A 57671-nucleotide genomic window follows, 5' to 3' on the forward strand; every position below is an offset into this window, starting at 1 on the left:
CGATTCATTCGCTTCACTAAATCATAATAGGTACTTCGTGGAATACCAGCGAGCTCAACGAGCTCCTTCACCAGATATTTATGCCTTAATTCAAAGACTATTTGTGTTTTGTCTTGTTTGGTGATTTTTCCTTGCTTTGAACTAAGGCATTCAACTTTTTTAAATACTCGTTTTCCATTTCAAGTTGCTTAATACGTGCTTCAAGAGCTTCGAATGATCCTTCAACTTGAATTCGTTTTGACTGTTTATTTGACTCTTTTTCATGGATGGACGCCCCTTTTTCATTGATTTCAGAGCGTCAATACCAGCTGAGTTATACAATTTAACCCATTTATGTACCGATGATGGAGACGGGATGTTAAAAATCGCAGCTGCTTCATTAGGAGTTACTCCAAAATCATTTATATAGTTTAGTACGTCCATTTTAAAGTTCAAATCATAATTTGTATAGGTAGAATGAAAAGCATCTACTCCATTTACTTTATACTGGACTACCCAAACCTTTAATGGGCTTATGCTAATATGAAACTGATCAGCTATTGTTTTAAAGGAAGCTGTTCCTTTTAGATAAGTTAAAACTGCCCGTAATTTTAATTCAGAACTATATTTTGTCATAGAAAAACTGCACCTCCAATTGTTAGATTGTGTCTAACAATTGGGGTGCAGTTCACTCCCAGAAGGTCTTTTTATACGGAATAAAATAAATCCAACAAAAAGAAAAGTCAACTGCATTAAAATCCAATAAATCCCGTTCCACCGGTAACCACCCTATGTTCGCCAGTATTCCATAATAGAGCGTGGGTATTCCATCCAGTTCCGTGAGTAATCGCACCTCGACCGTCAGTAAACTCAACAACTCCATGGGTAAACCTCAAAAGGGAAGCTTTTCGCTTGAACGAAAAGCCAATTGCATTAAATCCCAATAAATCCTGTTCCACCGGTAACCACCCTCGGTCCGCCAGTATTCTATAATAGAGAGGGGGTATTCCATCCAGTTCCGCGAGTAATCGCACCTCGACCGCGAGTAAACCCAACAACTCCGCAAGTAACCCATCCCAAACCAAAACCGCACAAACACATCAAAAAAAGCCCTCCGCCATCGCGAAAGACCTTCCCTTTAAAAACTATGCGTCATCGTCCATACAGCCACTGCATTCGTATCCCCATCATTTGTAAATCGATGCGGCAGCGAACTATCAAAGTAAATACTATCACCTTCATCGATAAAGTATACTTCTCCTTCAATTTCAAGACGTAAGCTACCGACGAGCATAAATCCGCACTCCTCGCCGCCATGGAACATAAGTGGATCTTCAGTACCATCACCTGGCGATACAATCATCTTAAAAAAGCTCATCTGTTTACCCGAACTTGGCGACAATAGTTCATATTCCACATTAGGTCGAACTCGTTTGATCAGATTGCCCTCGCCTTTACGCGTTAACGTGACCGCGTTACTTTCCTCTGACTCGAAGAATGAAAATACAGGAACTTTCAAACTATGGCTTAACTTCCATAACGTCTCTAAAGAAGGAGACACTTGTCCGCGCTCAATTTGCGAGATCATACTCTGGCTCACATTTGTTTTTTTGGCCAGTTCATCGGATGTCAACCCTTGAAATCTACGTAAATACCTTATTCGCTTACCAACCTCACTTTTAGGAAATACCAATAAAAACACCCCTTATGAATAAAAATACATTAGACAGAATAATAAAACATGTAGACTTAATAATATAATACTACTAAATAGATAAAAAACACCATATAATACAAGTATATATAATATATTTTGCACTTATTCTCAAATAGAATCAATAATAATAATATTGCAACTAATTATTTATTATGTAGACAGGTGAATAATAATAATTTATACTACTAATAATTCACTAGTTTCATAAGGGGAACTGAATAATAGAGAAAACGGGGGATAAAAACATGAAAAAATGGTTAGCAGCAATACTTATGATTACTGTATTAATCATTGCTGGATGTAGCAATGATTCAGGTGGTGTATCAACAGATAACTCCACAATTCAAAAAGTATTGAAAGAAAAGAAACTAGTTATAGGGATGTCTCCAGGATATTTCCCATTTGATATGAAAGATCCAAATGGCAATTTCGTTGGATATGACGTAGACACTGCAAACGCACTAGGAGAAGCACTAGGTGTGAAAGTGGAATATAAACAATTCACATTTGACGGCTTAATTCCTGCGCTACAAACAGGCGAGGTTGATATGATTTTCGCTGGTATGACTATTCGCGGTGACCGTGCATTAGCGGTTAGTTTTGCAAATCCATACTTCCAAACTGGGCAAGCAGTAATGGTCCCAGGATCAGATACAAAGTCAAAAACTTGGCAAGATCTTGATGTAAAAGGAAACAAAATTGCTGTAGGTATCGGAACAACTGGTGCTTTACTTGCAAAAGATGTATTTAAAAATGCTCAAATTCTTGATTTTGAAGAATTCCCATCAGCAGCAGCAGCAATGGCGCAAGGCGAAGCAGATGCAGTAGTTTACGATGAGCCAGCAATCGCTGTATGGAAACTTCGTAACGAGGACGCTGTAACTCAATTAGAAGGTTTAATCTCAACAGAAAACTTAGGAATTGCTATCAAGAAAAATGATTTTGAAACAATTCAATGGGTTAACTCATTCTTAAGCAGTTACCTAGGAAGTCCAACAGAATTAGCATCTCACGCAAAATGGTTTGAGTCTTCTGATTGGTTGGATGAAGTAGTAGACGAATAGAAAATAGCACTGGGTAGAGGAAAAACTCTACTCAGTACTTTTATACACTCAGCCAACTTAGAGGAGGAACAACTATGTATCAGTACGACTGGAGTGTTATCAGTCGAAATATGGACGTGTTCATCGACGGTGCGCTGAAAACGCTAGAAATTTCTGCGATTTCTATCCTTTTAGCCATTCCGATTGGTATTCTATTTGGACTCGGACGTATTTCGAAAAACAAAATTATCTTCATTATTTCATCTACATACATAGAAATAATTCGTGGAGTACCACTATTAGTACTACTTATGTGGATTTTCTATGTACTTGGACAATTTTTCTCTTTAGGCTCCTACTGGGGCTCAATTGTCGGTCTAGCATTATTTGCCGGCGCATTTATTGCCGAAATCGTTCGTTCAGGTATTCAAGGGGTACCAAAAGGACAAATGGAAGCAGCACGTTCATTAGGAATGTCTCATACAAAAGCAATGACACATATTATTTTACCGCAAGCATTTAGACGCGTATTACCGCCGCTTGCATCACAATTCATTATGCTGATTAAAGACTCATCACTTGTATCAGTTATTGCGGCAACCGACTTAACGCTAAACGCTAAAAACCTAGTAGCAACATCATTCCGCTCGATTGAAGTGTGGACCTTCGTTGCACTAGTCTACTTCATCATGACATTCAGCCTTTCATTAATCCTTCGATACTTCGAAAAAAGATTACTGAAGAGTGAAACATAACGTTAAGGAGGGTGTACCCAAATGATTTCTATCAAAAATGTCAATAAAAGCTTCGGCGACCACCAAGTCCTAACCGACGTTTCGCTCGAAGTACCAAAATCGAATGTAATCGCATTGATCGGCCCAAGCGGAGCGGGGAAATCCACCCTAATCCGTACAATCAACGCATTAGAACCAGTAGATAACGGGGAAATAACAGTGGACGGCACTTCCATCCACGACAAAAAAACGGATATCAACGTAGCCCGTACGAACATAGGCTTCGTATTCCAAAGCTTCAACCTATTTCCATTCTTAACTGCACTAGAAAACGTAACAATGGCTCCAATGAAAGTAAAGGGACTAAGTAAAGAAGCTGCCGAAAAAAGAGGCAAAGAACTACTTTCATCTCTTGGACTAGAAGACAAATTCGATGCTTATCCAAACCGACTTTCCGGTGGGCAGCAACAACGGGTAGCTATCGCTAGGGCGCTAGCAATGGACCCAACTGTCATGCTATTTGACGAACCAACATCAGCACTCGACCCAGAAATGGTAACCGAAGTGCTAGATGCCATCCGTAAATTAGCAAAAGATGGCATGACCATGGTAGTCGTAACACACGAAATGGGCTTCGCCAAAGAAATCTGCGACGAAATCGTCTTCATGGCAGAAGGTAAAATAGTCGAACGCGCCGCACCATCCAAATTCTTCACCAATCCAGACACACAGCGTGCGCAAGACTTCCTATCTAAAGTATTAAACCACTAGAGAATTCTAGTGGTTTTTATTTTGATAATTCGGTTATTTGAAATTAGCACGAATGAAGAATTGAAAATATGTATTTATAAAGATTGATCCGTTATATAGAAGAAACTCAAAAAAATATGCAAGAAACATCATGTGAACAAAAAAACTAAAAAGAAAGATTCTTTACGTCTATATTGCAAAACGATACTTCTGTAACCAAATTTTAATGCATTAAAAAGGTTTAAAGAATTCCTCTGTAGTTCTATATCACCGGAGACTAATACTTAAATACTAGCGAAATATGAAGAGAGAAGAATAGGTAAAAGAAGGCATGAATGTAAATATCCTAATCTTGTTTAAGCATTTAAGCTACTGGAACACATAACAAAATTATGTATAAGAATGATTAATCTAATAGTAGTAGACAAGAAAAGGGGCTTTGATCTATTGATCAAAGCCCCTATAAAATAAGAAAAGAAGCATCCGAAGTTCAGATGCTTCTTTTCTTGAGCGATAAAACGAAGGAAGTAGAAGGCTGCACACTAATGAATGTACAAACAAGTTTACGGCGTTACACATCTATAAGTAACCTTCTATACAGTACATAATAACACAAATATAAAAAAATGCACACATTTAATTAAATATTTTAAAAAAGATTATAAATAATTAATTGAGTAATAAGAAGTAAAATTAAGAAGAATCTATTAATATAAAAAGATAGTACAAATTATTCAGAAATAAAACTAGCGTTATTGGTTACATTGCTGTAATATGGAATATGTAATGGAGTCATTGGTGCCTTCAAAATGTCATTCTCTAAAAAAACTGGTAATCTTTATGATTTTTACTTGATTTTAGCATATGAGTTTTGTATACTCATATATTAGTTAGGGTGACGATATTGGACGCGATCAGCGACCGGCATTACACACTACAAAAATTGCACCACACAAGCGAAGGGAGATCACAAGTTTATGAAAAAAGTCATCAAAATTGCAGCTTCAACTGCAGTAGCAGCTTCAGCATTCGTTGCAGTAGCACCAACGCAACAAGCAGATGCAGCAACAAACGTAAATCAATTAGCAACAAACGCACAAAATGCAGGTACAGTATTAAAATGGGCTATCTCGTATGAAGGTTCTGCGGACTTCAAAACTCGTCCGTTTAATGAATTCAATGCAGCTAAAAAAGCAGTTGCAGCAGCAGAGGCAGCAGCAGCAAAAATTTCAACAACTGAAAAATTAGCTGTTCAAGCTAAACTTGTTGACACTAAAATTCAAATCGTTCGTGCAACAGCTTATATCGATGCACTTACTTCAAGTGAAAAAATTAAAGCTGATACAGCTGTATTAGATGCAGCAATCAAAACTGGTGATATTCAAAAAGTTGAAGATGCTTACCACAAAGCAACTCGCGAGTACCGTAAACAAGCAGCACTATTAGACCGTGTTTATGGCCAAACAACTCGTGACGGTATCCGTAACGCAGTTAAACCAGAAATCGAAAAATTGGTAGCGTCAGTTAAAAATGAAGTTACTGTTCATATGCTAGCTAAAGCAGCAGATGCTGATATCAAAGCTTCTAAATTCGACGACGCTTCTAAAAAAATTGCTGAAGCTCAAGCAATCTTAGATGCTAACACACTTACTTGGGAAACTTCATTACAAAAATCAATTAATGATGTTGCAACAAGCTTACCATTATCAGTAAGAGGAGTAACTCGTTTAAATGATACTACTGTAGTAGTAACTTTAAGCAAGCCAGTTTCAGCTGTCTATTCATCTGAATTTACATTTGATAACTCATTAGTTGCAACAAGTGCAGTACTAGCTGCTGACAATAAAACTGTAACTTTAACTACAACTAAACAAGCTGCTGGAAAAACTTATACTTTATCTTATAAAGGAACTTCAGCAACATTTGCAACTCCATCAGATGCACCAGGTAATATCACACTTGATGGGGCAGAAATTTATTCTGACATTGCGCGTAGTGAGGCAATTACAGCTACTTTCAAAGACGACAATGGTAAAATCAACCAAGCACCTGTTACAATTTCAGTTCCTACTGGTTTAACTTTAGTTTCTGTTAATGGTGTTGCTGCTGGAACAGCTACTACTAAATATGTTCCTAATTCTTCAGGTCAACTTAATTTAGTTGTTAAAGCTACTGGAACAGCTACTGTTCTTAATGCTCAATTGAAATATACACAAGGAGATTCAGAAGAAGTTTCACAAAAGTTAAACTTCTATGCAGATTTATCTCCATTAACACTTACAGATAGCTATGCTGTTTCTTATGTAGATCCAGCTGGGAACTTCTTTATTGCTAAAAATAGCACTACTGAAGTAAAAATAGCTTTAAAATCTACTGATATCTTACAAGTAGCTTCTGTTTCTTCTTCAACTGATTTTAAATCTAAATTATCAGTAGGTGATGTTGTTGTAGGTACTTATAATGGAACTTCTGGTTCTTCTGTATTAAACCTATTCTTTGATAAGCCAGCTGGTTTTGATTTCTCAGTTAATGAAGATACAACAGTTCGTGTTGATTCAACACATGTTACATTCACAGGTAAAGGTGAAGCAAATAAAATTATTGCTGTTTACGGTTTAGCTGGTAATTTAATTAAACAAGGAAACATTGGTTCTAACGGTGTTTGGTCTATCGAAGTTCCTGTAGCTTCAGTAGATACTACTACTAACCAATTCTATTTAGCACAACATACAAACCTTGGAGTTTCTGTACCTCAAACTACACCAGCTGGAGCAGTTGCTCGTACAGTGGTACCAGGTGAATTTACAATTACAAACGCAGCGTTACAAAACTCTGTTTCAGATCCAGACAACTCGCTAAATGGCGATTCAGTATTATTCTCAGTAAGTACTGTTACTGGTGATACATTTAAATTACAATCTAGCCCTACTATAACAGTACGTGATGGTGATGGTTCAGTAGCTACATTTAAACATAATGTTGAAAATACTAAATTTGGTCTAAATGCAGCTGCAACACAATTAACAGTTAAATTTGGTTACACTGCTGCTACTGGTGGATCAACTGGTGGATTGCAAGGTGGTCTATCAATTATCGCAATTGATGGAGTAACTAATCAAGCTGGATTAAAAGTTAAAACTTCTGCTTTAACTAATCTTTCTGGCTACTAAGATTTAAGAGTTTTTAAATCAATTGGTATTACTAAAAACACGAATAACTTCGGTTATTCGTGTTTTTTATATGCTTAAAAACAGGTTCTATAATATTTGTTGGGGTTTCCCTACAATTGCGCATAAAAAAATGCACGTAACTTCCGATTCTTTTATACTTGAATTGTCGAGAAACAAGTATGAAAAGGAGCTACGTGCAAATGAATTTTATCATGAATATCCCAGGATTAAAAGGTGTAACTATCCAAAAGGTGGAGGAAACAGGGGAGAGAATTGCTCTTCATGTTTCACTGCCAAAGAAAGAGCATAGCTGTCCAAACTGTCATCAATTAACGTCCAAAGTCCATGATTATCGGGTTCAAAAGATTAAGCATCTAAAATAGTTTGAGCGATTAACAATACTTTTTTATAAGCGTCGTCGTTATGCATGTATATTTGGGAAGCGTTTCTCGGAGAAATCCCCTTTAATATCAGCATTTCTCAAAAGAGTGGAATCAAGTAGTACGTATCCGTTCCATTAAAGCTAAAACATTCAAAGAAGCTGGCGAAGTACTTGGTTCTTCGAGTTCAACGGTGATTCGTCGTTTTAAAGAGGCTGCGAAAACGGAGCTTATCAGTGGAGTTAGCTTACCTAAAGCTATCGCAATTGATGAGTATAAAGGAGATACAGATGCAGGTACATATCAGCTGATTATTGCCAATGCAGAAACACATGAACCGATTGATATATTGCCTAACCGCCGCAAAGAAACGGTGAAAGACTATCTTTCAAAGCATGGTGCTGATGTAGAAATCGTTGTGATGGATATGAATCTGAGCTTTAAAGCAGCGGTGAGAAAGGCCCTAGGCCAGCCAGTGATTGTAGCCGATCGTTTCCACTACTGCCGGTATATTTATTGGGCGTCAGATGAAGTTCGTCGTCAAGTTCAAAAAGAGTGGCATGAATACGATCGCAAGAAATGTAAGCGAATGCGCCATGTCTTGTACAAGAGACAAGAGAAATTAACGAAAACCAACGCTTGGTATTTAGCTCGTTATACGAACATGTCTGAAACATTGAAACAGGCACATGAACTCAAAGAGGCATACTTTAAATGGTTTGACTGGGCAAAAGAAACGAAGGATTTAGTAGAAGTAAAAAAACAATTAGAAGCTTTTTACCGTAAGGTAGAGGACAGCAATATTCCAGCCTTTAAAAAAGCTATTCGAACCTTTAAAAACTGGCAAACCGAGATTTTAAATAGCTTTAGTTTTGGTTTTTCGAATGGCTTTCTTGAGGGCATTAATAATAAAACGAAAGTGATGAAGCGTAACGCATATGGATTTCGTCGCTTCGATCACTTTCGTGCAAAGATTTTATTAAATATAAAGTATAAAGAAATCGGAGTTCATCTCGGTTAAAGGAAGGTGTGGAAATGACACCACCCCAACATTTGACGTTGAACCAAAAAACACAATTCCTCACGAGTTTTTTATACTTGAATTGTCTAGAACAAGTAAAGGTTGGAGCTGTATGCAATAAAATATCAATTTCATGATTATGAGTTTCGATACCTGCAGTTATTTATGTCTGAAAGAAAAAACGACAGTTAACCAGATCGTTAATTGTTCTTTCAAATGTTATCATGCAATAGTCATATAGTATGGTTATGGTAAATATAGGGTCTCAGTTACAGGGAACAAGTTTAAACTTTAATGAAATAAACAACTATTGAAATGAAAAAAAGCCGTAAAAGCGAATCTTTTATGGCTTTAATAATTCTTATAAAGTTTTATAAAGTCTGTGCAAGCATATCTATCTTCCATGAACTGAAATCTGGATTCTCTTTCATAAATATTTCTTTAGAGAATGAAAGACTAATTGGACGTGCTTGTTTTGAAGAAATTTCAAATTCACCGATTGGGAATCCGAGCTTACATACAATGTCCCCTGTCGCATCAAATAATTGAATTGGTAGGTTTTCAATTGTAAGTGAGTCTGAGAAAGCATTGCGAATAATAATAAATATATTGACCGCTTCTGCATATTCTTCGAAATGGAAACCGACAATAGAAATCTCATTTACCTTAATAGGTTCTAATGAAGAAACTAAACTTTGAACAAATTCCTTCTGATCCTCAGTTAGTCCATTCGACCAGTTTTCATCCAAGTACAACTCAAAATCTTTTACTACTTTTTCATAATACTCAAATGCCATTTCAAAATCCATTTCATTTATTAGTTCATCATAAGGTACTAATAAATCGTCCATTTCAAACAGGAAATTCCACGGTCTTGCTTTAAAAGCTTCTAATTCTCCAAATAACTCCATATCAAATTGTTTCTTCGCTAGTTCCTTCCCTTCTTTATCTTTCACTACTAATACTACTTGTTCTAGACGTAATTTTTTTGGTAAAGAATGTCTTATTATAGCTGTTACGACAATTCCTGATTCCACGGTATATAGTTTAACTCCATGGACATGTAGTTGGCTTGCTTCTAAATTTTCTAATTGCTGATGGAAATATTGGAAGATATATTTATCTGGTGCAGATATATCCCAGTCTTTTGAAAAGTCTATTTCAGTCTTATAAGTTTTAGTAGAATTTGTCATCGTGTAATTCCTTTCTTCTTTAGGTGATTAACTATTATTATACCATAATCTGGCTTGATGATTTAAGGACTACTCTTCTACAGTATATTCCATTATTTATCAATAAGTTTGACTGGTTTTGCATGGTATAATAATGTGGGTTATTCCGATTTAAGCTTGATATGGAGGCAATTTAGTATGAGCAAAAAATGTATATATCTTACACTAGTAATTTCCACTCTTGTTTCTTTCATTACCGCACCACAAGTAAATGCAGCTACTAATATTCCACAATTAGTCACAGATGCACAAAATGCAGGAACTATATTAAAATGGTCCATTTCCAAAGAAGGCTCCGCTGATTTTCAAACGCGCCCATACGAGCAATATAACACGACAAAAGAAACCATTGCAGCTGCTGAAAAAGCCGCAATCAAGTTATCTAAATCGGAACAACTTAGTGCTCAAGCTAAATTAGTGGAGCCGAAGATTCAGGTGAAACGTGCACAAGCATACATAGATGCTATAACTTCAAGTGAAAAAATTAGTAAGCTAACAACCAATTTACAAAATGCTATAAATTCAGCTGAGCTAAGTAGTGTAGAAGCTGCTTACCATATAGCAACAGCAGAATATAGAAAACAAGTAAAATTATTGGACAGGGTATATGGTCAATCCACTAGAGATGGTATTCGCAATCAAGTGAAACCGTCTATGGAGAAATTAATCGCTGAAGTGAAATTTGACATAACAGTTAAAATATATCTTGACCAAGCGAAGAGTTTTATTGAAGAGAATAGATTACTAGAAGCTTCCTTAGAATTAGACAAAGCCAAATCATACATAGATAACCAAAATTCAAATCTTACATTTAGAACTATCCTTACTAAAGAGTACGATGAAACATTAAACTCTTTACCTTTACAGCCATTGTTCATAACATCAGATGGTAAAAACAGTGTAACAGTTAATTTTTCAAGAGCTTACAATATACCTTTAGAAGGCCTAGTAGCTGGCCAATTTAAAATTTCTGGTGAGACTGTCCAATCAGCTAAGTTATCCAATGACAAAACATCAGTAATATTAACGACATCTGATTTAAATGCTAATACAAGTTATACAGTAAGTTGGAAGGGTAACCAACTGAACTTTAAGACAGAAGCTGTTCCTGATACAACAGGTATTGCATTGACCGACAAGGAAACTACATATCTTGAAACGACTGATTCCCAAGTATATACAGCTAAACTAACTAATTTAGATGGTAGTAATTATAACGGAAGAGTGCAAATTAGCCTGGGAGAATCCTCAGCGGTAATTACTTCTGTCAATGGGCAAAGGATTGAAAGTGGTCAAGAGACAATTAGCTATGCAGACCCAAATGGAAATCTAGTAATTATAATAGCAGCTGCTTATGGATTTAATGCTGAAACTCCATCTGTCACCCATGTCCAACCAACAATACAAAAAATAGATGGTAATAAAAGAGCTAAAAAAGCAGGAATTACCCATTTTTATCAGCTTCAAAATGCGAAAGGCCCTTATATGTTAACCATTGATAGCGACGAGATTGCTACTGAAGAAGATTTTATATATACGGGTGGTTATAAATATAAATGGGATAGAAATGATTTATTCTTTATCTATAGTGAACAAGTTTCACAAGAAGTATTTGAAAAAGCACTCTCTAAAGGAGATAAAGTAGAAGTTAGTTATGAAACAAGAGCAGATAACCATTCCACTTGGAACCTCCATGTTGATGTGACAGAAGATGCAGATTTAGTATTCCAAAATCCAGTCACTTCTCTGCTTACATTTGATGGGTACTCATACGATATAAGCGGCACTGCACAACCGGGTAATAAGGTGAAAGTCTATAGAAATGATGTATTGGTAGGTAATACTATCGTGGATGCGAAAGGAAATTGGACACTTGGATCTGTAAGCTTAATACAAGAAGTGACCAATACATTTGTTGCTTATCAATACGCTCCAGGCAAAGATGGAATAGATGGGGAAGGAGCAGTAAATGCAAATAATCCTGCTACAACTACCATTAATGAAGGAGCGTTTGCTTCTACTCAAATAGTTTTAAATGACAAGGGTTCTAATGGTTTATCTATTTCAGACACATTAGAATTTACATTCCATAATCCTTCTTATGGACATGAATTTAAAAAAGGTTTATCCGGTACTATTACACTGAATGATGGTTTTGGAAAAATTGCTGTGGTGAAAGGTGAGTATATAGACTTTAATACACTTAAAATCATGAACTTCATTTCTGTGGATGCTGGATTCAATCATAAAGCCTCGTTATTTGTCATTACAGAGACTAGTGGAATCGTAAACCAAGATCAGCTTACATTCAGTATTACAGGGAATGGATCTAGCTCTTTGGTAGAAAACAATTCTGTGAAATGATTTCGTTTGGTTTAGTGATATGCAAATTTAAATTGTATATTACTCATCTTTCACGTTGGTACATTATGAACTTTTCTTATTTAAAAAAAAGATGATATTATATAATACAAAAAAGGCGTTCTGGAAATCTCCAGAACGTCTTTCCTCAATCCTTCAATATTTATTTTCAAAATAAGCAGTCTTCACAAAATAACTCACAGTCCCACTAGTTATATCAATTTTTACCTTTTTCGCATCGGTTGGAACTTTGAGATCTTTAACCACGTTACCGTTCTTGTCTACAATAGAAGCTCCAATAAGAGCGTGTGATTCCCCGTCATAATCTAATACGGCAAATTCTTGAAGATTTTTAGAGTGGTTTTCGATAAAATTGAAATAGCTGTTTTTTACTTCAATCATTTTTCCAGTAGCGAAGTCATAAACGGATGTTTGATAGTCAGCATTTTCAAAGTATATACCTGAATTAGTGAACTTATAATTTGCAGGTCCACAAGGGCTCTCCCCTTGTATATGATCTTTTATTGATTTTAAATGGATTGTTTTTTTGCCATTTAAGTCCATTTTATAAAATTTGTTATCCTTTAAGTAGATGATTTCTTTCGTATCTGAAAGAATATAATCATCGATTGATTTTGCTAGTTCTATTTTATTATTCCCATTCGCATCCATTTTGTGTAACGTATAATTTTCTAAGAAGTCTTTATTTACTTTAGTGTAATAGATAGTGTTGTCCTTAACTTGTACTGCATCACCAGTAGCATTCGCTATCGTATCATTAGTGAGTAGTATCTCTTTTCCTTTTGTGTCTTTTTTATACAACAACGTAAAAGCAGATATAGCCCCTCCACAACTACCTGCATGTGTTGATTCCCCTAAGTATTTCTGAAACAGAAGTTCTTCTCCAATCGCCATAGGATCAGTGAACTGTGTATAATCCTCATAGGGATTTTCCAAAGCTTCTTTCGATGTAGTTACTCTCCCAAGTTTATAGTGTCTATTATCCTCATTTACATTTAATTTAACCACCGGTTGTTTTACTTCGGCTAACTTATAGGTATTATCCTTAATGATTAAAGTTGTTCTTTTTGTATTTGGGTCCACTTGATAAATTCCTGGTGACGTTCCATTTTCATATGACAGTGGCACATAGAATGTTTTTCCTGCAGCTAGCGATTGGCTAGGTAACAATAGTAAAGAAGTTAGTGCAATCCAACCGAGAATTCGTTTTTTGTTAAATGACATGAGTACTCTCCATTTCGCATAAGTATTTTGAATCAGACAAACAAGTATATGGTTAGTCCTAGGTAAGTATTCTATTTTGGTCCCTGTGTAAGATACAATTCTGAATTGTATCTTACACAGGGACCTTTTTAAATCTGTTGTAAATAGATAAAATGTAATATATAGTAAATAACGAAAGTATATTGAATTAGTTAAATTAATCTAAATGGTATGATAAATATACAAAATGTGGGTGAAGCATGAAAGTTATAAGTGGATTAAATGCATATAATCATTTTCAGCGAGCAAGTGAGCAAACAACGAAGTCTATGCAAAAGTTATCTTCTGGAAAATAAATTAACCGAGCTTCTGATAACGCAGCAGGAAGTGCGATATCCGAGAAGATGAGGGCACAAATAAGAGGGCTTCAACAAGCAGATAGGAATATAAAAGACGGAGTGTCACTTATTCAAACTACTGAAGCAGCTCTTGGCCAAATACAGAATCCAAATTTAATTCGTATGAGAGAGTTAGTAATTCAAGCAGCAAATGATACTTTGAGTTTTCAAGATAAGCAAGTTATACAAAATGAACTGGACCAAATCAAGCAGTCAATTGGTGACATAGTAGAGAATACCGAGTTTAATACGATTAAGGTGTTGCGTCCTCCGGTTGTTAATGTTCCGGTTGGGTCGATTTCAGGAATGACTGATATCGTATTTCTCATTGATTCCACTGGGAGTATGGGTGGTCCAATCGCAAATGTGAAGGCTAACATAACTAATTTTGTTAACTCTATTTCTTCAGCAGGTATAAATATACAGCTAGGGCTAGTGGATTATAATGATGGGGTAAGTTCCAAAGTCTACCCATTTACAACGGACTTAGAGGACTTCAAAAATTCATTAAACACTATCTCTGTTAGTGGCGGGGGAGATACTCCAGAAGCTGGTTTAGAAGCTATTCAAGATGCGCTAGGAATCTCAATGCGCAGTGATGCTTCCAAGCAATTTGTTTTAGTAACAGATGCTCCCGTGCATGATAATAATGATGGGGATGGGGGGGATGGCCTATCTATTTATGATATTGAAGAGATGGCAGACAAATTGAAGGCAGCTAGCATCAAGCTAAATATTGTTGGTCCCACTGATTCCGAGACACAGGAGCAGTTAATGCGTTTGTCTCCTCCAACAAATGGACAGTATTTAAATATTTATAGTGAATTTTCCAATGAACTAAATAAATTGGCAAAAGCTATTATTGAAGATGCTCAAGAACCAAATGAAGAGGATAAAATGTTCCCTTTGAAAATACAGGTTGGTCCAAATGCCGGTCAGCAAATCTCCATTCCTCTGTATGATCATCAAATAGAGAAACTAGAACTTCAGAAGATTGATGTCTTATCGCATGAATCAGCGACGGCTTCATTAGTACTAATAGATAATATTTCTAAGCTTATTAGTTCCAGGAGAGGGGAATATGGTGCTTATCAAAATCGATTAGAACATGCCCTTGCAAATGTACAAAACTATGAAGTGAATCTAACAAATGCGTTATCTGGCATTGAAGATGTAGACATGGCGTTAGAAACACAGCAACTTGCTAAAAATAGTATCCTTTTGCAGTCTTCCCAAACAATGATTGCCCAAATTAATAAAATAAGCCAAGGAATCTTAGAAATTTTAAAATAAATTGTCCCTGTGTAGCAAACAATTCTGATATTTAAACTAGCTCACTTATCTGATTAAGGCGGTGGGTTAGTTTTTTCTTTATGTTCTCCACAAAAATGGGGCTAGGAAATTGTAAGCAAAATAAACTGAGTCGGAAGTGAATCATGAGAAAAATAAAATGGAAAGAACTTTTTTTCACCTTAAGCTTAATGATTTTCTATGGTCTAAATGATGAAGATAGTTTGATTACTAAGCAATCAACAGACAGTTTTAGCTATATAGATATAATGGAATTTGGAGCTATTGGGGATGGAAAAACAGATGACACAGTTGCCTTTCAAAAAGCTTCTCAAGAAAATGGAGTTCTTAGATTAGATTCGGAGAAAACTTATCTGATCAACAAAACGATAGTATTAGACCTGAATAAGATTAATGGAATACAAGCTAATAATGCGAAGATCCTTATTAGCGAAGACGTTCCAGCATTTCATCTAAAAGGAAATAAGGTAGATGGTGGCGCTGAACCACCTTCCAATTTAGGATTGGAACATGAATTTTCTGCAGTAATTGACGGACTTCATGTTTATTCAAAAAATCATATAGGAACAGCTCTAGTGTTAGATGGTACATTTGGAGTCAACATATCAAATTCCCATTTTTATAACCTCAAAACAGGAATAGAACTTATAAATAAAAATAGAAATGTTATCATCACAGAAAACCAAATTTGGGATGTCGCAGAGTACGGAATACATTATAATAACTCGAATACCCATCAGAGCATCATTTCCAATAATCATGTGTCTTACGCTAAGATAGCAATTTTATTTGAAAATGGAGATGTTCATAACACTCAAATGAATAGTAATGATATTGAAGTGGGACACTCTGTAAATAACAATACACTTAGTGCAATAAAAGTCATTTGCGACAAACTTAACTCTCAATTCTCTCAAGCTCAGATTGTAGGTAATTCTATTGAAGACCATTTTCTTGCTAAAGAGGGAATAGTGAACCTTTATGCGGAATCTATGGACACTTCACAGATAAGAGCTGATCAAGTTCCTTATATAGGGATGATTGAATTAGTGGCAAATGAATTTTCAGGATCATCTAATGCGCTAATTTTAGAAAATATTAATGATTTAATTGTAAATGGAAATACCTTTAAGCTTATAACCGACGTCTTTATCTCTATTTTTACAGGTGGTGAGGGGATTAATATTTCAGGAAATACTTTTTCGGGGAAATTAGATAAAAATTCCGGTGGCAAAGTATTAAAAGTTGAAGGGGGAGTGGTTGGATATAGTTCTTCATTAAGATTTTTTATGTTTAATAATAATTCGGCCTACAATTTGTCAGATAATCTTATAAGTATGAAGAGAAAAGACGGATTGAAAGAAGAGTTCCAAGTGTCCGTTGTAAGTATTTGTAATAATATTCTTAATACCTCGTCATTAAATGATACAGTCAAATCAACCGATTATGTCATAGATATTAACGTACCCTCTTTAAAAGCAACAAATTTTAGTTCAAATATCATTACAGGGGAAAATATTAATCTAAAAGCTTTAAGAATATCTGGTGAAAATGAAAGTAATTTAGTAATAAAAGATAATATTATTAGTGGTTTGAAATAAATTTGTCCCTGTGTAAGATACAATTCGCAATTGTATCTTACACAGGGACCTTTATCTAAGAGTCTTTTTTATTGAGGTGAATAAATTTAGTTCTATAAAAGCTTGAGAAAGTTATTATTATAAATTAGTTAAGTATTGGGTACATAACTTTCGAGAATAACGAATATATTGTTTGTAATCCAAAATTCTATCTTCTACAAACTAGGTTTGTAAGGTTTCTTTGAAATTAGGTAATTCTAGACATTTAAATAAAATAACGGGGGGCATGAATTCATGAAAAGAAGGTCATTTGTATTTTTTACAATGTTGCTTATTCTCGCGTTAGTCTTATCGGGGTGTAATTGGTGGAATAAATCTGATAGCAATTCTAAAGAGGGAAGTAATCGAGAAGTCATTGTTGGTTTAGTTTCTGAGCCGGACTCTGTGGATATTCATAGAACTTCATCTACTGGGGAAGCAAATATTCCTTTGTACGATACTTTATTAAAACTAGATAATGACGGGAATATTATTCCGAATCTAATTACAGATTACGAAGTGGTAGGTGATGGGAAGGAAGTAATTTTCAATCTAAAGGAAAATGCAGTATTCCATTCGGGAAAACCAGTAAATGCAGAAGCTGTTAAACTTTCTTTTGAAAGATTAGTAGCATCATCTCCTTTTAGTACAAATGCTGGGGAAATAGACAACATAGAGGTTTTAAGTGAATTCTCTTTTAAAATAAAGTGGAAAAATCAGTTTGCACCATTTTTTATCAATGCAACGACTCCATTTTTAGCGCCACTTGATGTTTCTGTCTTGGACGATAAAGGAGAGGGATTTGAGAAAAATCCTAGTGGGTCTGGCCCGCTAAAACTAAAAGAAATTAATAGAGGAGATTCACTGGTTTATGAGCCTTATAAGGATTTTGATTGGAAAGGTCAAAAACCTGGATTTGATAGCGTGAAATTTAGGTTTATTCCGGATGAAGAGACAAGAATTTTGGAGTTCAAAAAAGGGAATGTGGATGTTTTGTTAAATGTTCCTTATCAATATATTGAAGATCTTGAGAAAGATTCAGAAGTAACGATTAAGAGAGTCCCTGGAGATGTTTTAAGTTACTTGGGCTGGAATAATAAGCTTCCTATTTTCCAAGATGTGAATGTAAGACAAGCAATTGCACTTGCCATTGATCGAGATTCCATTATTGACAATACATTAAATGGTGAGGCACAAGCAGTATTTGGCCCATTACCAAAAGCTGCATTTGGTTACAGTGAGAAAATAGAAACAATGGCTACCGACAAATATACGAGGGATACGGGTGCTGCGAAAAAGCTTTTGTCTGAAGCAGGATGGAAAGATATAAATAAAGATGGAGTTGTGATGAAAGATGGTGAGGAATTTTCAGTAGACTTATGGGTCGATGATGATCCAGCCAATCAGAGAGCTGCTCAAGTAATACAAAGTCAGTTGATGGAAATAGGTATTAAAATAACCATCTCTGTCAAAGAGGCTGCAACAATCATCGAACAAACGCCTAATGGAGCACATGAAATGCTACTTTGGAGCTTCGGTTGGCCTGATGCAGATGTATTGAATTTCTTACTTTTCGGAAAAGATAAATCCAAAAGATTACACTATGAAAATGAAAAAATATATAGCATTTTGGAAAAAGGTGCGATCGAGATGGATCAAGAAGCTCGTTTGAAGCTATATGAAAAAGCACAGGAAATGTTAGTGGAAGAGTCTCCGTTTGTGCCGCTCTATGTGAAAGAAAATATTACTGCCATCCGCAATTTCGAGAGCTTTGAAATACATCCAATTGAAGGTTCAATAGAGTGGACTAGTGTGAAAGTAAAGGAATAAGGATTTAGATTAGAAATATCTAAATCACATGGAATGGGGGCGTTTGCTTGTCATCCTATTTAGTCAAAAGAATATTCACAATGATGATAACTATACTTGGAGTATCCGTGCTAGTCTTCATGATTATTCATTTAATACCTGGAAATCCTATCAATCATATTCTAGGAGATTTTGCTACAGAAGAATCCATTAGGGAATTAGAAATTAGATTAGGGTTAGACCGTTCTATTCCCGTCCAATATTTTTCCTATATGTTGAATGCCATTCAAGGAGACCTTGGTACTTCTTATATTACAGGTTATACAGTAGTAGAAGAGATATTAAATAGGATTCCAATTACTGCACAATTAGCATTGTTTAGCATGGTTTTTGGATCGATAACAGGAATTGTTATTGGTGTTATAGCTGCGGTTAAAAAAAATACGATATACGACCAGCTAGCAATGCTTCTTGCTTTAGTTGGAATTTCTGCTCCTGGATTTTGGATCGCTTTGTTCTTAATTCTCTTATTTTCTTATCAATTAAATATCTTCCCGATTTCCGGGTATAACGGATTTTACTCGCTCGTTCTTCCTTCCATTACTTTAGGGTTAGGTACGGCAGGTAGTATAGCAAGGATGACTAGATCCAGTATGCTAGATGTTATTAAACAAGATTATATCCGAACTGCAAAAGCAAAAGGAGCAGGGGTATATCGTTTAATTTTCAGACATAGTTTACAAAACGCTTTAATACCTGTTGTAACCCTAATCGGAATGCAATTTGGATACTTAATGGCGGGTGCAGTCGTTACGGAGACAGTTTTTGCACTTCCTGGTCTTGGCAGTTTAATAGTTTCGGCGATTTCTACTAGAGACATTCCAACGGTTCAAGGCTTGCTGCTATTTATGGCTGCAATGATAATTATTGTAAATTTTGTGGTAGATCTCTTATATACAAAATTAGATCCTCGTATTCAATACGAATAACCAACCAAGATTTATTGTATTGCGGTCGTTTGAGAGGAGAGAATATGCTGAAGTCAATTGAAAAAAATAATCTTTCATTTGTTGATCCTGATCCTATAGATACTCAATCTAAAACAAACTTATTTTCGAACAATTTTTTTAATAAAATAAAGAAAAATAAAGGAGCAATCATTGGTTCAGTTATATTACTTTTTTTCATCATAACTTCGGCTTTAGCACCAATTATTGCACCATATCCGGTAAACGAAATGAATTTTGATGATAGTTTACAAGGTCCAAGCCTAGAACATTGGTTAGGTACGGATGAATTCGGTAGGGATATTTGGACTAGAATGCTTCATGGTGGCAGAGTTTCTTTACTTATGGGGCTATTCGCAGTTACTATTTCGGGTACGATTGGAGTAGTTTTAGGGGTAATTGCTGGATATTACCGCAAACTTGATATATATATCATGCAGTTTATAGACATCTTAATGACGTTCCCTTCATTACTTATGGCGATAGCAATTGTTGCTGTTTTAGGAGTAGGCTTAACAAATGCAATGATAGCAGTAGCTATTTCTGCAGTGCCATCATTTGTTCGTGTAGTAAGAGGTGCTGTGTTGTCAATACGAGAAACAGAGTATATAGAAGCTGCCAGAGCACTCGGAGTGAAAAATTGGAAGATAATAGGAAGACATATTTTACCTAACGTCATTTCCCCAATCATTATATTAGCAACGTTAGAATTTGGTGGTTCTATATTATCTGCTGCCTCCCTAAGTTTTCTAGGATTAGGTGCACAACCTCCGAATCCAGAATGGGGTGCACTTGTCTATGTAGGGAAGTCATTCTTAAGCCAAGCGTGGTGGATGACACTGTTTCCTGGACTTGCCATTATGTTGGTAGTCTTAGGGTTTAATTTATTGGGAGATGGATTAAGGGACGCTTTAGATCCTAAATCAAAATAAGCATAGGGGTGTTTTCGGATGAATTTACAACAGAAAATAGAGTCATATATTGATACCGTAGACGCTACATTTGGCATATATATTAAACACTTAGGGACGAACGAGGAAGTAAATATCAAAGAGCATCAACTTTTCCAAATGGCTAGTGTAGTAAAGGTCCCTATTTTAGTTACTTTATATGAAAAAGTTTATAAAGGTGAAATAGATTTGCAACAACGTATAAAGTTAGTAGAAGAAGATTATGTACCGGGCTCAGGAGTATTCCAAGAAATGGAGTATGGAATAGAGCCTACAATAAAAGATTTAGCTACTATGATGATTATTGTGAGTGATAATTTAGCTGCCGATAAAGTACTGAGTATCCTTGGTGGAACGCATCAAGTAGAGGAAAAGATGCATCAACTTGGCTTAAGTAATATATACACGAAGCATACTATTTGGGATCTTCTCAGTTTAAGTGCGGGTATCCCCTCACAGCCGTATAGTTTAAAACTCTTTGATGAAATTATAAGACGTCTGATAGATGGCGAGTATGATTGGAATAGTATAGTTTTTCAGGAAAGTACAGAAAACAATGTAAGTTCTGCCAAAGATATGAGTCTATTATTAGAAAAAATTGCTTTAGGAGATATCGTATCGGAAGAATGTTCAAGAGAAATTCGTGAAATTCTATTTAAACAGCATTTTCAACAGCGTATCGGGGGTTTACTTCCAAGAAATAAAAAAGTGGCAAACAAAACAGGTAGCCTAGGAACAATGTTCAATGATACGGGCATCGTTTATCTACCTGATAATAAAGGAGAATTCGTCATTACTGTATACTCTGTTGGCAACTCATTGGAGTACAAGGGAGATGAACCAATTGCTCGAATCGCTGAAATAGCCTATCAACATTTTATGAAAGCGGAGTAAACGGACTGGTTGCATCTACTATGTGAGGAGGTAGATCATTGACATCTGAATTATTAAAAATAGAGAATTTTCAAATTTCCTTCAAAGATGATGAAGCAGGTACAATCTCAGCAGTTAAGGATCTGTCCTTTCATATTAATGAGGGAGAGACAGTAGGGTTGGTTGGTGAGTCAGGGTGTGGAAAGAGTGTAACGGCCCTTTCTATCATGCGACTAATCGAGAAGAATGCAAGCTTTACAGAAGGAAAAACCGTATTTGAAGGGGAGGATATAAACTTATTTTCCGAAAAAGAGATGCAATCTATCCGGGGAAATAAAATATCAATGATCTTCCAAGAGCCTATGACTTCCTTAAATCCGGTGCATAAAATTGGGAAGCAAATTGGAGAGGTTCTTCATTTGCACGGATTTGCAAATAAAACAAATAGTATAGAAAAAACTATCGAAATACTGAAAAAAGTTGGAATTCCTCGTGCAGAAAGTATAGTGAATGACTATCCTCATCAGTTATCCGGAGGAATGAGGCAGAGAGTAATGATTGCGATGGCTATGGCTTGTAATCCCAAACTGCTTATTGCAGACGAACCAACCACGGCACTCGATGTAACTATACAAGCGCAAATATTGGATTTAATGAATATATTGCAGGAAGAATATAATACTGCAATCTTATTAATTACCCATGATTTAGGTGTAATTTCAGAGATGGCTGATAGAGTGATTGTCATGTACTATGGGCAAATTGTGGAGCAGGCAGATGTACGAACTCTTTTTAAACAACCAAAGCATCCTTATACGATTGGTTTGTTAAATTCTGTTCCTAATATCGATAGTGAAAATGAGTCGAGATTAACTCCCATTGATGGTAACGTACCAAATCTAGGAGTGATTAAATCGGGATGTCCGTTTCGAGCCCGCTGCCAACATGCTCATGCAAAATGTCATGAGGAAAACCCACCTCTATTTAAACATGAATCTCAATACGTTAGATGCTGGTTGTATGACGAGCAAGGAGGAATTGTATGAATCAGCCATTGCTTAGTGTGAAGGATTTAAAAACACACTTTCCTGTAAAGAAGAAACTATTTAATAAAGGAAGTCACTCTATAAGGGCCGTTGACGGTATAAGCTTTCATGTAAATAAAGGAGAAACGCTTGGAATAGTAGGGGAAAGCGGATGCGGGAAATCAACAATGGGAAGAAGTATTCTTCGTTTAATTGAACCAACAGAGGGTTCGATTGTGTTCGAAGGTCGTGAAGTCACAACCTTAGATCAGACAAATTTAAGGAAACTACGAAGCAAAATGCAAATCGTTTTTCAAGATCCCTACGCTTCACTTAATCCTAAAATGACTGTAGGAGCTATTCTAGGCGAAGCACTTTCAACACATCAGCTAGGACAAAGTGCTAAAGAAAGAAAAAAGAAGGTCGAGAATTTGCTATTAAAAGTTGGCTTGAGTCATACCCATATTGGGCGCTACCCACATGAGTTTAGTGGTGGACAAAGGCAGCGAATTGGAATAGCAAGGGCTATAGCAGTAAACCCCTCATTAATTATTGCGGATGAACCAGTTTCCGCGTTAGATGTATCAGTACAAGCACAGGTATTAAATTTATTTCAAGATTTAAAAGAAACATTGGGATTAACCTATATTTTCATTGCACATGACTTGAGTGTTGTTAAACATGTAAGCGATAGAATAGGGGTTATGTATTTAGGGAAAATTGTAGAGTTATCCGATAAAAGACAATTATTTCAAAAACCCCTGCATCCTTATACACAGGCACTTATGTCTGCAGTTCCTTCACTCGATCCCGATATAAAAAAGAACCGAATTATTTTAACAGGCGATGTTCCGAGTGCCTCCAATCCACCAACTGGATGTTCATTTCACACACGGTGCAGATTTAAAAAAAATGTATGTGAAAGTGTAGCGCCACGTGAAATTGAAGTAAGTTCAGGTAGGTTTGTGAATTGCCATATGTATGATAATGAATATAAGAGAGATTTTAATTGATTTCGTCCCTGTGTAAGATACAATTCTGAATTGTATCTTACACAGGGACCTTTTAGGGAATACCGAAAATACAACAGCATATGATATGGGAGGGGTAAAAGAATTATAGGAGGAATATAACTGTTTTGTGCTTCATGTGGTTCAAGAATAGATAATGGAGCAAAGTTTTGCTCAATATGTGGTAAAGGGATTGAAGCAAAAAGCGAAGCGGTAGAATCTACTTCTAACAAGAAGAGGAGTAGAACTAAACCTAAACCTAAACCTAAACCTAAACCTAAACCTAAACCTAAACCTAAACCTAAACCTAAACCTAAACCTAAACCTGACATTGATAATGAATTACTTAGATTATTTATAGGTGAAAAAAAGCAACACTATTACATACGAAGATGGTCAAAAGGTTTAAATACGTGGAACTGGGTAGCTTTTTTCTTTCCACTTTTTTGGTTTGGTTATAGAAAAATGTATAAGCCAATATTCTCGATTGTAGGAGTTATTATAGTAATAAACCTCTTAGTTACTGTATTAGGAATAGACGAGGTTATTTTTAATGCAGTGATGAAGTTTGCTGTTTCATTTACTGTTGGAATTACCGGTAATAATTTTTATCGTCGCCATGCATTAAAAAGAATTCGTGAAATGTCAGAAAGTAATATTAGTGATGTAGAGTTATTAAAAAACGAAATTCAGTTGCAAGGTGGAACTAGTTGGAAAGGTGCTTTGGGATCTTTCGTATTGGTAGGAATTTCTTTACTAATAGTAATGACCATGCTCAAATTTGTCCCATCTATAAACCAAGTAACAGAATTAGAGCTAGATTCAAATATTGAATCCGAGATTATTCAAGTGCTTGAAGGTAATATACTAGCACTTGAAAACGAGAATATGGATGAGTATATGTCTAAGGTGTATACACATGCTGAGCAAACAACTTTTGCGGAAATAAAAAAAATGCTAAGTGACATATTTGAGGATTTTGACTTAGCATATGAACTTAGGGATTTTGAGTTTTTATCAATTTCAGAACAAGAAGTCAAAGTACGTGTAACTCAAATAACAACTCTTGTAGAAGGAGAAAACTTCCGAGATAACGAGTCCATATTCATCCATACACTGAAACCTCAAAAAGAAGAGTGGAAGTTTTTTGACAGTGAAGTAGAGTCCATAAAGTATTTGGCCGAAGATCAATCCCTAGTATCAAATGCTGAGACTATCCCTAATTATTCTTCCTATATTCCTACATTAAAAGCACCTAGCATGTTTGATTTTTTTATTGAGGATAAAATCGACGTAAATAATGATGGAATCTTAGAAACAATTTCTTTTAGGGGTGGGGCAATAGGAGGTAGCAGTTACTTAAATGAAAATGTAGAAATAGTAGTAGAATTTGATGGACTTGAAATAACGCCACTAACACTTTCTGCAGAGAATGCGCCAATTCTTTACTTTTATGATATTAACCAAGATGGTTGGATGGAGATTTTCTTTGAGACCGGTGCCCGTATAATAGGAACGGAAATGTACGAATTCACACCAGACGGATTAGCAAAGGTTACCACCTTAAATGGTTCTGTAGAGAAGTTTACTCCATATGAGATAATCACAAGCGAATATAATTACGTATTTGATAAGTCTTTAATAGTGAATCCTTGGATTGTCCCTGTGTAAGATACAATTCCGAATTGTATCTTACACAGGGACCTTTTTTGCGTGGACATGTCATAGCCACCAAGACTAGCACATATAGTAGAAATGATATTACATCATGATAGCGACTTTATAACTAACTATTTTCATAGGAAGGAAGCGGTTTTTATAAAAAAGCATTAGCGGTATGTAGCAAAATTTATAGTTAGGCTCGTCAACTAAATCACGCTTTGGAAAAGGGGAAATTTGTATTGAAGAAAAACTTATCAAGTAAGTTATTTAGCATCTTAATGGTACTAGCTATGGTCTTAACGATGCTTAGCCCGGCTATGACTGCTTCTGCAAACTCAGCTGTAAAGCCATTCAAGCAAAATACACCAAGCGAAAGTACGATACAGTTAAAATCAGCTATAGCAGAACAGTTAAATGTATTAGATGGTGGGCCAAAATTACACAAAGACTTACAAGACCAAACGGGTAACCAAGATGTTGCAGTTATCATTCATTTATCTGAAAAACCAGTAGCTCTTGAAAAAGGAATAAGCGAATTAAAAGGAAAAGCATTCTCAGCTACTCAAGAAAAACAAGTGAGAACTAAAGTAAAGGCACAACAAACATCTGTGAAAAAGGAATTATCTATAAAAAATATTACGATTAAACAAGGTTATGCCTTTGATACAGTGTTGAACGGTTTCGCAGCAACAGTTAAAGCAAGTGATATTCCAAAACTACTAACCGTTCAAGGAGTAACATTAGTGGAACCGGACACAATTGTTTATGCGTCGGAGGAACCACAAAAAACGAAACCAACAAAACCTTCTACAATTATTAAAACTCCTAAAGTAGATGCAAAGATGAATACAAGTATCTCTTTCTTAGGAATTGAAAAGCTTTGGAATGAAGGAATTGAGGGACAAGGGGTTAAAGTAGCGGTACTTGATACAGGTATTGATGCAGATCATCCAGAATTCGCAGGCATTTATAAAGGTGGAAAGAACTTCATTCCAAATTCATCCACTTATACAAAAACACGTACAGAAGATGATGCTTCGGAGACATTACCTTCTGAACGTCCAGCAGGAACACCTGAATTTAATACAACGGGAAGTTCATTTTATACATCACATGGTACACATGTTGCTGGCACAATTGCAGCAATCGGCGCAAACGAATATGGCATTAAAGGGATTGCACCTAAAGTAGATCTTTATGCATATCGTGTACTGGGAGCATATGGTAGTGGCTCAACTTCAGGTATAGTAAAAGCAATAGATACAGCGGTAATTGAAAAAATGGACGTTATCAACCTTTCACTTGGCGGAGGAGCAAACTCTGAAACGGATGCAGGATCATTTGCTATAAATAATGCCATGATGGCTGGGACTATCGGAGTTGTCGCAACAGGTAATGATGGTCCAAACCGTGGCACGATGGGAACTCCGGCTACTGCACGTTTAGGGATTGGAGTGGGTAACACAACAAATCCCGAAACGATGCATAACGGAGAAGTAAAAGTTTCAGTTGGAGACTATAACTTAACGAAACAACTTCAGTTAATGGGTACAACTTTTGGAAAAGATTTAGCAACACAACTTCAAGGTGAGTTTGACTTAGTAGCAGTACCTGGCCTTGGAGAAGTAAAAGATTTTGAAGGAATTGATGTGAAAGGGAAAGTAGCATTGATTGCACGTGGTTCTATCGCATTTGTCGATAAAATTGCAAATGCAAAAGCAAATGGAGCAGTTGCTACGATTATTCATAATTCTACTGCGGGATCGAATACACCAAATGCTTCAGGCACATTCCTTGGCGATTCATTTGCCTTCATTCCAACTTATGATATGTCTTTGACTGATGGAGTGGCAATTCGTGCTGCATTGGCAGGTGGAACAGGAAAAGTTAGCTTTGGTAAATTTGCTTCCACGAATACTGTTGGAGATGATGTAAATGACTCCAGTTCACGTGGACCTTCTACACCAAACTTTGATATTAAACCAGATGTAAGTGCACCTGGAACAAATATTATGTCTACTATTCCAATGTACAAAAAAGATTTCCCTGATGCAGTTTACGGGGAAGCATATGATCGTAAAACAGGAACTTCTATGGCAACACCACATATTGCAGGTATTGCTGCACTTGTAAAACAAGCAAATCCTTCTTGGAATGCTTTTGATGTAAAAGTAGCGCTTTCCAATACGGCTAAAATCTTGGATACAAAGAAGTATGATGTATTCGCTCAAGGTGCAGGCCGTGTAGATGCGTATGCTGCAGCTCACCCAGAAATTCTTGCATATGCAAAAGATACTGCAGTACGAGATGCTACTGGAGCAGTAGTAGAAAACTTAAAAGGGACAGTTACTTTCGGTCCACAATCACTTAAAGAAGGTAATATTTCCGTAACAAAAGAGATTTTAGTAAAAGATATTGCTGGTAAAGGTGGAAACTATAACGTCTCAGTAGATGTTACCAAGTCATTTGGTGATGCAAAAGTGACGATAGACAAACCGACATTCAATCTTGCTGGAGAGCAAATATTAAAAGTTACGTTAACTGCTTCTAAAGCAACTGCACCAAACGGTTCTGAAATACTAGGATATATCCATATTAATGGTGGGGCTTCAGAAGTTTCCTTGCCATTTGCAGCAGATTTTGGTGGAGCAGAGGCAACACAATTGAAAGACTTCAAAATCTCAACTACAGACTTGTCATTTAATGGGGATGGAGTTAAAGATACTGCAGTTCTATCATTTACACTAACTGGTGACGTAACTACTAACTATATTGAACTTTGGGATATTATGAATCCTGAAGGTGGGGAATACGGGGATGGCTATATTGGTTACTTACATTCAGGTGCAGCACTAGCAAAAGGATCTTATACCCTGAATGTTGCCGGACAGTACAAACCATGGGGTACTGCACCTGCAACAACGATTCCAGATGGTCTATATACAGTTGACTTTACTGGCGTTGCAGCTTCAGGAGTTGTCCAAGATTATGTAGGACCGATTGTAGTAAAAACTACAAAACCAGTAGTTAGTGGTTCTGTGAAAGACGGAGTGGCAACTGGTCAAGTAACAGACAAATATATCGATTACAATGAAGAATTATATTTATACGGCTTAGACTACAACTTAAATGAAAAATTAAAAGCTTCCTATATTCCAACTGTAAATGGAGTTGCAAAAGCAGCGGTTGCCTTTAATTTGAACCAAGATGGTAGCTTTACATTCCCAGTAACGGCTGACACAGATTCAGTAAAAGTAATTATTAATGATGCTGCTGGAAATGTTGGCGAAGCATTAATTTATGAAAAAGTAGTGGAAGTCCCAGAGCCAGTTCTATCACTTTCAGTAAACCCAACGAAGCTAGATTTAACAGCTGGAGAAACATCTCAACTGACTGTAACAGAAACATCTACGCCTGTAGAAGGGGATGCAACTACTAAAAATGTAACTTCAGACGCTAAGTATGTAGTAGCAGATGAAAGTATTGTAAAAGTTGCAAATGGATTAGTAACCGCGGTTGGAAAAGGTTCTACTACAATTACAATTACACATGGTAAAAATGAAGTGACAGTAAATGTGACGGTAAAAGATCCAGTAGTTATTGTACCAGGGGTCACTTTAACTGCTAACAAAACACAGATTGATTTGGAACCAAAAGAAGAAGCACAACTGAAAATAACAGAAGTAACCACAACAGCAGATGGAAAAACAAAACGCAAAGATGTAACCAAAGCCGCAACATATAAAGTAGCAGACAACAAAGTTGCTAGCGTAAAAGATGGTTTAGTCATAGCAAAAAATGCAGGAAGCACAGCAATCACTGTTAAATACGGTAAAAACGAGCTAACTGTGAATGTGACCGTTACAGAACCAGAGGTAACTTTAACGGCAAATAAAACACAAATTGACCTACAAAAAGGAAAAGAAGCGCAACTGAAAATAACAGAAGTAACAACAACAGCAGACGGTAAAACGAAAAAGACAGACGTAACAAGTGCTGCCAAATATTCAGTATCAGACAATAAAGTAGTTTCAGTAAAAAATGGTTTAGTAACAGCTAAAAATGCAGGGACTACAGTCATTACAATTAAATACGGTAAAAATGAGTTAACTGTAAATGCAACAGTCACTGAACCGGGCGTGACACTAACGGCAAACAAAACGCAAGTTGATTTGGAAATTGGAAAAGAAGCCCAACTGAAAATAGTGGAAGTAACAACAACTGCAGATGGCAAAGAAAAGAAAGTAGACGTAACAAAAGCTGCAACGTATAAAGTGACGAACAGTAAAATTGCCACTGTAAGCAATGGCTTAATAACGGCAGTAAAGGCAGGGGAAACTACTATTACCGCTAAGTATGGTAAACAGGAAGTAACTATAAATGTGATAGTTACAGAGCCGATAGTGACTATAACTGCAAATAAAACTGAAATTAATTTAGAACCAGGAAAAGAAGCCCAACTGACTATTAAAGAAGTAATCACTTCAGCAGATGGAAAAACGAAACAAACGGACATCACAAGTCTTGCAACATATAAATCTGGAAACAATAAAGTTGCAACTGTAAATAAAGGTTTAATAACAGCAAAAGGTGTAGGAAGCACAACAATTACCGCTAAATACGGTAAAAATGAAGTTACTATAAATGTCACAGTGGCAGAACCACAAGTGACACTTACGGTAAACAAACCAGATATTAGTTTGGAATCAGGCAAAGAATCCCAATTAAAAATTGTGGAAGTAACAACAACTGCAGATGGGAAAACAAGCGAACGAAACGTGACAACTGCTGCAACATATAAAGTGGCAGATAAAGCAATAGCTACTGTAACGGATGGTCTAGTGAAAGCCAAAGGTGCGGGAAGCACAACGATCACTGTGAAATACGGTAAAAATGAAATAACTGTAAATGTGACGGTAACCAAACCAGAAGTGACGCTGTTTACAGACATATCACAAATTGATTTGGAACCAGGTAAAGAAGCGCAACTGACTATTAAGGAAATCACAACAACAGTAGACGGAAAAACAACAGAAAAAAATGTTACCTCTTCTGCAAAATACAAAGTAGCGGATAATTCTGTGGCAACTGTAACGAATGGTTTAGTCAGAGCAAAAAATGCCGGAACTACAACGATCAATGTTAGCTACGGTGAAAATAATCTAACGGTAAACGTAAATGTTGCTGCATCTGAAGTAACATTGGTTGCAGATAACACACAAATCGAGTTAGAAGCTGGAAAAGAAGTACGCATAGCGATTAAAGAAGTAACAACAACACCAGATGGCACAGCGACTGAAAGAGATGTAACAGCAGCGGCAAAATATACTCCAGGCGATAAAGCATTAATCACAGTGAACAGTGGTTTAGTAAGAGCCAAAAAAGCAGGAAATACAACAATTACCGTAAAATACGGTAAAAATGAACTCACACTAAACGTAAATATCACAGAAGCAAGCATCAGATCAATCGTGCCAGGTTCAGAAACTGTAGTACCAAGTCCGGAATCATTCACTCCGGGTACAGAAGCGATTCCAGTACCTGCGTAAACTGTCCCTGTGTAGCAAACAATTCTGATAGTTAACGAAAAGCCCACGCCTCTTAAATAACAGAGGTGTGGGCTTATTTTTTTGTCCCTGTGTAAGATACAATTCAGAATTGTATCTTACACAGGGAACTACTAAATTCCATCAACATAATCACGATGAATATACAATTCCGTGTAGTCCACCGAATCCGAAAGAACTTTAATCCACTCAGATTCTGGTAGATTATCATCTAATATCGTGATTGGCATTCCACTATTTGTATATCGATAGGCAGCTGTAAAATTAGTGCCAGGACCTGTACGAACGTTTAGACCAGATGTGTTGGTGATGCCAAGTTTGTAGGGAGTTAGAGAATCTCGTCCACCCATCATTTGATCGATACGATACATATGGCCGGCAGCTTTTGCTCCCCAGTATGGGTCAGATGCATATTTAACGTTGATCCCGATTGCTTTGTTGCCAAAAACTGCACCATTCGCATAACCGGCGTTCGGACGAAGATAATTTTTGTTTAAAAATGCATTTACTAGCTCATCAATATTTTGTTCCACTGTTGTAAAATATTTGGCTAAAGGATTGTTGTCTGTAACATAAAGACCAAAAAGGTTATTGTATTCTTGCGCTCTATTACTTAAACCGTATGCACTTTCATGCTGAGCTAGTGCAAGGATGAATAATGCATTGATATGCTGCGATTCTTCTAATTGTTTAAGATAAGAACCTAGACCAATAAGCTTACTTTTTTGAGTTGCCTGTTGATATAATATATTATTTGGGTTTTCGCTTTCTAGCTTTTGAAGCATGGTCATTATATAAGTGTCGATTTCTTCCGCTGTATAATTCGTTTTGCTTCGTGCGGATAAGTATTCAAAATAAGGATAGCTTGTCCCTACTTCTTGACCCGATGTATTTGTAAAATGAACACCATCCACACTATAGTATGTCTGACCGGGAATCATAAAAGCGGGTGCAGCTCCAATTTGATAGGAAGAGTATGTTTTACTGCTTGTGGAATAAATAGAATGCACTAGTTGACCATTAGCTGCAGAATAATATGATCTACCTGTCAACGCACTCTCCGGAATAAGATTACTATTCTCATGTTTAATAAACATGTTCTTACCAGCGACATTTACCTCCACATAGGCATCTGTAGAGTCAATATATAGTAGATCTGTATTTGCAGTTACATAAGTAAATGCTTTGGTTAGTTGCTTGTCTGAATAAACATTCGTTAATACATTAGCTCCATTAGCTTTCGTAACGACCATTCCACGAGACATTTTGATAAGGGAATCCTTATACTGGATGGCCTGACCTGGCTTTAAGTTGGTTAAAGCAATCTCATAAGTAGCGTACGATTTTACTACACTAGTAGTTCCATTGGTTGCAATATTGACGACATCGTATGTACCGGGTGTCTCAATTGTAAATTGTTTTTGATTGTATGTAGCGAGGGGTTTACCATCTTCATCCGTCACACTATTTGTAATATGAAGTGTATACGTTGCTGCGTAAGTATACCCCTCAGTTGGAGCAGCAACTTGGACGCTTTTACGATCCGAAGCGACAGTAAGTGGCCCGTTTTGCTTTACCCCAAATTGGTCCAACACATAAACCGAATTAGCGTGGACACTACTAGCATCAACTGCCTTATTGAACGTTATAGTCCAAGTTTTATCGGGTTTTACATTTACAGAAGTCTCAAAACTAGCTGCGCTCGATAGGGATGGTAGTATTAATAGCATACAAAATACTAAAATACCTACAAAAAAATTATTCCTTAAATTTACTTTTTGAATCAACTTATTTCCCTCCTTTTTTAATAATAATCACCCTACTATACTATCAGCTTATAGACTAAATGTCCCTGTGTAAAATACAATTCAGAATTGTATCTTACACAGGGACCTTTTAAATTCTGCTGAACTCCATTACAATAGGAACTAATGAAACATCCATAAAAGAAGGAGGTAATAAAATGTTAATAAAAGCATTGAAAAAAGCATTGCCAATTTTAGTTTGTTTCGGACTATTAATCGCAATTCCGATTAATTCACAGGCAACAACGAAAGTAATGTGGGGAAAAACTGAGCTGAAGCTTGGACAAATTGGAAAAGTAACAATTTTAGCAGACACTCCACTTGTGAAAATGGAAAGCAATGGAACATTATCTACCGTTCGTATGCTGAAAAAAGGGGACGAATATCGCGTATACAGCTATAAAGGCCAACATAACGGATTATACGGTGTAGGCGGAAGTAGCTTCGTTCAAAAAAACACAGCAAAAGTAAAATACGAAACACCTTCTAAAAGAAAACTAGCACTTGTAACTCCAAAACCAATCATCACAACTCCAGTGGATCCACCGGCTTTGGAAGTAATTGATATCCAGTAGTCCCTGTGTAGCACACAATTCAATTCAAGTACAAAAATCCCGCTTTCCAACTAGGAAAGCGGGATTTTCGTTATTTCAAATACCTTTTTGCACCTGCGTAATTCCTCTTATAATTTCCTGCATTCATTGATTCTATTTTGACCTTCGAAGAGGCATGTGGAGCATGGAGCATTTTGCCGTCCCCTACAAATAACCCGACATGATACACTTTTCCTTTTCCTCCATTACCTGCGAAAAATACTAGATCACCAGGCTGTAAGTTTTTCTTGGAAACGGATGTGCCTTTTGTTGCTTGATAAAAGGAGTCGCGCGGTATGAGTATTCCATGATTTTTGTACACGGAGTAAATGATACCTGAGCAGTCGAAGCCATAAGCAGAAGTACCTGCCCATAAGTATGGAAGGTCTAAGAACTGTTTAGCGCTATTGACGATATCTTTTTGAGATGGCTTTGGTACTGCTGCGTAATTTTTATAAACTTTCGCATCTTTCTTTGCTAAGTATTTAATGCCATTTGCTGGAGTCATTACATGCAACCATTCACCTTCTTCTTTCACTACCGGAAGAATAGTCGTGTAACTGATCGGGATATAAACTTTTTTCTTATTCGTATCTTGGTATAGATTAGTAGATTTTGCATTTACAATGGCGATAGGACATTCAGAAGTATCTGTAGTTGTTTCTACTATATGTGATGATGGGACCCATCCAGGATATCCTTCTTTTTGATAGGGGACATACTGATCTTTAACAGCAATTCTAGTCCATTTACCGCTCTTTTTTAAGGTGGCGACTTCATCACCGAATAGTGCTTGCGTATCGGTTTTGTCCACGAGCCACCATTTTTGGGTCAGATTCATACTTTTCGTCCACTTTGTAATATTAACAGGAGTGGTAATAGAAGCTTTATCTACTGGTCTATTAATATTTGGTTTATGCCAAAGTGACGTTACTTGTACATTCACAAACGTCTTTTTTACCTTACCTGGTTTCTCACAGGAAGCAACGGGAACAGGTGTAGGTGTTGGAGCAGGAGTAGGTACTGGCGGCGTAGGCACTGGTACTGGTGTTATTACTTTTCGAAAAGCTGGATTCAAAACACGGGCAAGTAAAATAGCAAAATCTTCTTTTGTAATATTGACTAATGGTTTAAAAGTATTGTCTGGATATCCAGTAGCGATACTATTTGCTTGTAATACATGAATAAATTCAGAAACCCAATATTCAGGCAACACATCGACAAAAGGAGTTTTAGTAGTGCCCGTTAAATTGAACCCCCGAACTAGGAACACGGCACCTTCGCCTCTTGAAAAGGATGCATTTGGATTAAAAGCACCATTCTCGTCCAATTTAATAATTCCCTTTTCTACAATTGCAGCGATTACAGGGAAACTTGCATGATTCCTTGGAACATCGGAAATGACCAAATCGGATTGTGCCTTAACCTCCAATCCTAGTGCTTTTACAAGCATTTCTGCAGCCTCTAGTCTTTTAAGTTCTTGTGATAACCCAAAGTCTTTCGACGGATCACCTACTAAAATGCCTTTAGAAGCTAAAAAGTCTAACTCCGCTTTAGCAAAATAATCATCTCCAACATCTTTGAATAAAGGAGCGGCACTCACATTACTAACAGATAAAAACATAAGCGTAAATACTACTATAATTACGGTGAATCTTCTCAGAATTCTCAGCCCCTTTATCTTTCTATATACCTACCTCATATGAAATGCATATACATGACGATTTATACCAAACAGCATAAGTCTCACTCCTGCACACTAATTATGGTAATTCTCTATAATAGTTCAATTCTCCTTTGTCTCTTTGTAACAAACAATTAAGAATTATCAAAATACCGTTGTTAGAGCTGATACTTTAATGTAATATAAATAGAAATAACACGGAAAAAATTGATAATATCACTTTTTCTTTAAAAAATAAAAGGGTAGTCATAATTAGTAAAACAAATTCATATACTTTTTCGTTCAAAATAAATCTAAAGGGGGGGATCCATATTGCGCAAAATATGGGCTTGTATACTAGTTGTAACTTTTACTGTCTTTAGTATTTATTCTCCGTCAGTGTATGCGGAGACTACTAAAATTGACTATGTAGCGTTAGGGGATTCATTGGCTTCAGGGCATACCCCTTATGGAGTAGCAGTTAACCGGGGATTCACGGATATCATAAGTGAGGTTTTAGCAAAAGAAAAAGTACTAGGTTCGTATACAAAAGAGTTTGCCGCTTCTGGTCAAACTAGTGCTGGATTGGTAGAAACGGTAAATAGAACAGACGTGCAGAAATTTCTAAAACAAGCAGAACTTGTGACGATCATAAGCGGAGCCAATGATTTTATCGACGAGTTCTATAATCCTGTAAATGGAAGTATTCAAATCGATCTTCCTAAAGCAACTGCTCTTCTCGAAACCGTATCAGGGAATTTAGCCACTGCTATAAAGCAGATAAAAACGCTCAATCCTGATGCAGATGTGTATTTATATGGTTATTATTTCCCATTACCACATATTCAAGATGTAGCTTTGAAGCAAAAAGTGCAACTTGCTTTTAGCATTGCAAACGATCAACTTGCTACTTTAGCTAAACGAGAAGGTGTTCATTTCGTTGAAGTTGCACAAATGTTTGATAAAAATGGAATTGCTTATTTAGAAAATCCAGCAGATATTCACCCAAATATGGCGGGGTATCAAGTGCTAGCAGATCAGTTTTTTGCTAATTTCTCTATTCCTGTAAACAAACCGCTTCCTAGCATTCCCGATAAATGGGGTCAAATTATTGAAAAATCCGAGCCAGTAGCTTCAAACAAAACTTGGACGATCAACTTAAACAAAGTTGTTAACCCAAAGAGTGTAGATAATGGAATTTTCGTTGTAAAGGACGGGACATTACGTATTCCTGTTTCGATAAAGGTATCTTCTACGGACCCGAAGCAGGTTCTAATTTCGGCACCAAAGCAAGGATACAAACCAGGTAGTTATGAATTAATGATAACGAAAGATTTAAAAGATTCTCTAGGAGGCCCATTAAAAACAACCGTATTAATGAAATTTCAAGTAAAATAAATAAATATTAGCAATGATTTAACCCATTCTTAATTGGTTCGTCTTACTGTCTCGATTGTGGTTACTAGGTCATCACTTAGAATTCTAACTTAAAAAGAACATACCATTAAGTTTCTAGAACAATACAGGTAAAAATATCCTACATGGACACAACATAACAATCTGCTGAAAACGTACTTATGTAGAAAATCAATACATCTATCTCAATAAAATAATTATTCATAATATTGTGCGGATCAGTAGAGAAATAGTGTTATGATGTTTAATAAGAGGGGGTGAGTTATAATGCACGTTTCTTTAGAAGTTTCCCAACAACTCAAATTAGCCTTAACTACGGAGCTAATACAACACCTTGAAGTTTTACAGTATTCAGGGGCAGAGTTGGAAAGATATATTTATGAAAAAGCAAATGATAATCCACTTTTACATGTAGAGGACTCTAAGTTTCAGAAAAGTTATAAAGATGTGATCCAGTTAGCATCGGTTTTTTCAAATAATAGAAGTAGTATCCTTGGCGAAAAGTACGATTCATTACAAACAAAACTTGCGCAAAAAGATGGTATCGAGCCGTATTTATTGGAACAGATTCCATTACATCAAAATTTATCTAAAATAGATCTAAGTATTTTAAAATATTTAATTTTTAGCTTAGATGATCGGTTATTTTTAGACGTAGATCTAGATGAGGTCTCCGAAAAGTTTGAAACCACATGTGAACATGTGGAAGTCATTTTAGACTTATTGCAAACGTTTGAACCACTTGGAGTTGGTGCAAGGAGTTCAAAGGATTATTTACTCATTCAGATTGACCGAGATTTAACCGCCCCACCACTTGCTATAGATTTTGTGAAGAACGATCTTGAGAATATTGCTACACTTTCAATCAAAGTTTTAAGCAAAAAATATAAAATTTCAATCAAAGAAACACAAGAAACCATAAAGTATATAAGAAATTTAAATCCAGTGCCGATTTTGGGAGACATGTTCAATCCTGTACAATATATAATGCCTGATGCAGAGGTTATAAAAAGACACGACCAATGGTTGATTCACTTAAATCGCAAATATTTACCAGAAGTTTCAATAAGTAAAACATATGTAGATTTATTAGAATCCGATCCAACTTGTAAAAAGTATTATCAAGACTGTTTAAAGGATGCACTTTTATTAATTCAAGGAATAGAGCAGCGAGATAAGACGATATATGGATTACTTCGGGTATTACTTGAAATACAGCAAGATTTTTTTGAAAAAGGGATGCAGGAAATTAAACCTATGCGTTTGAAGGATGTTTCGCAAATTCTTGGTGTTCATGAATCTACTGTTAGCCGTACTATCAGAGGTAAATATATACTCACATCACATGGTACTTATGCTTTGCAATCACTATTTACAAAAGGTTTAGTAAATAGTTCGGGCAAAATGGACTCAGTAAGCTATGTAAAGCGTCGTATTAAAGAGTTAATTAATAGCGAGAAACCAAATAGGAGACTTGCAGACCAGGAAATCACAGATATTTTATTAGAAGAAGGTATTCAAATTTCTCGACGTACTGTGGCTAAATACCGAGAAGAATTGAATATTTTAAGTTCATCAAAACGCTTATATGTAAATAACTGAAACTGTTTCAGAAGTTTTAAACTTCTGAAACAGTTTTTTTGTATCATAAAAAATCATAAAGTGTAAAAATCAGGAAACCGGAATATATGAATCAATTGAAACAGTTGAAACGAATGAAACAAATGAAACGAATGAAACATTTCAACTATTTAAATTTATAAGTAGTTTAAGAGAAATCAATTTGTCTATAAGCTTTTACAAAGCAAGTTAACATTTATTACATGTTTGGCATGGGAGTTGCTAAGTAATAAGTGAAAGTAAAAAAAGGAGGGTTTGAAGATGACAATTACTAAACAATTAGCAAAAATGGTGATTGGTCTATCGTATGACCAAATAAGCGAAGAGGTAGTAGATCGTACAAAGTACCTTGCGTTAGATTATGTGGGATTATCTTCACGAGGCAATACTTTTGAATCTAGTGAATCTATTCTATTTACAATTGCAGGATTAGCCAAAGAGGGGAAATCGACTGTAGTAGGGCAAGGAAGCTTGTCTATCCAGCCACATTACGCGGCATTAGCAAATGGTGCAGCAGCACATAGTTTAGAATTAGATGATGTAATTAATGATGCTTCATTACACCCAGCTGTAGTAGTGTTTCCAACAGCATTTGCAGTAGGAGAGGAACTTGGTAAATCGGGGCAGGAAGTAATTACCGCATCTGTTGCTGGTTATGAGGTAATGGGACAACTTGGAAAAGCTTTAAATCCAATTAATATTTATGCTCGCGGGTTTCATCCAACAGGTGTAGTGGGGGCCTTCGCTGCAGTAGCAACTGCTGGAAAACTGATGGATTTAACTGAAGAACAATTAGTAAACGCATTTGGAATAGCAGGAAGCCAAGCGGCAGCTTCAATGGAGTTTTTAAATACAGGATCTTGGACAAAACGCTTGCATCCGGGGTGGGCAGCTCATAATGGAATAATAGCTTGTGAATTGGCAAAAAACGGATTTACAGGACCTGAGTCAATTTTAGAGGGAGATAAAGGATTTGCACAATCCTATTCTTCAGATTTTGATCCAACAAAATATTCGATTGGTACATATTCAAATGAATCGAATGCAATCTTAAAAACTAGTATTAAGCCGCACGCATGTTGTCGCTATAAGCAAGGTCCATTAGATATTATTTTAAACTATGTAAAGGAGAATAACATACAAGCGAAAGATATTAAGAAAATTGACATTCACTTAGTTAAAACAGCAATGCCAATTGTTTGCCATCCTGAAATAGAAAAACGAAGTCCTCAGTCTTCTGTTGATGCACAGTTTAGTATGCATTTTGGTGCAGCCGTTGCTGTCGTTTATAGAAATACACTTTTAGAGCAGTATACGGATGAAATAACACAAGAACCCGAAGTTAGAGAGATGATGTCAAAAGTATTTTGTCATCATGATCCTGAATTAGATAAAGAATTTCCTCAAAAATGGCCTGCAAGAGTTATTATCGAGACAATCTCAGAAAGAATAGAAAAAGAAGTAGAGTTCCCTAAAGGTGATCCAGAAAACCCACTAACTTGGGAGGAACTAATTGAGAAATTTAACTATGTCTCAAAGCCAATTTTTAATTATAACGAACAACAACAATTGGTAGAAGCGGTTCGCAATTTAGAAAAGATGTCGACTATTAATGAAATATCACAACTATTTAAGGGGGGCGTTAATGTATGACATTATTCACTTTAAAGCTTGAGCAAGAACAAGTATTAGCGATGGTAAGAGATTTTTGTAAGAAAGAAATTGCACCTGTTGCACAAAAATTAGAGCATGCGGATGAATATCCGCATGATATAGTTGAAAAAATGAAAGAACTTGGATTTTTTGGTTTAACAATTCCAGAAGAATATGGTGGTTATGGAGTAGATTTTGTAACATACGCTTTAGTTATCGAAGAAATTACACGTCATTGGATGAGTATTGCTGGAATATTAAATAGTCATTTAATAATGGCATTCATTGTAGAAAAATACGGTACAGAAGAACAAAAAAGACATTTTCTTCCTCGTTTTGCCACCGGAGAGTTCCGTGGTGGACTTGCTTTGTCTGAAGCTGATGCAGGAACAGACGTACAGAACTTATCTACTAGAGCAGATTTAGAGGGTGACCATTACGTAGTTAATGGTTCGAAAATGTGGATTACTAATGCCCGTTACGGTAATACATTTATCTTGGCGGTGAAAACGGATACACAAACAGAACCTCGTTATAAAGGGATTAGCTTATTGATTATCCAAAAAGGGGAACCAGGTTTTCTCGTTCAAAAAGATATAGATAAATTAGGATACAAAGGTGTTAAAACATGTGAACTAACGTTTGAAAACTTTAAGGTGCCTGCAAATCAATTACTAGGTGGAGTGGAAGGGAAGGGATTCAAACAAGTACTCGGAGGACTTGAACTTGGTCGTGTAAATGTTGCTGCCCGAGGGTTGGGACTTGCGAGAGCGGCGTTTGAAGATTCCATCAAATATGCTCAAGAACGTAAAACCTTTGGCGTACCAATTTGTGAACATCAAGCAATTCAACTAAAACTTGGTGAAATGGGTACGAAACTGGAAGCAGCCCGATTATTAACTCTAAGCGCTGCAACAAAACTCGCTTCAGGCGAACGATGTGATTTAGAGGCTGGAATGGCAAAATTGTTTGCAACAGAAGTAGCCTATGAACTTTCCGGTGAAGCTATGAGGATTCACGGCGGTTATGGCTATACAAAAGAATTTAATATTGAACGGTATTATCGTGATTCTCCTCTATTACTAATTGGAGAAGGAACAAATGAGATGCAGCGTATTATTATCAGTAAAGGGTTAGTAAAAAAGTACAAAATTTAACTTGCCTTAAAAACAAAATGTATAACAATTATTAAAAAAAGGAGAGGTTTTAATTATGGCAGATATTTATACTCCATTTGGAAGAGTTTATGAAGATTTTGTGGAAGGAGATATAATTCACCATTGGCCTGGACGCACAATTACTGAATCAGACGATATGATGTTTAGTTTATTAGCTTTAAACCAACATCCTTTACACATTGATTCTCATTACGCTTCTCAGTCACAATTTAAACAAAACTTAGTAAATGGTACATTAGTATTCTCTGTGGCAGTAGGTATGACAGTAAATGATATTAGTGGTGCTGCAATCGCAATGCTAGAATATGAAAATATAAAGCATGTAAACCCTACGTTTAGAGGTGACACTCTGTATGCACATACAGAGATACTAGAAAAGCGTGAATCTAAGAGTAAAAATGATCGAGGAATTGTTTATGTTGAAACAAAAGTTACAAATCAGCGAGAAGAAGTTGTAATGACCTATCGTCGCAAATTGCTAATTCCTAAACGTGAATTTGCGAATCGTCCATACACACATACACCAAAAATAGAAGAAGCCAAGATATGAGGTGTTCTTCATGAAACCATTAGAGGGAATCCGAATTATTGCAGTTTCTCAGTATGGGGCAGGTCCTTATAGTCTACTGCATTTAGCAGATTTAGGTGCCGAAATAATAAAAATTGAGGATCCCGGTACTAAGGGGGATGTTTCACGATTTGTAATTCCGTATGCAAAGAATAATGACAGTCTTTTTTTCCAAAGTCTTAATAGAAATAATAAAAGTGTAACTATTGATTTAAAGAGTGAAGAAGGAAGACAAATTTTTGAGGATTTAGTTCGAGAATCTGATGCAGTATTTAACAACTTACGTGGTGATGTTCCAGCAAAACTTAAGATTAAATATGAAGATTTAAAACATATTAATCCACGTATTGTAACCTGTTCATTGTCTGGCTTTGGTACTACAGGTTCAATGGCAAGTGAACCCGCTTATGACTATTTGCTTCAAGCGATGAATGGGCATATGAGTTTGACAGGTGAACCTGGGTCACCACCTTCAAAATATGGGATATCAATGATTGACTTTTCCACTGGAATGATGGCAGCCCTTGGTTTGATGGTTGGAATTTTTCAAGCGCGTATCCATGGGGTAGGGTCAGATATTGATGTGAGTTTGTTTGACACTTCATTATCTGTCCTAAATTATATTGCCATCTGGCATTTAAATAAGGAGTATGAACCTGAGCGCACAGCAAATTCTGCACATCCAACACTTGTACCATCACAACAATTTTCGACTTCAGATGGCTACATGATTATTATGTGTAATAAAGAAAAATTTTACAAGATACTATGTGAGGAAATTGGGCGCCCTGAGCTTGCACATGCAGTTGAATATAAGGACTTTCAAGCACGCCTAAATAATAAGGATCAATTACTCACAATATTATCGGAAATATTCAAGCAAAAGACCACAACAGAATGGTTAGATATTTTAAAAGGTAAAGTACCAATTGCTCCAGTCAACACAATAAGCGAAGCGTTAAAACAACCATTAGTTTTCGAACGGAATATGATCGTAGATGTTGAGACCACTAACTTCGGTCCTGTAAAAATGATTGGCACACCGATTAAAGTATCAACGCATACTGAAACTTACACTGAAGCTCCCTCACTAGGTAAAGATAATGAGGACGTGTTTAGTAAAATTTTAAATTATAGTCCTGAAAAAGTTGCAAAACTGCAAGACTTGCAGATTATTTAAGAGGGGTTTAAAAAGCTACACCTTTAAATAGCTTGTTAAAAGTTCCGGAAAGATTCATTTCATTTTGGAAAAACTAGCGCTGTTCAAGAAGTGATACTTTTTGAACAGCACTTTTTAAAAAGGAGGTTTTTATGGTAGTTTCATATTTGTTTATACCTGGAAATAGTTTAAAAAAGCTGCAAAAGGGCTTAGAATCTAAATCCGATGCTGTGATTATTGATTTAGAAGATGCCGTATTACCTGTCGATAAATACACTGCACGAGAACAGGTCGTAGAAATATTAAAGTCTGGATTAGTAAAGGGAAAACAGAAAGTTTATGTCCGTATTAATTCGTTTCAAACAGAATGGTGCATAGATGATTTAGTAGCGATTACCTCTATTCCAGTAGTTACAGGGATTATGCTTCCCAAAAGTGAGGATAAAGAAAGTATTGAAGTTGTTTCAGAGTATCTAGCTGAAGGGCAAGAACTAATTCCACTTATAGAAACAGCAAAAGGTGTTTTTTATTTTCAAGATATCGTTACAGCAAGTTCAAAGATAAAAAAAGCAGCCTTTGGTTCTGTCGATTATGCTCTTGATTTAGGTGTTGAATGGACAGAGAAAGGGGAAGAACGCAGATATGCAATGAGTGTTTTGACGGTTGCCTCACGTGCACTCGGTTTATCTCCACCGATCGATGCTGTATTCCCCATCCTTCAAAACGACCAAGCATTCTTGGTTGACGCAAATATTGGAAAAGAAGTGGGCTTCTTTGGAAAGCTCATTATTCATCCAAAGCATATTGAACTAGTCCAAGAAGTTTATAAACCATCTGAGGAACAAATTATTTGGAGTAAAAAAGTAATAGAATTATATGAGAGTAATACCCATCAAGGAGCAATTCAATTAGACGGTAAATTAATTGATCTACCTATATATTTATTAGCTAAAAGGATTGAGGGTACAAATGAAGTGCCAGTTATATAATAATTTAGTATAAAAGAAAGCCATGAATTATTTCATAGCTTTCTTTTTGAAGTGGAGATATTGGTAATCTCTTTATACAGAGGAGGTTTTGACAGATCCATAGTACCTACTAGTTCAGCCCATTCTTCATTATTTACCATTTTAAGTATCTTACCAGATGGGGTAATAATGCAACTATGTCCAAAGTAACTAACTACTTGATCTTCCACGGGTTCATTCCCGGTTTTGTTAATAACAATAACATATACGTTGTGTTCTACTGCTCGACTTATGATTTCTTCTAAATGTGATGCTTCATACTTACCAAAAGCAGCATTTGGAATTACTATTACCTGTGCCCCTTGATCTGCTAAGCAGCACCATGCCTCAGAAAGAGTAGAATCTAAACTTATTAATATACCTATTTTAATCCCATTATCGAGAGAGAAAACGGAAACTTCTTCTCCAGCTGTGTAATGTTCGAGTTGAATTTTTTTATGATTAGATCTTGGACTAGGCGTATTTTCATCAACTCTTATTTTTCTGTACTTTCCGACTATTCCTTGAGTTGGAGAGCATACAAAAGCAGTATTGTAGAAGGTTATCTCCCCATTTTCAGTGCATCTTTCTAACAAGGTACCTATAATGTGTATGTCTAGCGTGACGGCCAATTGTAATGTACGCTTAACAGTTTCACCATGCATAGTTTCAGCATAATCAAAGTAACTCGCATTATGATTACTAGGTCGGGTTGGTACATTCATTAATTCGGAATAGGCAATTAGATATGGCTTATGGTGAAGAACTAAGGACTCAGTTTTCAAAGTTATCAAAGAAAGATTCTTTTCATAGCTTCCTTTATAAACGCTATTTTGTAACGCTGCAACAATTAGCTTCATTTTTTTCCTCCTTTCTTCCTAAATTACTCGCAAAAAGTGTACCAAATACTAAAATATTCAGAATAATTATTTTTTTCGGGAGAATATATGGTAAATTAGGAAGAAGTAGTTTAAGTTTTTAAAGAAAAAATTCAAAGGGGAAGTAGGGTGATAGGTTTGGCGAAAATTTTAGTCGTAACACATCATAACTTTTCACATCTGTATTATGAAGTTCTAGAATTGATCCATTTACCTTTAAGTATAGATATACTTGAGATTCGATTTGGTGAGATTGAAAAAATTGACTATAATATGCTAGCAAAATATGATTTACTGATTACTAGTGGTGCTCACTTAGAAATGATTAATGAAAACTACTCGGAATTGTCATCTATTTTACCAATTTACCCTCTTCATTTTACTGAAGCTGATCTAGTGAAGGGTTTAGTAAAAGCTAAGCAACATGGGAATAAAGTGATGGTTATGTATTTCCCACGTACTGAATTTGAGTTACATAAATATAGTGAAATGTTAGGTATTGAAATCGAAATTTTAAATTTTTCCTCTTTAAATGAAGCGGAAGAATTAATGATTCAACATAAGAAAAAAGGTTTCAATGTTATTGTTGGAACAAGCTCTGTGTGTGAAATAGCTGAAAAAAATGGAATCCATAATGTCTTTATCTACTCAAAGGATTCTTTAAAAACTGAAATAATCAAAGCCTACCAATTTGCTTCTATGAAAAATAAAATGACGAATTATGCTATGGTAAAAGAGGCAATATTACTAAATGTAGAGAACCCAATACTATTACTAGACCAAAAATTTCTAATTACTAGTTTAAATACCCCTGCAGTAAAGTTATTTAAACTAAGACATAAGCACGAATTGATTGGTGAATCGTTATCAAAATTTTTGAAAATAGATATTCAATCAACAGACTTACCATTGGAAATCGAACATCCAAATTATAAAATAATTATTGAACCCATTTCCAGTAGTGCTACAGCGAAATCCTACGTCGCTGTTATTTCAAAAGAAACTATAAGACAAGTTAGTAAAACTTCTCCAACAGATTTTGCATCAAAATATGAATTTACCAATATTATTCATAACTCAAGTGAAATGAAAAAAGTCATTTTAAAAACAAAACAATATGCTGTTTCTGATGCTCCACTACTCATAATTGGAGAATCTGGGACAGGTAAAGAGCTAATTGCTCACAGTATACATAAGTACAGTGGTCGTCGTTTAAAACCTTTCTTACCTGTTAATTGTTCAGCAATTCCTCAGCATATACTAGAAAGTGAACTATTTGGCTATGAGGAAGGTGCCTTCACAGGTGCAAAAAAGGGAGGGAAACCTGGATATTTTGAATTGGCACAAAAAGGCACTATATTTTTAGACGAAATTGGAGAAATGCCAATTGAAATCCAAGCTAAACTACTACGTGTTGTGCAAGAAAAAGAAGTAATTCGTCTAGGAGGAAACAAAATTATTCCTCTTGATGTACGTGTTATAACCGCTACAAACAGAGATTTAAAAGAACTCATTAAAGAAAATTTATTCCGCGAAGATTTGTACTATCGTATTAATGTGCTACAAATCCAAGTGCCTTCACTTCGTAAACGCCAAGACGATATTCCGATTATATTGCGCCATCTACTGATTAAGTATGGTTTAGACAAAACAAAAGTGGACTTTTTAATAGAAAGTGTTAAGAATTCTCTTAATACGTATCAGTGGTATGGGAATATTCGGGAGCTTGAAAACTTTGCTCAGCGTTTTTGTGCTTTAAACTCAATTGCAGATGATGAGACATATATATTAAAAATATTCTATGATGTTTTAGGAGAGTTCACATCTACGAATTTGAATGAAAATAACGAATCAATTAAATCTCCACCGATTACAATAGATTTAGAAGAAAACCCAAATATAGAGGAGTACGAAAAAAATAAAATTTTAAATGCTCTAATCCAAAATCAAGGAAACAAACATACTACTGCGGAACAATTAGGTATTTCTAGGACCACACTCTGGCGTAAGATGAAGCAATATAATATCAGTAAAATTATTTAATAGATTTAACCTGTTACTTTTAAATAAAAAAACAACCATTTTTCACCATAATAAAGGTGAAAGATGGTTGTTTTTTTATTTATGTTGGTTGTTGCAAAAATTACAACCTTTGTTTCATATTGTTTCAAAATTGAAAAAAATGAAACGAAATTAAATCTCAAAATTAAAAATATTATGATTGTTTTGGTTATTACTCTATTTGAAAGAATAAAAGGTTTGGCATGGATATTGCTATAAATTAAATAAGTCCATAAATTTAGGAATTAGGGAAGGAGGTTTACAGTGGAGATTGAAACTCCAAATCGTTCAATCATCTTTAACAAGCATTTAGTCTGGATGTTATTAATCCAAACAATTACCGCCATGTCCTACTATGGCTATATTCCTTTAATTCCAATGATTGAACGTGATTTCAAGTTAAACAAGACGGAAATTGGATGGATGACCTCCTCTATTTTTGTTGGGTCCTCCCTTATAGCAATTCCATCAGGAATTCTAGTGGATAGGTTAGGCTCAAGAAAAGTTCTATTAATTTTTACTTGTTGCTTAGTTGTAGTACTCAGTTCTTTTGCAGTGGTAAATAATTTCTGGTTGTTATTAATTTTGTTATTACTTGTAGGAGTATGTTATGGGTCTATTACACCTGGAACGAATAAGCACATAATGACCCACTTCTCGGTATTAAATCGTGGAACCATTATGGGATTTAAACAAATGGGGGTTCCACTTGGTAGTGCATTAGGTACTATTTCATTACCCTTCATTGCTTACCATTATAATTGGAGGGCTAGTATGGTAGTTCTTGCGTTAATAACACTACTATTAGTAGTTATTTACTATAAGACTATTGAGCCTGAGATAATAGATTCTAAATCAAAAAGTACGGTTTTAAAAGATCTTATAATAATACTTAAAAACAAAGCTTTAATTCATACAATTTGCATTATCTTCTTCTTCATATGGGTTCAGTTGAGTGTCATGACTTACTTAGTTGTATATTTCATCCAAGATAAGTTAATCAGTTTTGCGTTAGCAACAGCAAGTCTGGTATTTCTTCAGGTAGGCGGAGTATTAGGTCGTGCTCTCTGGGGGTGGATAAATGATAAATGGATGGGTCGAGACCGCAGCAAAATAATAGGCATAATAGGTTTATTATCAGGTTGTTTATTATTAATAATGATAGCACTTCCAGTTCATTTTTCTTTAATAGGAGTATACATTTTGGTTTTTTTGTTAGGAGTAACAACACAAGGATGGAATGGGATTTTTGTAGTAATGATTTCAGAAGTAGCACCAAAACAATACATTGGATTAGCAAGTGGTGTTGGTTTATCAGTAGTGTATCTTGGGGCAATTATAGGGACCCCACTTTCCGGAAAAATAATAGATTTACAACAGAACTACACATTTATGTGGGGTATATGTGCAGGTGTTATTTTAACCGTAGGACTCAGCTTATTCATAAAACCAATTAAGATAAATATCGTTACCGAAGAAATATAAAAATGAATCATTAAATGGAGGGATAGAATGGAAGTTTTAATTTTTGTTGCTGTGTTGTTCTTGTTACTAATTACAGGTCTACATATTGGTGTAGCACTGGGAGTGAGTGCACTTACTATTCTTGTTATATTCCAAGGAACAAGCCTAAATGTTGTAGCACAACAAACATTTAACTCAGGTAATAGCTATGCACTTGCTGCAATTCCATTCTTTATTTTAGCAGGGGACTTAATTATGAAAGGAGGACTAGCTAAAAAAATTCTGGAGTTGACTGATATTGTCACACATAAGATTCAAGGCGGTACAGCAATGGGAGCCATGCTAGTGAGTGTTTTTTTCGCAGCTGTATCTGGCTCATCTGTAGCATCAGCAGCAGCAGTAGGAAAAAACTTAGTTCAAATTATGAGTGAAAAAGGTTATCCGAAAAAATTTGTGGCTGGTCTTGTAGCAACTGGTGGTACTTTAGGTCTTCTAATTCCACCAAGTTTAAGTTTCATACTTATAGGAAGTATGATTGGTATTCCTGTTATTGATTTATTCACGGCTGGAATAGTACCAGGAGTGATGCAGGCAGTCATGTTACTTATGATGACTTGGTGGATTTGTCGAAGAAAAGGGTGGGAGATGCCTGCTGCTATAAAAGCAACGCGTGAAACAGTTCGAAGCAGAGCATCAGCACTAAAATCAATTGGCTCAGCCTCCGGTGTTTTGTTTTTACCGTTTTTAATATTAGGTGGGATTTACCTAGGCTTCTTTACACCTACTGAGGTGTCCGCAGTTGCAGTTATTTATGCAGCATTTTTATCGGTTATTATCTATAAGTCAATCAAAGCAAAAGAGTTATGGGGGATTAGTCGGGACGCATTATATCAGACGGGAATGATTTATTTAATCTTAATTGGAGGCGGTTTAACCGCATACATGTTAAAAGTTCTTGGTTTGACTGCTCAAATTGTAACTGTAGTAGGAGATTGGGGATTAACAGGCTGGCAGTTTTTAATAATAGTGAACATCTTGTTACTTATCATTGGACTATTTTTAGATGGAGTTACGGTAATTGCATTAGTAGCGCCTATTTTATTCCCCATTGCAACTGGGCTAGGTATTGATCCAATTCACTTTGCCGTAATAATGACAATGAATATTGAAATTGCAACTTTAACTCCACCTGTAGGTCTAAATCTATTTGTAATGAGTGGTTTGACAAATATTTCGATTCAAGACGTGGCTAAAGGTGTAGGTCCATACTACATTGTTCTATTTGTATCCTTAATTTTAGTAACATACTTCCCTCAAATCTCACTTGTATTACTTAATTGATGATGTGGGGAGCTTTTTATAAAACTTGGAGGTGACAGAATGAAAATTTTTGATGCGATAGAAAATAAAGTGATTGTTCCAATTGCCGTTACATTATTCATAGTTTCATGCTGTTGGATGCTAGTGGAAGGTATAAGCCGCCAGTTTTTCCATAAATCTTTCAACTTCTCAGAGGAATTAGTAATATTCTCCTTAATTTGGGCTATTTTCTTAACACTTGGAAAAGGGGGACAAAAAAATGTGCATATTGTAGTCGATTTATTCACATCAAAATTCAGTAAAAAAACATTAAAATTAACTTCCATTTTTAATTCACTTATCGGTTTGATCTACTCAGCATTTCTTGTATATGTTGGTATTAGTTATGTTCAACATTTAATGGCTACAGGTATAACCTCTCACTCGTCTCTAAGATTACCAATGGGGATTGTATTTCTAGTGATACCTATAGGAATGACGTTTTTAGGATTATTTTATGTAAAGGAAATGAAAAAAACACTTACAAACGATTCAAAAGTGCAAGCCGTTAGTGAAGAGCTACAAAAGGAAAACAATATACCAATCGAGTCAAAGAGCAAAAAAAGAGAACTGCAAAGTAGTAATTAAGGAGGATGAATATGAGAATAAAAAGTGTATGGAAGATAATTATAATAGGTTTATTGATCGGATTATTAAGTGCTTGTAATAGTAGTGCAAAATCAGATTCTAAAGGAACACATGAGATTGTTATGACACATGAACTACCAGAAAGTTTCCATAAACATAAATATATGGAGAAATTTAAAGAGATTGTAGAAGAGAAGAGTGAAGGTCGCTTAGAAGTTAAAATTTATCCAGCAGCAACTCTATTCAAAGATGGAGAAGCAGTAGAAGCATTAGGAACAGGTGCTGTCCAAATGGTATGGCCGGTAAGCTCTCACTTTGAGTCGTTATCAGAAAGTTATGGAATAGCTGGTTTGCCATTTGGTGTAACAGACGAAAGAATGGCAAACGAAGAATTTAGAAATCAGTTAACGACTAATTTAAATGGCTATGTAGAAGAAAAAGGAGTTAAAGTTTTAGGTTTATTACGTACTGCTGAATCCATTTTCTTAGCAAAAGATGTGGAATTAAAAAGCATTAAAGATTTTAAAAATATGAAGATTAGAACGGTTTCAGGTCATGTTGCATCTGATATGTTGGAATCAGTAGGGTCGACTGCAATATCTATGCCATCTACAGAATTGGCCACATCTTTATCTCAGGGAGCAATCGATGGTGTAAATACTTCACCCGATGGATGGAAGGATGTTGTAGGTTCAGCAGCTAAATATGGTTATGTCGTTCCTGATATGCAAATTTTCACTTACTCTATGGCTACGGATGCGGCATGGTTCAACGAATTACCATCAGATTTAAAAGAAATTATTACAGAAGCAGCTGATGAAATCATAGTAGAACAATGGAAGGAAACGAAACAACTAGATGAAAAGTATATTAATGAAGTTGTAGCGGATTATGGCACAATTAACTATGCAACTGACGAAGATGTGAAAGCATGGGAAAAAGAGATGGAAAAAGTATACGCGAAATTTGAAAAACGACAACCAGAAGCATATAAGGAATTTATGAAACTAATTAATCAATAAGTGGCGGGTGACTAATTTGGAGATTTTAATAGCTGGTGTTCAAGTAGGTCCTTACGAAAGCGAAAATATGTTTTGGAAAAATTTTGAGGAGAGTATTTCTATGCTTGTAAAAGAGAAAAACCCTTATTTGATAGCTCTCTCAGAACTAATGCATATTCCGTATCTTGCTGTTGTAAAAAATGATGAGGAATTTAATTTTGCACAAACTATTAATGGTGAGGTAGTTACAAAAACGGTTGAATTATCCCGAAAATATAATGTTCATATTATAGGGACACTGTTTGAGAAAGAGGAAACAAAACAAGGTGGCTTTAACTATTACAATAGCTCATTTGTCTGTTCCCCAAGTAGAGGGCTACTAGGAACATATAGAAAGGTTCATTTACCGACAATAGATCATCCTAGCTTGATTACAAATGAAAAATATTATTTTGAGCAATTTGGTGGTGGAGGAACAGAATTTCCTATTTTTACACTCGATAATGGAGTGAAAATTGGTTGTTTGATTTGCTTTGATCGCTCTTTCCCAGAAGCGTGGAAATGTTTATCAGTACAAGGAGCACAGATTGTAGTTGTACCTACGGCTACTTTTGGATTTAGGTATGATTTATACGTAAAGGAATTACAGATTCGGGCAATGGAAAATAATGTGTTTGTGTTAGCGGTTAACAAGGCTGGTAATGAAGTTTATCCTGAAAATACACCGAAACGTGCTAACTTTGGTTGTAGTAACATCATCAACCCTAAAGGAGAAATCCTTGAGTTAGCAGGTGACGTACCTTGGTCTTCAATAGCGCAAGCAATTTCAATTTCTACTGTAGAAGAAAGCAAGAATCTAATTGATTGGAAGTTAGAAAGAAAACCAGAAGTTTACAAAAAATACTTATATCAATAATTTAAATTTCAAAAAAATAGTTCTTATCAACAAGTAAAAAAATGTCCTCAATAGTTTGTATAAACTTTTGAGGACAAATGTTAAATGGGTCAATTTAGATGAAAATTGGTGTTGATGTAGGAGGTACATTTACAGACTTAATGTTAGTTAATACACAAAGTAAAGAAACTATAGTTCATAAAGTTCCTTCGACTCCGAAGGATCCATCGGGGGGTATGGTAATCCTTTAGACAGAGTTCCTGAAAAGGTTGTAGAAGACGTCCTTGACGAGTTTATAAGCATGGAGTCAGCTAGGGATATCTACGGTGTAGTTATTGATGATAAACGACAGTTATACCTAGTAGCTACAATTGAACTAAGAAAGAATAAGAGAAAAGAAAATGTGAAAGCTTGAACATGTAACTTCATACATGTCATTCCAACAAAGGAATATACTCATTGAGACCGCTATTATGGTGGTCTCCCTTTTGTTAAGAATAACCTTAAAATAAAGACAGAAAGTGGGAAGATGAAATGTCTACAGAACAATTTGATGCTTATCAGAAAGCTGGTTATGGACAAGGTAACGTCGGTTTTGGTAAAAAGGCTGCTATTCTTGTTGTGGATTTTCAAAAGGCATTTACCTATTCAGAGTCACCTCTTGGTGGGAGTCCATTAATCACAGCCGCTGTGAAAAAAACAAAAGACCTGTTATCGATTGCTAGAGAAGTCGATATCCCAATAATATTTACTGTTGTGGGTTATCGGGAAGACCAGCAAGATATGGGTTTATGGCCTTTAAAAGTCAAGACACTTTCAACTGTAAAATTAGGTTCCAAGTGGGTGGAGATTGATGAAGAATTAGAGGTTCTAGAGAAAGATATTGTTTTAACCAAAAAGATGCCTTCAGCTTTTTTTAACACGGATTTAATAAACATTCTAATTAGTCAAGGAGTTGATACAGTTATTATTACTGGGTGCACCACTAGCGGATGTATTAGAGCAACAGCTGTAGATTCTTTTTCTTATGGATTTCGTACCATTATTGCAGAGGAGTGTGTAGGAGATCAAGGGTTGGCACCACATCGGGCAAATTTATTTGATATAAACAATCGGTATGGAGATGTATTATCAAATAAAGAGATTTTTAACCATCTAACCGAAAAACTGTTAAAACAATAGTTTTAATATGCATGGCGTCATCCGGAAGGGGTGGTGCTTTTTGGATTGTATGTGTGCCATAATGGATTCTCTAGGAGGCACATTAAAAACAACCGTAATTATGAAATTTCAAGTAAAATAAACGAATATTAAGGGGAAGATTATGAAGAAAAGCTTTATGAAGACTACAACAGCTGCAGCCTTACTAACAAGTGCTATTTTGGTGGCTTCGCCGAGTGCATTTGCAAAAACAAACACGGTAGATCAGTCGGTTCATGCCTTAAAGGTAGAATTAAATGCAGCAGCTAAACAATATGTTAACCCTGCAATTGCCGGAAACTTAGCTCCAAGCAATTCATTGTATCCAACTTTAAACAGTGTAAAGAAAAACTTTGAGTCCACAAAAAAAACCATCGCAAACTCAAAGCTTTCTACTAAAGAAAAAAACAGCAAACTAAAAGAAATCGATGCACTATACAATGAGAAAATCACAAAAGGATTAGTTCCATATATTGACGCTTATAACTATGCTTCTAAATATATAGAACCTATTATGAGTGACTTAACGAAGGCGGAGCAACAAAATGATTTCGCAGCAGTAGAAAAAGGCTACCATGACCTGTCTGCCCAACTAAGAGAAAGAACAGCAATTTTATACCGTTTCTCTGGAAAGGCTGCACGGGATCTATTATTAGCACAATACAAAAAACCGGCCGATCAGGTCCGTGATGAGTTAAAACTTCCAGTAACTGTTTATATGAAATTAGCAGAACTGCAAGGACTAGTTACATCCGGTAAACTGCCAGAAGCATTAAAAGCATATGAACAACTTAAACTACTAGCTGCAAGTTTACCGAAAGATTCTACTAACCCTTTCTATACTGCTTTACAGCAAGAACTGAAAAAAATAGAAGCACTAGTAAATGGCAACCCCAATCTTAACCCTGCACCAATAACAACACAGGAAGCATTAGATGCAAAAGTTGCAACATTAGTGAAGACCGTCAATGCTAGCAAAGATTCCAAAATAACATTAGCATCTACCGTTTCGAACACACTTGAAATAACAGTGACAGAAGATATTAGTATTATCGATTTCATCGGTCAAGACTTTTACACTTATTTAATAGAGAGCTTAGGAATCGTAAAAATAAACGGGAACGCCCCGTTATCCGTAGCAGCCTTAAAAGACTTGAAAGCAACATTCCCAGCTGACGCTAAAACACTAGCTGTCCTAAAAGGAAAATCATTCACTTTTCCTATTACCGTGAATAACACACCAGATTTCACTGTGAACTTCACGCTGAAATTCTAAAACGTCCCTGTGTAGCAAACAATTCTGACACCTAACTATACTCTTACTCTCTCTGGCTTTTCGCTGAAGAGGGTATTTTTTTATGTCCCTGTGCAATGAAATATTCAGAAAACTATAGACAATCCTATCATCATTTACTAAACTATGATTGTAGATATCTACATTTCTTTTAACTCCATCTCCCACTCCTACCCCAAAAGTCAAACAAAAACTTATCCCCCAAAAACTACACCAATACAAACAAAGAGAGGTATTCAAGTGACACGAAGAAGAAACTTAAATCCAGAATCCTATTACCACGTCACCATGAGAGGTAATAATCGGCAGCCTATTTTCGGAAGCCACCGCGACATGGAGGAACTCATGCGAATCTTCCAACATGCCCACGATCGATATCCATTTCATCTTTTAGCCTACTGTTTTATGACAAACCACTATCATATACTCATAAAAACAGAGAGTACATCGCTTAGCAAAATCATGGCACTCATAAACCGAAGATACACAGCCTCCTATTCTAAAAGATATAATCATGTAGGCAGAATCTATCAACGCCGCTACTTTGCAAAAGAAGTTAAATCATATCCTGGATTACTAGCGGTTAGTAAATACATCCACCGAAACCCCATTGATACAAAGGAACCCATTGTACAGCGTATCGAATGGTATCCATATAGCTCCTATCCCTATTACTTTGAAGAAAGCAAAAAATCCCCCAGATTTCTTAAAACCCAAATTTTAAAAGAATTCCTCCCAAATCCGTACGAAAAAACTAACCAAGCTTACTGTAACTTTTGCAATATGGTCCCTGTGCACCATACAATTCTTAAAAACTCTAAAAAATTAACGGAAAACTAAAAAATAATAGTAAACCAAAACACACGGTATGCTGAATCGCATAAAAAAATACTGGATTCTTGAGTACTTGATTGATTGAAAATGTCAGAATAGTTTCCTACACAGGGACATCTAAAAACACTTTTTCCCAAAAATTACGCAATCTATAGGTAAAATTGTATTACCATGTCGAAGTTAGAGTTGAATTAGTCAAGCATAGATAGTATTATTAAGTTGTTGAAATATTGGTAATTTCTCAACAAAATACCAAATATATAAGAGGAGGAAAAGTATGAAAAAAAATCTTTTGAAACAAACGACGGTAGCAGCATTATTAGCGTCAACAGTACTATCGTTCTCACCAGTAGCAATGGGGGCATCATCGCTTGATCAGTCGGTCAACACGGTGAAATCACAACTTAGCAAAGCGACGACTCACTATGTGAATGCATCTTTAGATGGTAAGTTAGCTACAAGCAACGAGTTGTACCCAGCTTTAAACACGCTGAAGAATAACTATCAATCTGTTAGAAAATCAGTAGTATCATCTAAACTTACTTCGTCACAGAAGCAAGCAAAATTAAAAGAGTTAGATGCAGTTTACAACCAAAAAGTTTCTGGTGGATTGGTTCCGTACATTGATGCATATAACTATGCGATAAAGTATTTAGCGCCAATTATGAAGAATATTCAAGTAGCGCAAGACAGAAATGACTTCGCAACAGTGGAGAAAGAATATCACAAATTATCTTATCAATTAAAAGGTAGAACGGCTATTTTATACCGTTTCTCTGGTAAAGAAGCACGTGATCTATTATTACAAAGTTACAAAAAGCCAGCTGATGCTAAACGCGACGAGTTAATGGTTCCTGTAACGATCTACATGAGCTTACTAGAAATCAAAGACTTCATCACAGCGGGTAAAATGACAGAAGCAAAAGCTGAATACGCGGAAGTAGAAGCGTTATTAACACGTCTTCCAAGTGCAGCAAACAACAAATTTATCACTGCATTATTAGATGAAGTTGCTAAAGTAAAGACAGCTCTTGGAGAAACTCCAGATTCAGCACAACAACAAATCCTTAACGGAAAAGTTTCCGAATTTGTAAAAATACTTAATACTACGCAAGGTTCAGTAGCAACTGCTGCTGTAACTGGCACCAACTCAGTAACAGTTACAATTGTTAAAACAGATGCGACTGAAGCAGATTACGTTAGTTATTTAGGACAAGGATTCTACACTCAATTTGTAAGAGAACTAGGCGTAACGGCAGTTAATGGACATGCTCCACTTTCACTTGAAGCGGCAGCGTACGTGGAGTCTCTTAAACCAAAAGGTGTAGTTACACTTGCTGATATGAAAGGCAAAACTCTTAATATACCAGTAACGGTGAACAATGGCTCTGCATTAAATGTTAACTTCAGTGTTACATTTAAATAATCTTTAATTCTCATAGAAAACCCCTTTTCCTACATAATAGGAAAAGGGGTTTTCTGCATTCTCTGACAATTTTCGCTACTCATCTACATAACTTCATGCTAAACTAAAACTAATATTTAATTTAAAGGGGATAGACATGAAGAAATTTAAAATCTTTTTAATCGTAGCATTAGTGGTCATACTTGTGGGTGGCGGTTATCTACTATATATGTTCAAATTCAAAGAATACGATGTTGCAGATGAAGAAGTAACAGAGATTGTTTCAGAACCATACAAAGTGGAGCTACCTGATGGAAGTACTATTCTAATAGACGAGAATGGTGAAATCATAGAAGAAACAACAGAAGGTAATAAAATCACAACTTCATCAGCAAACACAAACTCTAATGGTGGAACAACAAACGGCTCTACAAACAGTTCAAACGGACAAACATCCGACCAATCAACTGGTTCGTCAGGCAACACAAACAATTCATCATCCAACAACACTTCATCTGGAAATAACAAGAACACTGGCAGTAACGCTGGAAATAACAACACGAACGCACCAACAACAGTAGCATCCATCAAAGACAAATACCGTCCATCATTCGAGGGGCTAGAAGCACAAGCCGACTCCAAGATTAATGCCTTAATCGGACGTGCCATGTCCGAATACAGCACCAATAAAGCAAATGGAGAAGGTGTCGATTTTGGATACTTCTATAACAAATACATGTCAGCTGCAAATGGCTTGGAAGCCAATACGGATACAATATTTAACGCAGTTATAGGAGCAGTAGAAAAAGATCTTGCTGCAAATGGCTACGATAAATCATATGCCCAAAGCTTCCGAGATGAATACGAGGCAACAAAAAAAGCTAGAAGAGATAGCATACTAAGCAAAGCACTTAATAGGTAACAAAAATATCCCCTCGATTAGGTTTTAAAAGCCTAAACGAGGGGATATTATATTATAATAAAGTGAATTTTCACGAACTATAAGTATTAGTCCATTGCATAAAAACGCTTATAACTATCGAAATGATCTTTCCAATAACCACTTTTTAGACTAGAAACCTGAACATGGTCTCCACCAGCATGTATGAAAGAGTCATTTCCTAAATAAATACCAACATGCGAAATTCCACTTATGTATGTATTGGAAAAGAACACTAAATCACCAAC

General features: G+C 35.8%; 43 protein-coding genes and 2 pseudogenes (1 of these 45 running past the window's edge). 36 read left to right on the forward strand and 9 right to left on the reverse strand.

What is annotated here, in order from left to right; all coding sequences use genetic code 11:
* The 3 genes and pseudogenes from BM260_RS09345 to BM260_RS09355 form a co-directional block, all read right to left on the reverse strand.
* A pseudogene (locus tag BM260_RS09345) lies at window positions 1-615 on the reverse strand (helix-turn-helix domain-containing protein); the annotation flags it as partial.
* Between the two features lie 116 nt (window positions 616-731).
* The gene (locus tag BM260_RS18185; RefSeq protein WP_139219911.1) at window positions 732-938 is read right to left on the reverse strand and encodes a hypothetical protein; all 207 of its coding nucleotides are present in this window, start codon (window positions 936-938) and stop codon (window positions 732-734) included.
* A 179-nt stretch (window positions 939-1117) separates the two neighbouring features.
* Window positions 1118-1681: a helix-turn-helix domain-containing protein gene (locus BM260_RS09355; RefSeq protein ID WP_245762682.1), complete on the reverse strand. Its 564-nt coding sequence runs from the start codon at window positions 1679-1681 to the stop codon at window positions 1118-1120.
* A 260-nt stretch (window positions 1682-1941) separates the two neighbouring features.
* On the opposite strand from BM260_RS09355, the gene BM260_RS09360 reads away from it, so the two are divergent.
* From BM260_RS09360 to BM260_RS09380, 5 genes and pseudogenes are all read left to right on the forward strand, one after another.
* Entirely contained in the window at window positions 1942-2760 is an 819-nt protein-coding gene (locus BM260_RS09360) for a transporter substrate-binding domain-containing protein (protein ID WP_093537090.1), read from the forward strand.
* Window positions 2761-2834: 74 nt separating this feature from the next.
* Window positions 2835-3494: an amino acid ABC transporter permease gene (locus tag BM260_RS09365; protein ID WP_093537091.1), complete on the forward strand. Its 660-nt coding sequence runs from the start codon at window positions 2835-2837 to the stop codon at window positions 3492-3494.
* A gap of 21 nt (window positions 3495-3515) precedes the next feature.
* Window positions 3516-4244, forward strand: a complete 729-nt coding sequence (locus BM260_RS09370; RefSeq protein ID WP_093537092.1) for an amino acid ABC transporter ATP-binding protein — start codon at window positions 3516-3518, stop codon at window positions 4242-4244.
* A gap of 956 nt (window positions 4245-5200) precedes the next feature.
* Complete coding sequence (locus BM260_RS09375; protein WP_093537093.1) at window positions 5201-7393, forward strand: hypothetical protein; 2193 nt, start codon at window positions 5201-5203, stop codon at window positions 7391-7393.
* A 200-nt stretch (window positions 7394-7593) separates the two neighbouring features.
* A pseudogene (locus BM260_RS09380) lies at window positions 7594-8794 on the forward strand (ISL3 family transposase).
* 371 nt (window positions 8795-9165) lie between these two features.
* On the opposite strand, the gene BM260_RS09385 reads toward BM260_RS09380, so the two are convergent.
* Window positions 9166-9987 carry an SLAP domain-containing protein gene (locus BM260_RS09385; RefSeq protein WP_093537094.1) on the reverse strand — a complete coding sequence of 274 codons (822 nt, stop codon included), beginning with the start codon at window positions 9985-9987 and terminating at the stop codon, window positions 9166-9168.
* Between the two features lie 177 nt (window positions 9988-10164).
* Between BM260_RS09385 and BM260_RS09390 the strand changes: the two genes are divergently transcribed.
* Entirely contained in the window at window positions 10165-12390 is a 2226-nt protein-coding gene (locus BM260_RS09390; protein WP_093537095.1) for a hypothetical protein, read from the forward strand.
* A gap of 153 nt (window positions 12391-12543) precedes the next feature.
* On the opposite strand, the gene BM260_RS09395 is transcribed toward BM260_RS09390, so the two are convergent.
* On the reverse strand, window positions 12544-13632 hold the full coding sequence (locus tag BM260_RS09395; RefSeq protein WP_093537096.1) for a hypothetical protein: 1089 nt from the start codon (window positions 13630-13632) through the stop codon (window positions 12544-12546).
* Window positions 13633-13967: 335 nt separating this feature from the next.
* On the opposite strand from BM260_RS09395, the gene BM260_RS09400 reads away from it, so the two are divergent.
* From BM260_RS09400 to BM260_RS09445, 10 genes are all read left to right on the forward strand, one after another.
* Window positions 13968-15302: a flagellin gene (locus BM260_RS09400; RefSeq protein ID WP_281249751.1), complete on the forward strand. Its 1335-nt coding sequence runs from the start codon at window positions 13968-13970 to the stop codon at window positions 15300-15302.
* A 143-nt stretch (window positions 15303-15445) separates the two neighbouring features.
* Window positions 15446-16921 carry a right-handed parallel beta-helix repeat-containing protein gene (locus tag BM260_RS09405; RefSeq protein ID WP_093537098.1) on the forward strand — a complete coding sequence of 492 codons (1476 nt, stop codon included), beginning with the start codon at window positions 15446-15448 and terminating at the stop codon, window positions 16919-16921.
* A 273-nt stretch (window positions 16922-17194) separates the two neighbouring features.
* A complete protein-coding gene (locus tag BM260_RS09410; protein ID WP_093537099.1) occupies window positions 17195-18769 on the forward strand; it encodes an ABC transporter substrate-binding protein in 1575 nt (524 codons plus the stop codon).
* 47 nt (window positions 18770-18816) lie between these two features.
* Window positions 18817-19737: an ABC transporter permease gene (locus BM260_RS09415; RefSeq protein WP_093537100.1), complete on the forward strand. Its 921-nt coding sequence runs from the start codon at window positions 18817-18819 to the stop codon at window positions 19735-19737.
* A 44-nt stretch (window positions 19738-19781) separates the two neighbouring features.
* The gene (locus tag BM260_RS09420; RefSeq protein ID WP_093537101.1) at window positions 19782-20687 is read left to right on the forward strand and encodes an ABC transporter permease; all 906 of its coding nucleotides are present in this window, start codon (window positions 19782-19784) and stop codon (window positions 20685-20687) included.
* 18 nt (window positions 20688-20705) lie between these two features.
* On the forward strand, window positions 20706-21599 hold the full coding sequence (locus BM260_RS09425; protein ID WP_093537102.1) for a serine hydrolase: 894 nt from the start codon (window positions 20706-20708) through the stop codon (window positions 21597-21599).
* 38 nt (window positions 21600-21637) lie between these two features.
* The gene (locus tag BM260_RS09430) at window positions 21638-22624 is read left to right on the forward strand and encodes an ABC transporter ATP-binding protein (RefSeq protein WP_093537103.1); all 987 of its coding nucleotides are present in this window, start codon (window positions 21638-21640) and stop codon (window positions 22622-22624) included.
* Window positions 22621-23616 (forward strand): ABC transporter ATP-binding protein, encoded by a 996-nt coding sequence (locus tag BM260_RS09435; protein WP_093537104.1) that lies wholly within the window; start codon window positions 22621-22623, stop codon window positions 23614-23616. Before BM260_RS09430 ends, BM260_RS09435 begins: the two co-directional genes overlap by 4 nt.
* Window positions 23617-23997: 381 nt before the next feature.
* On the forward strand, window positions 23998-25284 hold the full coding sequence (locus BM260_RS09440; protein ID WP_245762696.1) for a DUF2628 domain-containing protein: 1287 nt from the start codon (window positions 23998-24000) through the stop codon (window positions 25282-25284).
* A gap of 281 nt (window positions 25285-25565) precedes the next feature.
* On the forward strand, window positions 25566-30824 hold the full coding sequence (locus tag BM260_RS09445; protein ID WP_407691710.1) for a S8 family serine peptidase: 5259 nt from the start codon (window positions 25566-25568) through the stop codon (window positions 30822-30824).
* A 131-nt stretch (window positions 30825-30955) separates the two neighbouring features.
* Here the strand turns inward: BM260_RS09445 and BM260_RS09455 are convergent, their stop codons facing one another.
* Window positions 30956-32629, reverse strand: coding sequence for a glucosaminidase domain-containing protein (locus BM260_RS09455; RefSeq protein WP_093537107.1), 1674 nt, complete (start codon window positions 32627-32629; stop codon window positions 30956-30958).
* 176 nt (window positions 32630-32805) lie between these two features.
* Here BM260_RS09455 and BM260_RS09460 point away from each other — a divergent pair, with 176 nt between their 5' ends.
* Complete coding sequence (locus BM260_RS09460) at window positions 32806-33222, forward strand: hypothetical protein (RefSeq protein ID WP_093537108.1); 417 nt, start codon at window positions 32806-32808, stop codon at window positions 33220-33222.
* A gap of 70 nt (window positions 33223-33292) precedes the next feature.
* Here the strand turns inward: BM260_RS09460 and BM260_RS09465 are convergent, their stop codons facing one another.
* The gene (locus BM260_RS09465) at window positions 33293-34864 is read right to left on the reverse strand and encodes an NlpC/P60 family protein (protein WP_093537109.1); all 1572 of its coding nucleotides are present in this window, start codon (window positions 34862-34864) and stop codon (window positions 33293-33295) included.
* 372 nt (window positions 34865-35236) lie between these two features.
* Between BM260_RS09465 and BM260_RS09470 the strand changes: the two genes are divergently transcribed.
* The 7 genes from BM260_RS09470 to BM260_RS09500 all read left to right on the forward strand — a co-directional run bounded on the left by BM260_RS09470 (window position 35237) and on the right by BM260_RS09500 (window position 43486).
* Entirely contained in the window at window positions 35237-36301 is a 1065-nt protein-coding gene (locus tag BM260_RS09470; protein WP_175496252.1) for an SGNH/GDSL hydrolase family protein, read from the forward strand.
* Between the two features lie 285 nt (window positions 36302-36586).
* Window positions 36587-37921 carry an RNA polymerase factor sigma-54 gene (gene rpoN / locus BM260_RS09475; protein ID WP_093537111.1) on the forward strand — a complete coding sequence of 445 codons (1335 nt, stop codon included), beginning with the start codon at window positions 36587-36589 and terminating at the stop codon, window positions 37919-37921.
* 279 nt (window positions 37922-38200) lie between these two features.
* The gene (locus tag BM260_RS09480; protein ID WP_093537112.1) at window positions 38201-39592 is read left to right on the forward strand and encodes an MmgE/PrpD family protein; all 1392 of its coding nucleotides are present in this window, start codon (window positions 38201-38203) and stop codon (window positions 39590-39592) included.
* On the forward strand, window positions 39589-40749 hold the full coding sequence (locus BM260_RS09485; protein ID WP_093537113.1) for an acyl-CoA dehydrogenase family protein: 1161 nt from the start codon (window positions 39589-39591) through the stop codon (window positions 40747-40749). Before BM260_RS09480 ends, BM260_RS09485 begins: the two co-directional genes overlap by 4 nt.
* A gap of 55 nt (window positions 40750-40804) precedes the next feature.
* Window positions 40805-41320: a MaoC family dehydratase gene (locus BM260_RS09490; protein WP_093537114.1), complete on the forward strand. Its 516-nt coding sequence runs from the start codon at window positions 40805-40807 to the stop codon at window positions 41318-41320.
* Between the two features lie 10 nt (window positions 41321-41330).
* A complete protein-coding gene (locus BM260_RS09495) occupies window positions 41331-42518 on the forward strand; it encodes a CaiB/BaiF CoA transferase family protein (RefSeq protein WP_093537115.1) in 1188 nt (395 codons plus the stop codon).
* A gap of 131 nt (window positions 42519-42649) precedes the next feature.
* Entirely contained in the window at window positions 42650-43486 is an 837-nt protein-coding gene (locus tag BM260_RS09500; RefSeq protein WP_093537116.1) for an HpcH/HpaI aldolase/citrate lyase family protein, read from the forward strand.
* Between the two features lie 32 nt (window positions 43487-43518).
* On the opposite strand, the gene BM260_RS09505 is transcribed toward BM260_RS09500, so the two are convergent.
* Complete coding sequence (locus BM260_RS09505; RefSeq protein WP_093537117.1) at window positions 43519-44364, reverse strand: carbon-nitrogen hydrolase family protein; 846 nt, start codon at window positions 44362-44364, stop codon at window positions 43519-43521.
* A gap of 156 nt (window positions 44365-44520) precedes the next feature.
* On the opposite strand from BM260_RS09505, the gene BM260_RS09510 reads away from it, so the two are divergent.
* The 12 genes from BM260_RS09510 to BM260_RS09565 all read left to right on the forward strand — a co-directional run bounded on the left by BM260_RS09510 (window position 44521) and on the right by BM260_RS09565 (window position 57405).
* Entirely contained in the window at window positions 44521-46425 is a 1905-nt protein-coding gene (locus tag BM260_RS09510) for a sigma 54-interacting transcriptional regulator (RefSeq protein WP_139219912.1), read from the forward strand.
* A gap of 282 nt (window positions 46426-46707) precedes the next feature.
* Window positions 46708-47928: an MFS transporter gene (locus BM260_RS09515; RefSeq protein ID WP_093537119.1), complete on the forward strand. Its 1221-nt coding sequence runs from the start codon at window positions 46708-46710 to the stop codon at window positions 47926-47928.
* A gap of 27 nt (window positions 47929-47955) precedes the next feature.
* Window positions 47956-49248, forward strand: coding sequence for a TRAP transporter large permease (locus BM260_RS09520; protein ID WP_093537120.1), 1293 nt, complete (start codon window positions 47956-47958; stop codon window positions 49246-49248).
* Between the two features lie 39 nt (window positions 49249-49287).
* Window positions 49288-49854, forward strand: a complete 567-nt coding sequence (locus tag BM260_RS09525) for a TRAP transporter small permease (protein WP_093537121.1) — start codon at window positions 49288-49290, stop codon at window positions 49852-49854.
* An 11-nt stretch (window positions 49855-49865) separates the two neighbouring features.
* Window positions 49866-50876, forward strand: a complete 1011-nt coding sequence (locus BM260_RS09530; RefSeq protein WP_175496253.1) for a TRAP transporter substrate-binding protein — start codon at window positions 49866-49868, stop codon at window positions 50874-50876.
* Window positions 50877-50883: 7 nt separating this feature from the next.
* The gene (locus BM260_RS09535) at window positions 50884-51771 is read left to right on the forward strand and encodes a carbon-nitrogen hydrolase family protein (protein WP_281249748.1); all 888 of its coding nucleotides are present in this window, start codon (window positions 50884-50886) and stop codon (window positions 51769-51771) included.
* 98 nt (window positions 51772-51869) lie between these two features.
* Window positions 51870-52001 (forward strand): hydantoinase/oxoprolinase N-terminal domain-containing protein, encoded by a 132-nt coding sequence (locus BM260_RS09540; protein ID WP_093537124.1) that lies wholly within the window; start codon window positions 51870-51872, stop codon window positions 51999-52001.
* Window positions 52002-52284: 283 nt separating this feature from the next.
* Window positions 52285-52932, forward strand: coding sequence for an isochorismatase family protein (locus BM260_RS09545; RefSeq protein WP_093537125.1), 648 nt, complete (start codon window positions 52285-52287; stop codon window positions 52930-52932).
* Between the two features lie 142 nt (window positions 52933-53074).
* On the forward strand, window positions 53075-54226 hold the full coding sequence (locus BM260_RS09550) for a hypothetical protein (RefSeq protein ID WP_093537126.1): 1152 nt from the start codon (window positions 53075-53077) through the stop codon (window positions 54224-54226).
* Between the two features lie 144 nt (window positions 54227-54370).
* Entirely contained in the window at window positions 54371-55084 is a 714-nt protein-coding gene (locus BM260_RS09555) for an REP-associated tyrosine transposase (RefSeq protein WP_281249749.1), read from the forward strand.
* Between the two features lie 271 nt (window positions 55085-55355).
* Window positions 55356-56504 carry a hypothetical protein gene (locus tag BM260_RS09560; protein WP_093537128.1) on the forward strand — a complete coding sequence of 383 codons (1149 nt, stop codon included), beginning with the start codon at window positions 55356-55358 and terminating at the stop codon, window positions 56502-56504.
* Between the two features lie 136 nt (window positions 56505-56640).
* On the forward strand, window positions 56641-57405 hold the full coding sequence (locus BM260_RS09565) for a flagellar basal body-associated FliL family protein (RefSeq protein ID WP_093537129.1): 765 nt from the start codon (window positions 56641-56643) through the stop codon (window positions 57403-57405).
* 86 nt (window positions 57406-57491) lie between these two features.
* Here the strand turns inward: BM260_RS09565 and BM260_RS09570 are convergent, their stop codons facing one another.
* Window positions 57492-57671, reverse strand: the 3' end of a protein-coding gene (locus BM260_RS09570; protein WP_093537130.1) for a C40 family peptidase. Its footprint extends 897 nt past the window's final position; the window shows 180 of its 1077 coding nt (coding positions 898-1077); its start codon lies off the right edge, out of view — the gene reads right to left on this strand; the stop codon is at window positions 57492-57494.

It is taken from the genome of Psychrobacillus psychrotolerans (genome assembly GCF_900115805.1).
Classification (GTDB): Bacteria; Bacillota; Bacilli; order Bacillales_A; family Planococcaceae; genus Psychrobacillus; species Psychrobacillus psychrotolerans.

Excerpts from the sequence above, each read along its gene's own strand:
- BM260_RS09530 (WP_175496253.1), top strand. The coding sequence starts at position 49,866 with ATGAGAATAAAAAGTGTATGGAAGATAATTATAATAGGTTTATTGATC.
- BM260_RS09375 (WP_093537093.1), top strand. The coding sequence starts at position 5,201 with ATGAAAAAAGTCATCAAAATTGCAGCTTCAACTGCAGTAGCAGCTTCA.
- BM260_RS09395 (WP_093537096.1), bottom strand. The coding sequence starts at position 13,632 with ATGTCATTTAACAAAAAACGAATTCTCGGTTGGATTGCACTAACTTCT.
- BM260_RS09370 (WP_093537092.1), top strand. The coding sequence starts at position 3,516 with ATGATTTCTATCAAAAATGTCAATAAAAGCTTCGGCGACCACCAAGTC.
- BM260_RS09490 (WP_093537114.1), top strand. The coding sequence starts at position 40,805 with ATGGCAGATATTTATACTCCATTTGGAAGAGTTTATGAAGATTTTGTG.
- BM260_RS09485 (WP_093537113.1), top strand. The coding sequence starts at position 39,589 with ATGACATTATTCACTTTAAAGCTTGAGCAAGAACAAGTATTAGCGATG.
- BM260_RS09420 (WP_093537101.1), top strand. The coding sequence starts at position 19,782 with ATGCTGAAGTCAATTGAAAAAAATAATCTTTCATTTGTTGATCCTGAT.
- rpoN (WP_093537111.1), top strand. The coding sequence starts at position 36,587 with ATGCACGTTTCTTTAGAAGTTTCCCAACAACTCAAATTAGCCTTAACT.
- BM260_RS09360 (WP_093537090.1), top strand. The coding sequence starts at position 1,942 with ATGAAAAAATGGTTAGCAGCAATACTTATGATTACTGTATTAATCATT.
- BM260_RS09480 (WP_093537112.1), top strand. The coding sequence starts at position 38,201 with ATGACAATTACTAAACAATTAGCAAAAATGGTGATTGGTCTATCGTAT.
- BM260_RS09545 (WP_093537125.1), top strand. The coding sequence starts at position 52,285 with ATGTCTACAGAACAATTTGATGCTTATCAGAAAGCTGGTTATGGACAA.
- BM260_RS09460 (WP_093537108.1), top strand. The coding sequence starts at position 32,806 with ATGTTAATAAAAGCATTGAAAAAAGCATTGCCAATTTTAGTTTGTTTC.
- BM260_RS09565 (WP_093537129.1), top strand. The coding sequence starts at position 56,641 with ATGAAGAAATTTAAAATCTTTTTAATCGTAGCATTAGTGGTCATACTT.
- BM260_RS09390 (WP_093537095.1), top strand. The coding sequence starts at position 10,165 with ATGAGCAAAAAATGTATATATCTTACACTAGTAATTTCCACTCTTGTT.
- BM260_RS09525 (WP_093537121.1), top strand. The coding sequence starts at position 49,288 with ATGAAAATTTTTGATGCGATAGAAAATAAAGTGATTGTTCCAATTGCC.
- BM260_RS09365 (WP_093537091.1), top strand. The coding sequence starts at position 2,835 with ATGTATCAGTACGACTGGAGTGTTATCAGTCGAAATATGGACGTGTTC.
- BM260_RS09540 (WP_093537124.1), top strand. The coding sequence starts at position 51,870 with ATGAAAATTGGTGTTGATGTAGGAGGTACATTTACAGACTTAATGTTA.
- BM260_RS09560 (WP_093537128.1), top strand. The coding sequence starts at position 55,356 with ATGAAAAAAAATCTTTTGAAACAAACGACGGTAGCAGCATTATTAGCG.
- BM260_RS09410 (WP_093537099.1), top strand. The coding sequence starts at position 17,195 with ATGAAAAGAAGGTCATTTGTATTTTTTACAATGTTGCTTATTCTCGCG.
- BM260_RS09435 (WP_093537104.1), top strand. The coding sequence starts at position 22,621 with ATGAATCAGCCATTGCTTAGTGTGAAGGATTTAAAAACACACTTTCCT.
- BM260_RS09445 (WP_407691710.1), top strand. The coding sequence starts at position 25,566 with ATGGTCTTAACGATGCTTAGCCCGGCTATGACTGCTTCTGCAAACTCA.
- BM260_RS09465 (WP_093537109.1), bottom strand. The coding sequence starts at position 34,864 with ATGTTTTTATCTGTTAGTAATGTGAGTGCCGCTCCTTTATTCAAAGAT.
- BM260_RS09520 (WP_093537120.1), top strand. The coding sequence starts at position 47,956 with ATGGAAGTTTTAATTTTTGTTGCTGTGTTGTTCTTGTTACTAATTACA.
- BM260_RS09505 (WP_093537117.1), bottom strand. The coding sequence starts at position 44,364 with ATGAAGCTAATTGTTGCAGCGTTACAAAATAGCGTTTATAAAGGAAGC.
- BM260_RS09555 (WP_281249749.1), top strand. The coding sequence starts at position 54,371 with ATGATTGTAGATATCTACATTTCTTTTAACTCCATCTCCCACTCCTAC.
- BM260_RS09495 (WP_093537115.1), top strand. The coding sequence starts at position 41,331 with ATGAAACCATTAGAGGGAATCCGAATTATTGCAGTTTCTCAGTATGGG.
- BM260_RS09500 (WP_093537116.1), top strand. The coding sequence starts at position 42,650 with ATGGTAGTTTCATATTTGTTTATACCTGGAAATAGTTTAAAAAAGCTG.
- BM260_RS09550 (WP_093537126.1), top strand. The coding sequence starts at position 53,075 with ATGAAGAAAAGCTTTATGAAGACTACAACAGCTGCAGCCTTACTAACA.
- BM260_RS09425 (WP_093537102.1), top strand. The coding sequence starts at position 20,706 with ATGAATTTACAACAGAAAATAGAGTCATATATTGATACCGTAGACGCT.
- BM260_RS09405 (WP_093537098.1), top strand. The coding sequence starts at position 15,446 with ATGAGAAAAATAAAATGGAAAGAACTTTTTTTCACCTTAAGCTTAATG.
- BM260_RS09385 (WP_093537094.1), bottom strand. The coding sequence starts at position 9,987 with ATGACAAATTCTACTAAAACTTATAAGACTGAAATAGACTTTTCAAAA.